We start from the raw sequence: 57671 nt of genomic DNA, 5'->3' as shown, positions 1-57671 counted from the left end.
AGTTCTTAAAACACTCAATGTAAGTGTTCAAACTATCCATTTCAACATTGGACTAGTCTGCTCGCTTACATAGGGTGTTTTTTTTCTTTTGTAAGGAAAATGTAAATGACTCCATCATTGGTGGAAGGGCGGAAGAATCTGATGCTGTTTAAAGTAAATGTTCAGAGGGTATTCAACAAAATGTAACAGGATTTAAATAGTGCAAGCACGCAAAGTGTTTGTTACTAATTAATCAAGATAGGAGATGATAGTTGATGGGAAACCCACATCTAACCGATCCACGCAAGAAATTTCATACCGAAAAATTTCCAAATCAAGAACAAAACACGCCAGCGCTACAGAGTGAAATGATCCCCAAGCCTGACTGTGGAGAAGAATCATATAAAGGTTACAATCGTCTGAAAGGGCGCAATGCATTGATTACTGGAGGCGATTCTGGGATTGGTCGTGCTGCCGCCATTGCCTATGCACGTGAAGGCGCTAATGTAGCCATCCAATTCTTCCCTGGTGAAGAGGAAGATGCCAACGTCGTTAAAGAATTAATTGAAAAAGCAGGCAGAAAAGCATTACTGCTACCATATGACTTACGAGAAGATGGCACAGCGACAGAGATTGTTACAAAAACAGTGGAGGCCTTTGGCGGATTGGACATTCTTGTATTAAATGCTGCGCAACAGATCGCACAGCCATCCCTAAGTGATTTAACAATTAAACAAGTGCAAGACACTTTCAAAGTAAACATCATCAGCATGTTCGAGACCGTAAAAGCTGCTGAGGAACACTTGGAACCAGGAAGTGCAATTATCACCACCACATCGGTTCAATCTTTCGATCCATCCTCATCTTTAATGGATTATGCCGCGACAAAAGGTGCAATAAGCAACTTTATGGTATCCCTATCCTCGTACTTTGCTTCTAAAGGTGTTCGTGTCAATGGTGTTGCACCTGGCCCGATTTGGACGCCGCTTCAGCTAGATAACGGGAAATTAGAAGGAGAGATTCCTGAGTTTGGCCAAAATACGCCCCTCGGCCGTTCTGGACAGCCCGTAGAGCTTGCGCCCGTGTATGTTCTTCTAGCCTCGGATGAAGCAAGTTATATCACAGGTCAGATTTATGGAGTGACAGGTGGTAAGCCAATAGACTTGTAATCTTAAGTTTGTGACAAATATAAAACCTCTATGTAGGTGAAGAGCGATAAAGAAAAGGTAAAAAATAATGCCCCCTAAAGTTAGTAGTTTGTCTCTAACTTGAGGGGGCATCTTCTTTTCATTCACAAATTTGAAGCATCGTTTATAGGTAGGAGCGCTTAGCTGGCCATGATCCTTGTAGTTTACGAAGTTGAACAATTTGTCCTGTATGGTAAGCGTCGTGCAAAAGGATATTTAAATATTGTTGCCAAACTGGAAGAGCGGGACTAGGTTGATCTAATGCCTCTTCTTGCAGGGAGGCTAATGAAGATTGTAAGGCATCATGTACGTGAAGTGTTCGCTTCACTGTTTCTTGCCAAGCCTCTTCATCATGAGCGTCGCCTTGGACAAACGTTTCATCATTAGTTTGTGGTGCAACAAATGTCTCATCTTTATGTAAGCGAGAAAGTAAGCGCTCTTTAAAGATTAGTAAATGGTTTACATTTTCCCAGATCGTATTAGCGGCATTTCCTTCTGGTTGCCAACTAGCTTGCGCAGCAGTGAGATTCTTTAATGCCTCTGATAACGGTGGGTACCATTCCTCTTCGTAAAAAACCTGATTGACTCCATTTTGCAAGAGCTCTTTTTTACTCATTTGGATTGCCTCCTTTTTGTAACGCTCAAAACATTCCTTACGATTAATTTATCAAATTTTCCGAAAATAGTACATAGTAATAGAATTTTGTTGTTCTTTACTCGCCATTGCCATTTCACCTAACTAAAAATCAAATTGTAAAGTTTGCTTGACATATGTAGTGATGTAAAGTAAACTTTACTTAAAATTAAATGTATAGTTTGCTTTACATTTATAAAGGAGGCATTATGAAAAACAGAATTCGAGAATTACGAAAATTGAAGAAGATTACGCAGGAAGAATTGTCGAAACAAGTTGGCGTTTCACGGCAATCGATCATTGCTATTGAATCAGGAAAATTCAATCCATCCTTAGAACTTGCCTACAACATTTCCAAAGCGTTCAATAGCACAATTGAAGAAGTGTTTATATTTGAAGAGGGGGAGAATGAATAATGGAGCTTAATATCTGGGGTATGATTGGATTGTATGGGGGAGTGCTTGGTGGACTCCTTGGATGGTGGTTCGGGCGACAGAAAGCTAGAAAAAACAGAGGCTTAGACGAGCTGTACTATCATATTTGGCAAAAGGCGAGATCCTATTCATGGTATGTGACATTAGGAGCGCTGTATGTTTTCTTTACGTTACTCAGTTTTGGGATTGAATTAAGCACTGCTATGGTTTTAGGTATCCTTTTATTAACACACGTAGCGAGTTGGGGAATCATCGGAATTATGATGACCATCAATATGTTCAGTGCAGCCCCGTTACAGCCCTCGCGTGTGAAGGTGGGCCTATTCATCTTCATTACGTCCATTATTGTATTCACGATAATCTCGATCCTGACGACAAACTGGCTGTTTTTATTATTTAGCATTCCACCTAATTTAATTGCACTTTTTACTGCACTTATTCCGAAGCGAAAAGATGCCGAGGTAACCTACTAAACTTCATACTAATATCGTACCGTTTTTTCCCCTATAGATATGGTGGTCTATGGGGGTGTTTTTTTATGACAATTAAAGCATCTAAATGGAAAAATGGTTTTGACTATCATTGTTAAAATAAGTAAAATGATAGTTGTTACAAAATTTAGGAGGTGTTTACTTTGCATACAAACTACGTTCTATATAATATTGTTCCTTTAGGATTTTTAGTTTTGTTGTTCTATATTTTTATAGATGTATTTCTTGATTACTTTAGAAAAGAAATTAAGCATAATCAAAGACGCGTTATCCTAGACAGCTTTCTCTTCTATTTACTATGTTTACTTCAAATTAAAGTAGGGGGAATAACGCTTTTACCTCTAAATCCAGCAGACGATAGTAGGAGTTTTATTACAGCTAATGATTGGTTTGGAATTTTTGATAGTATCCACTTCAATATGTATTTGTGGAGCTATTCAGCTTTAGCTTATAATTTTTTATTATTACTCCCTTTAGGGATATTTTTATTCGTTCTTTTCCATTTTAATTATAAAGCCATTTTAATAGTGATATTGTGTTGTTTAGGTATAGAGCTTTTACGTCTCCTATTAGGGTCGTTTAATTTAGTTCCTAGGAACATTGGTTCTGTAGATGCTATTTACTTGTTATGTAATATACTTGGTGGAATAGTTGGTATAGTAATAGTGAAAATATTTATGCATATACAAGTGAAGCGAAAAGATAAAGTTTATAAGGGTAGTTTTAATTGAATAATGTCTTCGGCAATCGGGCGCGTTTATTTATGTAGTTATTTGAAACCTTTCCCACAATTTACCGTTAAGTATTGTTAAACAGCAATACAAATAGAAAGAGGGATTCGTTATGATGGGTTGGCTTAATATTGGCAGTCTCTTACTAGGACTAATCGCTTGGATACTTCCAGTTATTTATCTAATGGGAAATAATAAGCATGAACATGCTAATTGGGGCATCCTTTCCGTTCTCAGCATCAGTGCCTGCGCAATTTCAATTAGCTTCCAGATGTTTTATCAATATCATTTAGTAAAAATTGAGGATTGGACGGCACTCATGGACACGACACGTGCAGTCGTGATCGCCACAGCCGTCCTTCTCATTTTTACATTGCTATTAAATGGCCTTACTTTTATTGTATATCAAAAGAACAAAAAGTAAGAAATTCGTTGCCTGTTCGTATGATTGAAATATATTTTTGGTTTTCAGAGAGTGTAATTTTGGGTCTTTTACAATCGGGCGCTTTATTTAGTGAAAATCTACTCTTTCTCGTGAGATGCTAAAAGAACCGACCACGCTATAGTAAAATATCATAGGAAATATTTGTATAGAACAAAGGCTATGAAAAAAATAGCATCAATTATTTTTTACGAACAGAAAGTTAGCGGTTGATGAGAGGTGCATGTAAAACGAGTGAGAATTCATCTTGGAGCTGTGTACCGAAAAGATCATTCTAAGTAGGCTACACCCGTAAGCATCCGAATCATGTGCGAGAGTATCGTCAAATGACCGTACTTCTTAAGGTAAGTAATGTGAATTGCTTATAAATTAAAGGTGATAACACGAGTTGAATCGTCCTTTTGGTTAATCCAAAAGGGCGTTTTTTTTATTCCTTTTTTGAGCAAGTATTTGAAAATCTAAACGTATGAGGAGTAAGCATTAGGAAAGATAATCATCAAGATTCACAACTAAAGCGTGGAATTAAGTGCGCGTCACATGCAATTAATTGCACTTGGCGGATCCATTGGGGTTCTGAAGTAGCGGATAAAACATGAAAAGTAGCGGATAGAACGTGAAAAGTGAGGGATAGAGCAGGCAAAGTGAGGGATAGGTTCTGAAGTAGCGGTTAAAACGTGAAAAGTAGCGGATACAACGTGAAAAGTGAGGGATAGAGCAGACAAAGTGAGGGATAGGCTCTGAAGTAGCGGTTAAAACATGAAAAGTAGCGGATACAACGTGAAAAGTGATGGATAGAGCAGGCAAAGTGAGGGATAGGTTCTGAAGTAGCGGTTAGAACGTGAAAAGTAGCGGATACAACGTGAAAAGTGATGGATAGAGCAGGCAAAGTGAGGGATAGGTTCTGAAGTAGCGGTTAGAACGTAAAAAGTAGCGGATACAACGTGAAAAGTGATGGATAGAGCAGGCAAAGTGAGGGATAGGTTCTGAAGTAGCGGTTAAAACGTGAAAAGTAGCGGATACAACGTGAAAAGTGAGGGATAGAGCAGACAAAGTGAGGGATAGGCTCTGAAGTAGCGGTTAAAACATGAAAAGTAGCGGATACAACGTGAAAAGTGATGGATAGAGCAGGCAAAGTGAGGGATAGGTTCTGAAGTAGCGGTTAGAACGTAAAAAGTAGCGGATACAACGTGAAAAGTGAGGGATAGGGCCATCTATTTTGCTCCTTTTCATCTAAGGGTCATATTGTTGAGTAAAGCAATACATCTTACATTTGCGTGTTTATCATTTAAGTAAAGTTTCCAAACAAAGCTTCTGGCACTTTAAGTTTCAGCATTTTAATACATGATATACTTAAACACACTTGAATTAACACAAGGTATATTGTTATCTTTGTAGAATCTAATGATTATAATAAATTGCGGTGAAATTCAATTCTATAAAGGGAGTGTAAAGGTGGATCTACTACTTTGGGTAACTATTGGTTTCATAATCATTGGATTTGTTGTGCTCGCTTCTATGAAAAAAGATATGGAAAGTAAGGTCGCTTTTATAAAGTTGAATATGGAAGAAGAGGGAAATTCATCAAAAGCTAAAGCTGTAGTTTGGTGGATATGGAGTACCACTGCTTGGGGGATAGCGAGTATGTTTCTTGTTGTTTGGTGTGTCCATCATTACTTTGGGTAACTTTTTGGCTTCAAATGTGCTAAAAGCAGGTACTGCGTATATCTAAATGAAATATAGTAGCAAAATAGATTAAAAGCAAAGGGTGGGTAGTTTGAAGATTATCGAGACGGAACGATTATACCTGAGAGCGTTAAAAATGGACGATCATCATGAATTATCAAAAGTGCTTTCCGATCCAGAGTCTATGCAATATTATCCGCATCCTTTTAATCAAGAAGAGGTTAAAAATTGGATCAGCTGGAATGAGAAAAATTATAAGCAATATAATCACGGACTATGGGCAGTTGTTTTAAAAGAAGGGGATCGATTTATCGGTGATTGTGGGATAACCATGCAGAACATTGACGGTGTATGGTTACCTGAAATCGGGTTTCACATTATTAAAGCCTATTGGAATAAGGGGTACGCTACAGAAGCGGCGTTTGCTTGTAAGAAATATGCGTTTAATGTTTTGGGCTATTCTGAAATATTTTCATATACGACCTTAAAAAATATTCCATCACAAAAAGTTGCAGAAAAAATTGGGATGGAAAATTATAAGTTTTTTGAGAAGAATGGTGAACAACAAATCGTTCAAGTTGCCTACAAAAGTTTATGAATAGTGAGTAACTCATTTTTTATTCCAAAAAAGGGTGCGTTTATTTAGGAACGTGTCTTTTTCTTTTAAAGAGTTAAATAGCATTCATTTTTCAAAGGGGGATTGAATGAAGAAATATATAAAAGGTTTAGTACCTTGCATTTATTTGATAGTGTCGTTCTTTGTACTATCTGGCTGCAATGCTCAAAAAGGTGGTAATACTTATTATTTATTATTGATGGGTGAAAGTAAAAGCTGGAATCTAACTGGTTATGAAATTGCTATAACACCAGAAGACTTTAAAGCAGGATTTGGGACCTTAAAAATGAAAAACGTCAATGCGTATATGACAGATTTCTTCCATTTTGAAACGCATGTGGTGATAGAGAGTGATGATTCAGTAGTTCATACTGATTCAGTTACTGGTGAGACGAATATAGCAAAATATACAACTGGTGCTATTGCAGGGCCATACATCAATAAAAACGGTGACTTTATTACACTGAAAGATATACATGAGATTTATGTGGTCGTTGAATGGTGGGATATTAGCAGGAACGAAAGTATAAAAGAAAGAATAGATTTATTTAACAAATCGAACAAAGATCAGTCCTTCTTGAACGAACTATAGTTATAGTTGAATAACGATTTTCTCGGACGCTTTTCTGAAATAATAGGAAAGCGTCTTTCTTCATGAAAAGAGCCCTTATGAGTAAGCCCATCTACTACATAGGCATTGTTGCATCATCTAGAAGTGCATTGCATACTACTGCAATCTTGATAAAAAGGCTACTCTAAAATATTTCCAGGAGATTGAACAATTTTTTAGAAAACGAGCGTCTAAGTAGTAGGATTGAAACGAGGTGAGTTGTTGTTGGAACAAATCGTAGAACAATATGGTGAATATTTGTATCATCTTAGCTATTTATATATGAAGGATTTTCAGCTTGCAGAGGAGATTACACAGGACGTGCTCATGAAGTACTTATTACATAAAGACGATTTTAGAAAAGATGCTTCATTGAAAACGTATTTAACCCGTATCGCTATTAATTGCTGTCACGATGAACTACGAAAACAAAAGAGAAAATCATTTATTTCAAAGCTTTTACCACTAGGCAGAACTGAACCATCTGTGGAGCAAACGTATATAGCAACTGAAGATTTTGCAACTTTAAAGCAAATTGTCTTTGCATTACCACTTCATTATAGGGAAGTCATTGTACTGTTTTATTATGAAGAATTTGATGTTTCTGAAATTGCTAGTTTATTAAATGTCTCACAAAACACCGTTCGTACAAGGATTCGTCGAGCGAGAGAATTGTTGAAAACAAATCAGGAGCTGGAGGCACTATTTTATGAAGGAATTTAAAGACAAGCTAAAAGAAGAATTGCGACAAGATGCCCCATTTACAAACGACATCAAGCAACGCATATTGCAAAAGAAACCCATAAAAAGAAAGTTTAACTGGCAGGTCATCTCGGTCTCTATTGCAGCTTGTTTCATTATTGGGTTAATGCTTTTCGTTGAATTTTCTCAAAAGAATAACCTACAAACCGCAAGTCAGCAAAATGAGCTATTACCGATTGTCGATGATGTTTCCTCTTTAGACATCATTAGACCGAAATATGCCCATCTACTTGGGGAACAATGGATGCTGCATTTTTTGCCAATGATTATCGATAAGGAAGCCCCCATTACGTATGGCGATTATATTGCCTTTTATGGAACGGATGGGCTTGTCGTTTCAACTGTAGTAGGATTAGGGAATGATCATGTAGCAATGAAGCAAGGGCAAATTTTAGTAGAGGATACCCCATTAAAAGTTCATGGATTAAATGAGCAAATAAAAAAAGAGGATATTAATGACCCATTTAAGAATCCTTACTTTTTTCATAATTTTGGAACAAGACCAGCACCATTCAATGACAAATCGATTTCTGCGAAAGAAAAAGAAATTGTTGTCTATGACAGTGACGAAGGCCATACGATTATGAAAATTAGTGAGGGGCAATTAGTCGGTAAGGTCGTAGGCTTTCAAAATTTTGAGCTAACATTTGAATTGACTGAACAGGAGCAGCAAGTTTTTGATGCCTTTAAAGCGGATTATAATATTGAAAAGTTAAAAAATATGACACCCCAAGCGATTACTAAAATGTTTTTATTGAGTGATATTGAAAAAGATTATGAAACATATGAAGCATTGTTTACAACAAATAGGAACGAAGAAACAGAAAGTGTTCGAAGATATTATGAGAAAACGAAAATCGTACGTCAGGAGTTGTTTACAAAGGAAATAAATCGCCTTATTATTGCAAACCTCTTTGCTGGGCTAGAACATGCGGAGTTTGAGCAACAAACAGATACAACAGGGGTTGTAAAATTTATTTCACTTGAAGGACCAACAGAGCTAGATATGGAGAAAAATGCCCAAGGAATTTGGCAGCCAGCCTTTAGCAGGGGAATTTATTAGCTTTTTAGAAAGGACATCAATTCTAGTTGATAATTTTCATCAGTATCTTTATCTAACAATCGGACGCGTTTATTTCGAAACGCGTCTTCTTTTAATGAGTCATGTAGATTGAATAAAGAGCAGAATAGTTTAACGATATAGGTGGATTTTTATGGTAAAATATTTAGTGGAATGTATTTTTGGGGAGAATAGTGAGAAAAGGAGTGTTCAAAGTTGAAAAAAGTGTTCTCAGGAATTTTTCTTGGGTTGATTCTAATCATGACTTCGTCACCGGCATATGCAGCCGATTTTCAAATAAAAGTTGACGGTGTTACAATTGCATCTGATGTAAATCCAGAAGTTAAAAGTAATCGGACAATGGTTCCTTTACGTGTAATTAGTGAAAATTTAGGGGTAAATGTTACATGGACGGATGCTCAAATCACACTTACTAAAAACGATATACAGGTAACACTAAAACTTAATAGTAATCAAGTGGTGAAAAACGGTAAAACAGAACTGCTTGATGTAGAGCCATACATGAAGAATAATCGTACTTTTGTTCCGATGCGTTTTCTTGCCGAAACATTTGGCAGCAATATCACTTACAAAAACGGTACAGTAACGGTTGAGACACAGCCTCTCTTTATTGATGGTATAAAAGTAAAAGCATTGCAATACGAATATCATATGACATTAGGCGGAGTCGTACAGCAAATCAATGGGAATGGTTATAACGAAGCTATTTATAATACTTTTATAAAAAATAATGGAAGTAAAATCGAAGCACCTACATATAATCCTTGGGATTCTCATCCCATTCCGGTAGGGAGCTATGATAAAAATGCGCAATTTGATTTTTTAGACCAAAACTCGAATAGTATCAAACGGTTCGATATTTATTTTTCAACAGGGGACTCGGGCGGGGTTTTGGTGCATGATACTACTGCAAATCATTGGTATGTCTACAGTGATACCGCAAGACTGGGAATACTTCAATTAATTGATACAGCCTCGTTGAACGGCTTTGTGACGGTTATGAGTAATACAGTCCCATAAGGTGGATAATAGTATGAATGGGGTTCTATATGGTTACTAATTCACCAATCCCAATTTTTATCGACACAAAGTAGGATAAAAATCAAAAACTGCATCCATTTAGATGCAGTTTTATTTTTTTCTAATCAGTGTTTCACCAAGTGGGATTCCAACTACAACAACCAAAACCGTTAAAATTAACAGCGCTCTAAAAATAAAATATGCAGCTTCATCAAACATCGTATCTCTCCTTCTTTTTTACAATACCTACCTTCTATTCCGTAAGAATTATTGTTGTGTTTTTATAGTTTACGTCATTACAAGGTACGTATGCAGTTTTTTTAAAATTTGTGGTCTTCAGGCATTTCTTTAGTAAGGAATGCGTCATGCTTCCTCTAATCCATTAGAAAATCATTGTATTGATGCTATACAAAATCTTCAATCGTTCATTACTAAAGAATGAGCTAAAGATTAATAATCCTTTACCCGAGATAATAAATAGTAAACGTGTGTCTGTTGAGAAGGGAAATAACGGTCCTTATCGAGCTTAGCTGAATATATCTTACACATTACCATCACAGAAATTATAAGTAAGTTAAGTGAGGACCCAGTTTTTTATATAGATTTCGATAGTCAACGATACATAAGTCAATTTAATGGAGGTTATGATAATGAGGATAGCGAAGAAAATAGCCAAGATAGTAGGAATCCTTCTAGCTATACTGACTTTGTTTATGGGGATTGGATACGCTATTCTTGTGATTAATCCGTTCGGGAATCAACCAGGCAAGCCAGTTGCGGATATTGAAAACAAGGTGGAGATTTGGGGAGAAGAAGTGGCAGGTAATCATTCGGGAAGTAAGCTAGACGATATGAATATTAAGTGCAATCCTAACAGACTTTTGGCGACATTCAAATTTTCCACTGGCATTGTGGGGGAAGACTATAAAGACAATGAAGCGGCCATTGATACCTTTACCTACATCCATGAGATTGAAGGGGGCTATGAAAAATCAACCTATGAAGAAGCGCCCTATCTGATTCCTTATACGGTAGCGAACAGTGACAGTGCCGTCATTATTATGCCAGGTGGTGGTTATGGCTTTAAGGAAATGGATGGAGGAACAGCGGAAGGAAAGGAAGTAGCTGCATCATTAAATAAAGCAGGTATAAATGCATTCGTTCTCCACTATCGTTCCAATCCCTATGAGTGGCCTATTCCACAGCTAGATGTTCAGCGTGCTGTCCGTTATCTACGTTATCATGCCAATGAATATGGTCTCCATCCAGATCGAATTGGTTTGATAGGTTTTAGTGCTGGAGGTTATCAGACGGGTAGCTTTATTAACCTTATTCAGGGTGAAAATCTGTTTCCTGCTCGTTATCAGCCTGATGCCATTGATGCAGTTGATGATCGAGTAGCATCCGCTGCTATGATTTACCCTGCATTGACGTATCGCTATAATGTGCCCATGCTCTTTGCTTCTTTTAATGATGAAGATGTTAGAAATCCAGAAAAGCGTGAAGAGCTCTTACAGCAGACAGATTTATCTACGCATTTCAGAACAGCTCATATACCTCAGTTTATAGCTTATGGGACAAAGGATTTAGCAATCGGGGTAAAAGGTCCACAGGAATATATTCAATCCGCACGAAACGCAGACGCGGATGTGACTGTGATTGTAGCAGAGGGCCAGAATCACGGCTTTAAGCAGGCATACTATATGCGAGCGTATCTTGAATGGGTAAAGAAAATTTTTGATTCTTTATAATTTGCTTTAAAAGAGCTCAAAGATTTTAGTAAGTGCTATTTTATATGGTTTAAAGTAAAATAGTAGTAAGGTATTTCACCATCAACTCAACTAATCTAATTAGTTGAGTTTTATGTTTTTATAGAAAAAGCTACTAAAATATTGTAAAGAAGATGTGATGATTAATGGGGAAAATTGCGATATTAGCAGAGAAACCATCTCAAGCAAGAGCATATGCAGACGCCTTTAAAGTGAAGCACAAAGAGAAAACCTTTATTGAACTGGAACCCTGTGCTACTTTTCCTCATGGGGCAGTTATTACCTGGGCGGTTGGTCATCTTGTTGAATTAAAGGAGCCGAAAGAATATCAAAAGGAATGGGAGAAATGGTCGCTTGCTTCATTACCGATCATTCCGCAAAAATTTGAAGATAAAGTGGTCTCTAAAATGTATCCACAATTCAATGCAGTCAAAAAAATCTTTAGTGATCCCCAAGTAACGATGATTTATAACTGCTGTGATAGTGAACGTGAGGGTTCAAATATCTTCTACTCCCTTTTGAAAATGACAAAAGTAAATAAGCCAGTGAAACGATTATGGATTAATTCATTAGAAGTGGAGGAAATCCGTAAAGGGTTTAATCATATGCAAGATAATGACCGGGACTTGCTTATGTATCAAGAAGCAAAAACGCGTCAAATTAGCGATTGGTTAGTAGGTATGAACTGTAGTCGCCTCTATACGCTACTGTTGCAGAAAAAAGGCTTCAAGGGCAGCATCTCCATCGGACGAGTGCAATCGCCAACCGTCTATTTAATTTATAAAAGACAGCAGGAAATTGAACAGTTTAAGCCTGAAAAATTTTATGAAATCGAAGGGGTTTTTAAAGCTCAACATGGTGTGTATAAAGGGAAGGCAAAGCTAAAGACAAAAGAGCGTGCAGAGGCAGTGCAGTTATTGCAACAGCATGGGATTGAACCGCATGATACAGGCCTCATTACAAGTGTTATGAACAAAACGAAGCGGATTGCACCACCTAAACTCCATGCGCTTTCCACATTACAAGCGGCTGCCAATAAACGTTGGAAATACAGTCCGTCCTATGTGTTGAAACTTACGCAATCACTTTATGAGAAAAAGCTCGTTTCTTATCCACGTACCGATTCACAGCTCATTACACATAATGAGTTTGCTTATTTAAATGAATCATTAGGAAACTATCAGCAGCTCGTGGGAAAAGCATTTCAGCCAATCAATCGAGGGAAGAACAAGCGCTATGTCGACAGTGCCAATGTTGGGGAGCACTATGCAATTATTCCAACGAAAAAAATACCGACGGCAAAAGCGTTGCAATCCATGAATACGGATGAACGAAATATTTATTTTGAAATCCTCAATACGACACTCGCTATGTTTCACCAGGATTATGAATACGATGAAAAAACGATTCTAACGAATGTCAAAAATGTAGAATTTAAAACAGTAGGGAAAACAGAGCTTGTCAAAGGCTGGAGGGAATTATTTTCAAATGAGACGGAGGTGCAGGCGCGTGAGGAGTCGTTACCTGTTGTCTTCCAGGATGAGGTGGTACAAAGTAAGATTGCTATACTAGAAGGCACGACAACACCTCCGAAGCCCTATACAGAAGGCCAACTCATTACGATGATGAAAACATGTGGTAAATCGGTTGAGGATGAAGAGGAAATCGAGGTGCTGAAATCGATTGAAGGGATTGGAACGGAGGCAACTCGGAGTGGCATTATCGAGACGATTAAGAAGCATGGATTTATTGACGTACGAAAAAATATCGTGAGCATTACATCGAAAGGCCGGCTTTTATGTCAGGCAATTGAAGGGACATTACTGTCAAGTCCATCCATGACGGCTAAATGGGAAATATACTTACATAAAATTGGTCAGGGAGAAGGCTCTGCTAAGCATTTTATTGAAAGCATAGGCAAGTTTATTCATCAATTAATAGCAGAGGTACCTAAACAGTTAGAGGCACTGACAATTGAAGCGGAGCAGTTTAAACCAGCCGTGGTAAAAGATATTGCCATGTGCCCAGCATGTAAGGAAGGGAAAATAGGCTTTCGTAAAAGCTTTTACGGATGTTCGAATTATAAAAATGGTTGTAAGCAAACGTTCCCACAAAGGCTATTAGGAAAAAAACTAACGGAAAAAAACATCCATGATTTATGTAAGAGTGGGAAAACAGCTATGATGAAAGGCTTTAAATCAAAGAATGGCAAACAATTTAATGCAGCCCTTCGTTTGGTAGAAGGAAAAATTGAATTTGAATTTAAAGAAAAGTAAATGATAGTTTCAAAGGACTTCCAACATGAAAGTAGGATAGTGTGTTTGTATAGGACATGCTATCCTATTTTTAAGCAAATCAGTCACCTAAAAGGAGCGATGTAATGACCACGATAAAAGCAATTGGAAGCTTATGTGTGACGGATAGTGATGGATACATAATTAATCATGCAGATTGGAATAAAATCAACCCTATTTTTCTTCCTGTCATCAACGATGTGATTCATACGTATCGCACCCTTCTCCAAGATGACTTACATAGCATATATAAGGGGATCGATTCCAAAGGGTATAGGGATTGAAGGAGTAGCTGACTTAGACACAATAGCGGTTACGAAGCAAAATCCTAAAAAACAGCAGGTAAAGCGGATAAAGGAAGTAGAACAAGCATTAACTCAAAACCATCATTGTGTAGATGGGATTGAGCTAAGTGTATACGGCAAAGAAGATATTTTAAATACGACATCTTTTTCAATCATTAGTTTCATCCTCCAAACCTAGTATATGTGTTTTTGGAGAGGATTTAATACCTCGATTACCAAGATATAAAGCGGACGAGGCTTTAGCGAATGACCACCTTATTCATTTGCAGGGGCAAATAAAAAATGCCTGTGATGACCTTCAAGATAATTCGGATAGAGAGGATATTAAAGATTGTTGTAAGTGGATTATGAAAATTATAGTAAGAGCAGGGCTTGCACTTGTCATAACAAAGGAAAACACCTATACAAGAGATTTATACCCCGCCTATAAACGGTTCTCAGAATATTTCCCTGACAAGGAAAGCGACATGAGAAGGGCACTTGAATATGCAATCACACCCATAATCGATACGAACGTTTTGTTATTGTTTTTAAATGAATTTGGAACGTGGATGGTCAGTGAAGCGGATAAATGGTTACAATTCTATAACCCTACTAGAGAATTAAACATGAAAATCGTATAACTTTCGAGACAAATAGAGAAAGGTAATCACATATGCGTTGTGATTACCTTTTGTTGTTAATTGAAATTTGGTGCTCTGCTTTTATCTTTCAAAAGGGTTGTCAATATAAGGGCCTTTAATGGTAATACGCATTAACTGGGTCGCCATAAATTTTGGGGTATAAGGCATATCATTTTCTAACCACCAGACAATTACTTCAAGAAAGGCAGCCGCATAAAAACGGACGGCCATTTCGCGGGGCACGGTCAGTTTTTGGTCGTCAGGTTCCATTACTTGAATGCCGCTTGAGACAAAATTGATAATAATGTCTTTAAGGCCATCGGAGAAATAAGGGATATTTTTTTCCGTGAGATAGACCTTGTATAGCTTACTATTCAGCGCTATTTGTTCAAATAAATGCATAAATGTCTCATGAGGCTGTTCATAATTTGGTAATAAATCAAAATCCTTCTTCTCTTCAGAGGGTGGATGGATACTACTTACAAGCTCATGCAAGGCTTCTTCAGAGCTTTGATAGAGAAGGTCTAATTTATCACGGTAATGTAAATAAAAAGTGGCACGATTTAATGTAGCCCTTTGTGTAATATCCTGTACCGTAATCTTTTCATAGCCTTGTTCATCAATTAAGGCCACTAATGCATCTCTTAATAATTGGCGCGTTCTGATGACGCGAGGGTCCATTTTTTTCGACATTTTGAAGCTCCTTGTATTAAATTTTCTATTTAAACAACAGTCCGATTGCAAGTGTTGTGAAAGCGTCATTACGGGCTTCGGTGTTGTTTGCCCTTTTTCAATTGCGCGTTATAATTATATTAACGACACGGTGTCGATAATACAACTAGTTGTTAACGTGTTCACGAATTGTTCATTTATATAGAAGAAAGGGAGTTTTATGATGGGTCGTTTAAATGGGAAAGTAGCAATTATTACAGGAGCAGCAATGGGAATGGGCGCTTCTGAGGCAAAACTATTTGCACAAGAAGGCGCAAAGGTCATTGCAACAGATGTACAAATCGAGCCCTTGAATAATTTAGTAAAAGAAATTAAAGAAAATGGTGGAGACATTATTGGTCTTCAACATAATGTTACTTCGGAGGATGAGTGGAAAGCGGTGATTGCCGAGGCTGTAAAGGCATATGGCAAAGTGGATATCCTCGTCAACAATGCAGGCGTTTCATCACCAAAAACAATTGCCAACATGGAAATGGCTGAATGGAATAAAATAATGGATATTAACCTGAATGGCTGTATCATTGGCATGAAATATGTGATTCCTGAAATGCAAAAAGCTGGCGGTGGGTCCATTATCAATATTTCTTCGATCGGTGGGATCGTGGGAATGGCGGGTACAAGCCCATATACAGCAGCAAAAGGCGCGCTTCGTGTGCTTTCTAAATCGGCTGCGATTGAATATGGTAAAGATAAAATTCGTGTGAATTCTGTTCACCCAGGCATTATCGTGACACCAATGACAGCACCTACGATGGAAGAGGGCGGTGCATTGCCATACTATCAAGCGTACACACAATTACCATACTTCGGTGAGCCTGAAGATGTAGCTTTTGGCGTAGTGTTCCTAGCATCAGACGAATCCCGCTTCATGACAGGAGCAGAGCTCGTAATCGATGGCGGCTGGACAGCCATTTAATCATATAGTAACAACAAAACTAGGCTTCACTTGACGTGAGCCTAGTTTTTTTATGGATGAGGGTGAATACCCGCGAATCGAGTGAAGATACACGCGGTAGAGAAGTGAATACCCGCGAATCGAGTGAAGATACACGCGGTAGAGAAGTGAATACCCGCGAATTGAAGGGAAATACCCGCGAATTGAAGGGAAATACCCGCGATTGACCAATAAATCCTCGATAACGAGCGATAAACCACATAAATAAAAGAAAAATCCTTGCTGAAGGAATTAGCGGTACATACAAAATAGCACAGACATAGTGGATATTTGTGCATATCATAAATGGAGTAAGCGTTTTCTTTATTATATAGAAGAAAGTCAAAACGGAAAATTTCACGATTATGTGAATGTCACGAAAAAAAATTCACAAAAACCTTAACTATTTCATGTGAAATCCGTATAATAAATCAAACAGTACGAAAATTGTCCATATTTCTCGAAAAATTGCGTGAATTTTTTAAATTGTATTGACGTAGGAAACGATAATTTGTACACTGTGTACAGTCAATTGTTTTGTGGAGGAATACAATTAATTTGATAAAGTTAGGATTTGATAGATATGATCGTGTGTAAATTTGGTGGAACATCTGTAGCAAGTGCAGAACAAATACAAAAAGTAGCAAACATTGTAAAATCTAATCCGGCGCGTAAGATTGTTGCCGTTTCAGCACCAGGGAAACGCTCTGGTGACGATATAAAAGTAACAGACCTATTAATACAATTAGCAAATGCAGCGGTACAACAAGAGAATACAGAGGAAAGATTGCAGACTGTTGTGGATCGTTTTAGAGCGATTGCGGACGGTTTGGGGCTAGATAATGCCATTTGTGACGTAATCGCAGAAGATTTACGTGAACGTGTACAAGGTGACAAAACAAATGTGGAATTATTCATCGATAGTATTAAAGCAGCAGGTGAAGATAATAACGCTAAGCTTATTGCAGCTTACTTTAATGCCATTGGTATGCCCGCACGCTATGTCAGTCCTAAAGAAGGTTTAGTGGTCAATGATTTACCAGAAAGAACCTTTGCATTACCTGAAGCGTATGCTAATTTAGCCCCTTTAAAAGACACAAAAGAAATTATTGTGTTCCCAGGGTTCTTCGGTTACACTAAAGCGGGCGTATTGCGGACATTTGACCGCGGTGGCTCTGATATTACAGGCTCCATTTTAGCAGCAGCCGTTGAAGCGGAGCTTTATGAAAACTTTACGGATGTGGATTGTGTGTTCTCCGCGAATCCGAAGGTTGTCAATGATCCAGTGGAAATTAAAGAAATTACGTATCGCGAAATGCGCGAATTATCATATGCAGGCTTTTCAGTGTTCCATGATGAAGCGTTAATGCCTGTCTACAAGATTGGGGTGCCCGTTAACATAAAAAATACTAATAATCCATCAGCCCCAGGTACACGTATTGTACCAAGCCGTCCTGCAACAGGTCGTCCAGTTACAGGTATTTCGGCAGACAGTGGCTTTTCAACTTTATATGTCTCTAAATATTTGATGAATCGTGAGGTAGGCTTTGGACGTAAGCTACTCCAAATTTTAGAAGATGAAAATATTTCTTATGAACACACACCATCTGGTTTAGACGATATTTCTGTCATCATGCGTTCGAATCAACTAACACCAGAAAATGAAGCACGCATTATTAGCCGTGTGAAAGAAGAGTTACATGCAGAGTATGTAGAAATGCGTCACGGTTTTTCCATGATCGTGATTGTGGGCGAGGGGATGCGTCATAATACAGGTTTAGCTGCCCGTGCTGCCACAGCGATTTCAAAAACTGGCGCAAATATTGAAATGATCAATCAAGGTTCTTCTGAAGTGAGCCTCGTGTTTGGGGTCCTTCAGGAATATGAAAACCGCATTTTACAAGCGTTATATGAAGAGTTTTTTGCCCATGCAAAAGCATAATGACACAATCTACACTAATCCAAGTGTTTCTTGCTTGGATTAGTGTTTTCTTTTTGCTGAGAATACGGTAAAATCGAGGGCGTACATAGTTGGGAGGGTTATTCGTGAAGAATTTAACAATTGGTATGCTTTTTTCAATCATCGGAATACTTTTTGTCTGTTTAACGATTATGGATATTTTACCGTCATCGACAAAAACAATGAAAATTGTTTACATAGGCATCGGGTGGGTCTTTATTATCATCGGCTCTGTCATCCGCTTTAAGAATCTCAAACAAAAGCAGCAATAACACTTTGAAAATGGAATTGTGACAATAGCCAAAGTTATGATACAATTTCAAAGAAAATAAATAATTTGAGTATTATGAAGTTGTTATTCTGTACAAATGTTCAGAAGGTTCAAATTTTAATAAAGAATCGACCGTACAAATTCTTCTTTGTAAGAATTTGTTTTTTTATGTTCCGCAACAACTTTAACGCGAGGAGGCGATTGATTGCCTATACTTACTAAGGATTGCATTCATATTTTTGACGATTATGTTGCCCTTCAAACGGCTTCACCCATGAAGGTTGTATCCTCAGCCATGCATAATCCAGGCTTTGGTCTTTATACGCATTTGATGAATCGAACGGTGCCTATTACCTATGATGAACGACAGCCACATCAGGAATTACAGCGATTTTTGCAGGCACAGCACTTTCCACATGATAAAACAGTGGCCATGATGACGGCTGTTCAAGCAAAGTTTGCGACCATTCGTGACTTTACATATGAAGGAACCCAGCTTGTCATTATGATTACCGCAGGACTTGGCAATGCAGTGGATATTACCCGTGCTTTTCATCGCGAGGAGCAGTATCATGCAGGCACGATAAATACTTGGGTGCTGATTAATGGCAAGCTGTCTGATGAAGCACTTTTTCAGGCAATGATTTCAACTACGGAAGCCAAGGTCAAGGCTTTAGTAGATGAAGGTATTACAGATCCAACGACAGGCACACAAGCTACAGGTACATCTACTGATAGCTTACTTATTGCCTCGACAGAAGAAGGGGACTTTCATCAATATGCAGGTCCCATCACCATGCTGGGCAAGGTCATTGGCTATGGTGTTTATGAAACGATGTGTGAGGCGGTTAGGAAATACAAAAAAGATAAAGAGGCGAGGTCTAAATGATTGCTATCGTGATTGCCTGTATCATAGGGCTTATTTTTGATTTAGTAGTAGGGGACCCTCCGAAGCTTCCGCATCCTGTACGCTGGATTGGACACTTGATTCAATCGCAAACAGCCTTATGGAATAAGGGGAAATGGCGCAAGCTACGTGGCACGGTGATGGCACTTGCTGTTGTTGGCACGACTATGTTTGTGGTGACGCTGATTCTATTACTAAGCTATCAGGTGAGTATCATTTTTGGCATCCTTGTAGAGGGTCTGCTGATTGGTATCGGGCTGGCACAGCGTAGCTTGAAGGAGGCGGCGATGGCTGTCTATGAGCCCCTTGTTAAAGGAGATTTTGCCGAAGCGCGTGTTAAGCTGTCATGGATTGTTGGACGTGATACCGACAAACTAGGTGAGGATGAAATCGTGCGTGGTGTGGTAGAAACGGTTTCAGAGAATACAAGTGATGGTGTGACAGCTCCGCTTTTTTATGCCTTTTTATTTGGGGCAATTGGATTATGGGGCTATAAGGCTGTCAATACATTGGATTCAATGGTTGGCTATAAAAATGAAAAATATAAAGACTTTGGTATGTTTTCTGCCAAGCTTGATGATGTATTGAATTTTATTCCAAGTCGCATTACTGGCCTTCTGATCGTGCTTGGTACGAAAAATGAAACAGATCGTTCGCTTGGCAAGCGCTTAAAGCGTTGGATACAGGACGCTAAGAAGCATCCTAGTCCAAACAGTGGCTATTTAGAGGCAGCAACTGCAGTGCAGCTTGGTGTACAGCTAGGGGGAAAAAATACGTATCAGGGCGTTGTCTCTCATCGAGCAATTATGGGGGAAAAAATAGTGCCATTAACGAAAGAGCATATTGCAACGTCCATTATTCATATGCGTATTGCCACAGTGCTGTTTGCGCTTGTTATGCTAGCAGTGGAGGTGTTAATTTATGCGGTTACCTAATCACGGAGCAAATCCGCAAAATGTTTATCAGCAATTGGGCTTAACGATGCCTGAGGTGGTGTATGATTTCAGCGAAAATGTCAATGCGGCAGGACCACCAGCCTTTGTGGAGGCACGTTGGCGTACTTTTTATCCACTAATTCAGCGCTATCCAGATCCAGATGGGGAGCCTTTTTTAACGAAGGTCGCTGCTTTTCATCAAGTAGCGAAGAATTCGATTTTACTAGGCAATGGGGCTTCAGAGCTTTTTAGTGTACTAGCAAGACGCTATGCCGATAAGCGTGTCATCATTGTGCATCCGACTTTTTCAGAGTATGAGCGAACATTGCGTGCAGCAGGTGCTACGATTGTTCCTATTGTCGTAACGGATTTTATCGATTACACATTGCCATTAGAGCAGCTACAGCAGGAAATGACGACGGCAGATGCTGTTTATCTTTGTACACCTAATAATCCGACTGGCGTACTGCCAAATAAGGAAGATTTACTCGCCTTAATGGCACACGGAGCAGCCGTTAACTGTGAGCTTGTTATCGATGAGGCATTTATGGATTGGGTAGATGAGGCGCATTCGCTGATTCAGTTTAGTGCACAAAACCCACATGTTATTGTCGTTCGTTCGATGACTAAAATGTATGCGATCCCAGGTTTACGACTTGGTTATTTGGTTGCACATGCTACTATTGTGAGCGCCTTAAAGGATATGCTGCCGCATTGGAATTTAAATGCCTTTGCACTTGTAATTGGGGCAAGCTGTTTAGACGAGCAGCACTATTGTCAGCAGGCAATTTCCTATGCCACAGTGCAAAGGGAATGGCTGCATCGTTACTTACAGGATAATGGCTGCCAAGTAACGAATAGTGTGACGAATTATGTGTGCTTCTCTTTGCCTAAAACACAGCAAGCGGACGCCTTTTTCACCTATTGTCTTGCACAGGGGGTTGTGCTGCGTCACACAAAAAACTTTCAAGGTTTGCAGGGTGAGTGGTTCCGTATTGGCATAAAAGACATTGCGGCCATGACATCTTTACATAATTGTCTACAAGCGTGGTTTAACGTAAATAAGGGGAGAGAAAAGTGACAACTTTTTATCTAGTAAGACATGGGGAAACTCAATGGAATCAGGAGCATCGACTACAGGGGTGGCTGGACTCTCCATTAACGGAAAACGGTAGAGCAGCGGCTGAAAAACTTCACAAGCAACTGCAAGACATTCCTTTTACCGCTGCTTATTGTAGTTCAAGTGGTCGTGCAAGAGAGACGATGGCTATTTTGATGGCCAATCGCAAGCTGCCTATTGCCTATACTGATGATTTACGGGAGATCTATTTAGGGAAATGGCAGGGGCAGACAATCGACGAGATACTGGTGACACATAAGCTTGATTATGAGCTATATACGAACTACCCTGCGCAGTTTGTGGCGAGTCATACAGAAAGCTTTGGAGCCGTGACAGAAAGAGCGATGTTTACATTAAAAAAAATAGCAGCTCAACATCAGAATGAAACGATCCTCATCGTCTCCCACGCTGTAACGATTAAATGCATTATCAATGCTATTTTACAGCGCAGCATTAGTGAGCTGTGGGCAGCCCCATACATTCATGGGACAAGTGTGACAGTGATTGAACGGCAAGGTCAACAATGGCTTGTGAAGGATATTGGTAATCTACATCATTTACAATAGGAGGTGTCCGACATGCCGCTTATTTTTATTACAGGTGGTGTACGTAGTGGTAAATCCCATTTTGCAGAGCAAGCAGCGCTTCAGCATTATGAGGCGCAGTCAAGTACAGCGAAACGCTTGCTCTATTTGGCATCTGGTATTGCCTTAGATCATGAAATGGAAAAAAGAATCTTACGGCATCAGGCAGATCGCCAGGCACAGCCTATTCAATGGCTGACGGTGGAGGCTCCCTATGCAATTTCTGAGGTATTTGAGACACTTCGGGATGGAGATGTGGTGCTGTGGGATTGCGTGACAACTTGGCTGACGAATGCTTTTTACGAAGGCTATGACAAGGGGACACCCTGTTTACAACAGCCTGGTTGTTTAGCTAACAAGCTACAGGTCGTCAAGCAGGCTATCCAGTTACTGTTGAAGAAGAATGTGACTTTTTTTGTTGTATCCAATGAACTGTTTGATGAACCTCCTTATGCTAGTGATGAAGTAGAATTATACCGACGAACGCTCGGACAATTCCATCAATGGTTCGTTTCTATGGCACAGGAGGCCTATGAAATGAGCTATGGCATTGTAAAGAGATGGAAATAATCAAGAAGGAAGGCAAGAGGATGAAAAATTTTTGGCATAGCCTTCAACTGGCATTTCAATTTTTTACGGTATTGCCAGTACATAAAGAGCTTCCATTAACGAGGTCCACCATCACAGGCATGTTTGCTTGCTTACCGTGGATAGGTGCTTTAATGGGCACAACGGTGGCAGCCGTGCTTTATAGTCTTATGCAGTGGACAGCAAGCAGTGAAGTGATGCTAGCTTTTACTGTGATAGGGCTATTTGCTTTATGGACAGGAGGTTTGCACTTAGACGGCTTTATTGATATGGGCGATGCCTACTTTTCCTATCGAGATCGAGAAAAACGATTGGAGATTTTAGATGACCCACGTGTAGGAGCGTTCGGAGTATTGGCTGTGGTGTTTTTATTAATGGGGAAGTTTGTTATTCTACATGAGCTTTTTGTGCAGCAAAGGTTCGCCTTGTGGATGGTACTATTCGTCCCATTTTTAACAAGGGTTGGCATGAGCTTTTATTTTATGTCACTCCATTGCTCAAAGGAAAAAGGTCTTGCTTATTTTTTTAAGTCTCATATGAATGCTAATCGATTGAAAGCGATCATGCTGTTGTCGCTCGTATTGGCGATGACGGTCGTTTTTATCAGCACGCAGCTCTTTCTTCTTCCAGTTGTCTTAGTCGTCGTTTTAGCCATTGCACTTTTTATTTTTCGACAATTTACGTTGCGTAATTTTGGTGGGGTATCTGGCGATTTACTGGGTGCCTCCATTGAAGGGATGGAGGTTGTGCTATGGGTGACATTGTTACTGTGTGCTTAATGCGGCATGCGCCTACAAAAGAGAATCTTGAAAAGCGTTATCTTGGGTGGACGGACGCACCATTAGCAGATACAGCCAAGCTTGCTGTTGTGGATGCATTGGTTAAAAAGGTATATGGCAGTGATCTACAGCGCTGTCGACAAACGGCTGCTCATTATTTTCCCAATGCTAGCTACCAGGCAGAGGCATCCCTTCGAGAGACGAACTTTGGTGCATTCGAAGGAAAAACCTATGAGGAGTTAAAAATGGATGCGCACTATCGGGCATGGATAGATGATCCAATTCGTACACCCCCTCCACAGGGTGAGGCATTCGATGTTTTTATGAAACGTGTTGTAGATGGATTTCATTATTTACCGAAAAATGAGGATAGCTATTATTTAGTGGTTCATGGCGGGGTCATTCGTGCCTTACTTGTTGCGTTTGCGCCAACAGAACAGCCATTTTGGTCCTATCAGGTGCCACATGATAAACAATTTGTTTTAACATTTACAAGAAAGGCTTGGGAGGAGGGAGCACGATGCATGTCTTTATCGGAGGTGCCTATAACGGCAAAACCGACTATGTGATGCGCTTATATAAACAGCAACAGGTGGTCATGATTGCGGACGAACTACCTGAGGTAGCGCCAGCCTGTGATGTCCTTGTCCTGAAGAACTTAGAAAACTGGCTTGTGACACAAGATTTGGAGGAAGATGAACAAATCGTACAAACGGTGCTAGCAACATTACAAGAGCTTGAGCAGCATTGTACACTTGCACTTATTGTAACGGATATGGGGCGTGGTGTTGTACCAATGGATAAGCAAGCCCGACAGCTACGCGATACCTGTGGCCGTTTATACCAAGCTTTGTTCAAGGAAGCGGAGCAGGTTGTACGGATTTGGTATGGAATAGCTGAGCAATTGAAGTAAAGAAGACATTCAACAGAAAAGAGGGAATGATATGGAACGACAAAAATTAAGGAAATGGATTTTGACGGCAATGGTAGCGGCCATCTGTGCAGTAGGAGCAATGATTAAGGTACCAACGTTTATTTCAACGGCTGCACTGGATTCGGCTCCTGCCTTTTTAGGTGTTGTCTTTCTATCCCCCATCTTAGCGGGGGCTGCTGGATTGATCGGTCATTTTATAACGGCATTAACGTCTGGCTTCCCATTAGGGCCATTACATATCATAATCGCGGTGGAAATGTTAATTGTTGTATGGGTCTTCGGGATGATGCATAAAAAAGGCATGCACTTTTGGAAATGGCCGGTTGCCTTAGTATTAAACGGTATTATAGCGCCACTACCATTTTACTTTATTATTAGTCCAGCATTCTTCTGGGGTGCTTTAGGCAGTATTCTGATGGCAACGGTGATCAATTTAATCATTGTCGCGGTAGTTATGCCCATTCTGTCAAAGGTTTTTGTGCGTAAGGAAGGTCGTGTACAGTGAGAAATGCGATGAAAGTGGGCACGTTCATTGCAACAATGGATAATGCTGCAGCCATTGGACAAAAACCGCAAGATGTTGTGTCAGCACCCGATCAACTGACAGCCTATATGACAGCACGTGTGACCTTTTTAGAACAACTTGCTGCACAGGCACTACCTGTCCAAGTTCTACTTGCGAATTTTTCTGGAGATGCTGCATGGTCTCGCTATGAAAAAGGTATTCAGCAAGTGTTTACAGAGGCAGGTCTTACATGCCCAGCCATTTCAGGGAGTACGGAATCCAATATGCCCACATTACAGTCAGGCTTAGCCATTACCATGCTTGGTGAAATCCAGCAGCGTCGAGCATTTGACCACGATCAGCTTAGCTGGTACACCTATGGCCTGCCGCTTGTGGGTGAAGAGGTGTTGGCACAGCCTGAAGATGTGGCGCAGTTGCTGCCAATTTTTCAGGCGTGGCAGGCAGAAATTATTCAGCAAGTATGGCCAGTCGGATCAAAAGGGCTACAAGGAGAATTTGCCCGTTTGTTTGGAGAGCGACATGTGGAATGCGCCCTTGATGGTGCAAAATCAGCAGGCCCTTGTACGGTCATTTTGCTCGGCATTGCTCCAGACAATGAGTCACAGGCACAAAAAATTTTCCTGCGAAATTTTGAGAAGCTGCGAATTTCTGTAAAGTGATGGGGCTTGTTTTGAGCAAATGATCGCATCTTGGGACAGGGCTAGATAATCCAGAGCGAGTGTTATTTTCCTTCGATATGATTCTTGCTCTGGGTAGTTTCTTACTTATTAACAGGATGACGCTGAATCTAAATTAGCTTGCTGTTGCTTGTAAAGGAAAAGGCCCGCTCTGTAGTGTGAAGAAGTCGCTCCAAAGAAGGGCAAACCCGCTCCAAAGTGGAAGGAAGTCGCTCTTAAGGAGGGCAAACCCGCTCCAAAGTGGAAGAAAGTCGCTCTTAAGGAGGGCAAACCCGCTCCAAAGTGGAAAGAATTCGCTCTTAAGGAGGGCAACCTCGCTCCAAAGTGGAAGAAAGCCGCTCCAAAGAAGGGCAAACCCGCTCCAAAGTGGAAGGAAGCCGCTCCAAAGAAGGGCAAACCCGCTCCAAAGTGGAAGGAATTCGCTCTTAAGGAGGGCAACCTCGCTCCAAAGCGAATGAAAGCCGCTCATAAGAAGTGGAACTTCGCTCTAAAAAGTCACCACCCTCCAAAATCTGCTTAGAAATTAAATTTTTTCTCCTTATGAAGACACTACACCACAATCAATCCACTCCAATAATATTACGAGACCCGAAAAATTAGTTGCCAAATGGGAATGATTTTCAGTTATAATGAGGAACGAATGGGACTTAAATAGAACGGAGACGAATGTATGCAGGCAGTTAGACAATTAGGGCAGTATTTGGGGCCTTATAAATTTTTCACCTTGATTGCACCGCTATTGATGGTGCTGGAGGTGACGATGGATTTAATTCAGCCGACCATCATGCAGCATATGATTGATACGGGGATTGCCAATGGGGATAATCGCTACGTATTAACGATGTTTGTGTGGATGCTTGGCAGTGCAGTGCTCGGACTTATCGGTGGAATTGGTTGCTCGTATTATAGCTCGAAGGCGGCGATTCATTTTGCGTCGGATGTTCGACAGGCTCTTTATGAGAAGATGATGACTTACTCGGCCAAGGAGCGAGATGCTTTTACAACGGGGAAGCTGATTACGATTTTAACGAGTGATGTGGAAAGTATTCAGCGTGCCTTTATGATGACGCTGCGTATTTTTGTGCGTGGGCCATTGCTCTTTATCGGCGCAGTGATTATTGTGTTTGTGACAGCACGTGAGCTTTTTTCCATATTGCTCATTATCGTGCCATTGTTGATTATCGCAATGTACTTTTTCACAAAGTATTCGGGTGTGCTGTATCGTCGTGTTCAGGAGGCGATTGATGCGGTCAATACGAAGCTACAGGAAAATTTGGCGGGTATTCGTGTGGTTAAAGCCTTTCGCCGTGAGACACAGCAGGTGGCACAGTTTGGAGAATTAAATGAGGCGCTGACGAAACGCTTTATCACAGCTGAGCAAATTGTTGGCGTGCTTGTACCCTTTACGATGTTTGTTGTCAATCTTGGGATTGTAGCCGCGCTTTGGCTTGGAGCCATTAAGGTAGACGCGGGTACGCTGCAAGTTGGCGTTATTCTTGCATTTATCAACTATTTAACAATTATTTTAAATGGACTGATGTCCTCTAGTATGGTGCTGATGCAAATAGCGCGAGCTTTGCCTTCAGGAGAGCGCATTGTGGATGTGTTAAACAAAGACATTGCTGTTAAGGAAGCGGACCATGCGCTGACAGATCCAATAAAAGGGGCCATTGACTTTGATCAGGTGAGCTATCGCTACTATGAAACAGCTGAGGATGTCCTTAAAAAGATTTCATTTTCGGTGAAGCCAGGGCAAACGGTCGGCATTATTGGGAAAACAGGTAGTGGTAAATCGACGCTTGTGAAGCTATTACCTCGCTTATTTGATCCAACTGGTGGCGAAATCCGCATAGATGGAAAACCGCTAACATCCTACTCACTCGCAACCCTACGTGAGCATATCGGATTTACTTCACAAAAAGCATTATTGTTCTCTGGACCGATTGAAAAAAATATCCGCCTCGGCAAGGATGATGCGACAGCTGAGGACATACAGCAGGCATTAGAGGCCGCCTGTGCCAGTGAATTTATAGAACGACTTGAAAAGGGCTTAGCGCATGAATTGTCACAGGGCGCTACGAATCTTTCGGGTGGACAGAAGCAGCGCCTTGCATTAAGTCGTGCGTTTATTCGAAAGCCTGCCATTTTGGTGCTGGACGATACAACGTCAGCGCTCGATAGTGCATCGGAACAACATGTGCAGCGAGCTATTGCCACCTATTATCAAGACACAACGACCTTCATCGTAGCGTCGAAAATTGCCTCCATACAGCAGGCAGATGTTATTTTGGTACTAGAGGATGGCGACATTGTTGGGCAAGGAACCCATCAGCAGCTTCTACAATCAAATGCGCATTATCAAGCAATTTATGCGTCACAGCAAAAGGCTGGTGAACAAGGATGAGTCAAGGTCAACCTAAGCAAATGAATTTTGGACGTGGACCGCGTATGGGGGGACCAGCTGAGAAGGCGAAAAATCAAAGGGAGACATTGTCACGTGTATGGCATTATGTCAAGCAACAAAAAGTAGGGCTGTTTTTCTCTATCTTTTTTGTCATTGCCTCGACCTTTTTAAGCCTTGCAGGACCCTATATGATCGGCCATATTATTGATGATTACATTATGAAAAAAGATATTAATGGAACGATTCGTTTAGGTATTGTGTTAGCTGTTATTTTTACAGTGGCATCTATTCTGACATGGCTGCAAACCTATGTCATGATTCATGTCGCAATGAAAACCATTCGGACATTGCGTCTGGAACTATTTCAAAAGCTTCAGACGCTGACATTACGCTTCTTTGATCAGCGTGCACTTGGGGATTTAATGAGTCGTGTGACCAACGATATTGATAATTTAAATACCGCACTTGCGCAAAGTGTTACGCAAATCGTGTCGTCCATTTTAACTGTAATTGGTGTCAGTATCGCTATGTTTACATTAAGCTGGCAATTAGCAATCGTGACATTGATTATTATTCCGCTGATCGTTTACACAACCAAGCAAATCATTAAACGCAGCAGTAGAAATTATGCAGCACGACAACGAGATCTTGGGAAGCTGAACGGCTACATTGAGGAAATGATTACAGGTGCGGAGGTACTAACGCTTTTTGGCAAGGAGCAGCAAACGATTGATACGTTCCATCAGCAAAACGAAAGTCTACGAAACTCTGCCCAACGAGCAGAAATTACCTCCGGCTTACTAGGTCCGATTAATAACTTTATGAATAATTTAGGCCTTGCTGTCGTCATCGGAACAGGTGCTTTTTTAGCAGTGAAGAGTATTGTTACAGTGGGGATTATTGCCGCCTTTGTGACCTATACACGGCAATTTTTCCGTCCGCTTAATCAGCTATCTAATCTATTAAACACCTTCCAGTCTGCTATTGCTGGGGCAGAGCGTGTTTTTGAGATACTAGATGAACCCTCAGAGGTAGCCGACAAGCCTAATGCTATCAAGACGACATCGCTCAAGGGGGATGTTGTTTTCAAGCAAGTATCATTTAGCTATGAGCCAAATAAGCCTGTGTTAAAAAACATTGACTTCCATGCTAAGGCAGGAGAGACCATTGCGCTTGTTGGCCCAACAGGCTCAGGCAAAACAACGATTATCAATTTATTAACACGTTTTTATGACGTCGATCAAGGTGAGATTTTGATTGATGGGCATAATATTGAACACTATCAGATGGCAACGCTTCGTCAAAGAGTCGGTGTGGTTTTACAGGACACCTATTTGTTCTCGGGAACGATTCGTGAAAATATTCGCTTTGGAAAGCTAGATGCGACCGATGAAGAGGTTGTGGAAGCGGCAAAAATTGCGAATGCCCATCATTTTATTAAATATTTACCAGCGCAATACGAAACGCTCGTGCAGGCAGGTGGAGCCAATTTAAGTCAGGGGCAGCGTCAGCTTATCGCGATTGCCCGTGCAATTCTAGAGAATGCAGATATTTTAATTTTGGATGAAGCGACATCCAGCGTGGATACCCAAACAGAGGTCGATATTCAAAAAGGCTTACAGCATTTAATGCAGGGACGCACAAGCTTTGTCATTGCCCATCGTCTGAAAACAATCGAAAATGCCGATCAAATCCTCGTGATTCAGCAGGGAGAAATTGTCGAGCAGGGTAATCATCGAGAGCTGATGCAGCAGCAGGGGATCTATCGTCATCTTCAACAAAAGCTATTGTTAGAGCAGGTAGAATAGGGAATAATAAAGGTACATCTTCCAGAAGGCGAGGGATTGACATGTATGAATTAAAGACCAAGGAAACGGATGTAAGTGTCATTGAATTTATTGAAAGTGTAGAACATCCAAAAAAGCGAGAAGACGCCTATCGATTATTGGATATTTTTACAGAGGTCACAGGCTATGAAGCCAAAATGTGGGGACCGAGCATTATAGGCTTTGGTAAATATCATTACAAATATGAAACAGGCCATGAAGGAGATGCCCCACTAGCTGCCTATTCCCCTCGCAAAGCGAAAATTAGCTTATATTTTGCTCCAGGGGATGACCGAGAGCAACTATTACAACAGTTTGGTAAACATACAACAGGAAAAGCCTGCGTTTATATTAATAAGCTAGCTGATGTGAATGAGGACATTTTAAAAGCCCTTATCCAACAAACCATCGATTTTTTACAAAAAACCTATCCAGATGCTTAATCAAGAGAGCTGCCTATTAGTAGGTAGCTTTTTTGTATGAAATTTATCTATTTTCTCCAAAAGTTTAGTAGAAATTTATTTTTACCGTGTATCCTTGCAAGTATCAACGAAAAGAGGAGATACGTATGAAAAAGAAAGCAAAGAAAATGATTGTCTGTATGGGGGCATTGATCGTGCTTGGAATGGTGATCGTTTGTATTTATCACTATAGCTTAATACAGAAGGAGTCAGCTATTTTACAACCTAACGGCACATTAAACAATGTAGAGGGTCAAAATCTCCATGTCTATCAGGAGGGGGCTGGCGAGGATACATATGTTTTTATGGCTGGCTCAGGTATCGCAGCACCCGTATATGAGCTAAAAGGGCTGTATCGTCAGTTTTCACAGCATCATCAAATTGCAGTAGTGGATCGAGCTGGCTATGGCTATAGCGACGTAGCCCATGATGATAGAGGAATCGATACGATTTTAGCGCAAACTCGAGAGGCACTTCTGCAAAGTGGGCTTGAACCGCCCTATGTCCTTGTGCCACATTCCATTTCTGGGCTAGAGGCCATTTACTGGGCGCAAAAATACCCAGAGGAAGTAAAGGGCATCATCGCTCTGGACATCGGCTTACCTAGCCAATATGTAAAGCATCCAATGGGCACAGTCGATCGGTGGATGGTGAGAGGCATGCACCTCGCTACTAAACTCGGCTTACATCGACTTTTGCCAACTCAGGTCTATAATCCGCAAGTACTTCAAATGACGTTTTTAACAGCACAGGAAAAGGAAATCTATCAGGCGTTGTCCTTTAAGCAATTTTTTAATGAAGATATGCAAAATGAGCTGTTGCAGGTCTACGAAAATAGTTTACAATCAGAACAGCTCAAAAAGCCGCAAGACACGCCTATCTTACTGATTGATGCGATTGCGGAAGAAAATAAACATTCGAAATATACGAAGCAAAATCGGCAGGATTATGCTGACTTTGCAAAGCAATTCACTAATGCACAGGTGAAAGAGGTTAGTGGGACACATAGTATATATCTCTATCAGCCAGATGCAATCTATCAACTGGCGATGGAATTTATGAAAACAACGGGCGATGAGAAAGGTCGATAAGTATGAAAGGATTTAGAATCTTAATTATAGAAGACGATCACATGATTGGTGATCTACTGCAAAAAATAGTACAGCGTGAGGGCTATGAGGCAATCTGGAAAACAGATGGCAAGGATATGATGGCGCTGATTCAGCAGGTGGATTTAGTCATTATGGATATAATGCTGCCAGGAGAGGATGGCTATCAATTAAGTAAAAACATCAAACGATTAGGCTTAAATATTCCAATCATTTTTCTATCAGCACGTAATGATATTGAAAGTAAGCTAGAGGGGTTGATGGTCGGAGAGGATTACCTGACAAAGCCATTTGATCCGCGAGAGCTGTTGCTAAGAATGCAAAAAATGCTCGCACAACAGTATGGTACATTTACGCAAATTCAGCATTTATTGATCGATGGGGAGCGCCGTCAAGTATTTCATCATAGTATCCATGATGAAATTGCCCTAACAGCGATTGAGCGAAAAATTTTCTTTTATTTATTTGACCATCGAGACCGCGTATTAACAAAGGAACATTTCTTTGATTATCTTTGGCCGCTTGATGAACGCAATCATAATATTTTGAATGTCCATATTAAAAAAATTCGAACAAAGCTACAAGACCCGAAAGGCAATATTATGCAAAATATTTATGGAGAAGGGTATCGTTTAAATACCTATAATAGAAAATGACCTTAAAAACAAAATACCGTACCTTGTTATTTGTAGCCATTGGGAGTGTGCCGATTGTACTATTAGGCATTAGTGTGGCCATGTCAATTTTGTATGACAAGGCCTTTAAAATGAAAAATAACGGCATTCCGTTTCATGAGTCCTATGCCTATCCTGTGATGCTGATTGCGTTTGTGCTAGCTTTAGGAATGCTCGCATGGCTTTTTTCCGCATCGATTCATTCTTTACTATCCAAAATTACACTACTTAATAAAACAATACGAGAACTAGCGAGTAATGAGCGAATACCTGACACCTTAACAATAAAAAGTGAGGATGAAATCGGGCAGCTTAGCCAATCCGTCAATCTCTTAATTGAGCGTACAACTTACCGAGAATTAGAGCTTGCTCAGCAGCAGGAGCTTCAAAAAGAGCTGCTACAAAAGTTGCGACATGACATTCATACGCCGTTAACGGCTATCCGTTTGCAGCTGTTTTATCTAGAGGATCAACTACAGGGGCAGCCTAAATTGGTGGAATCCTTACATGCACAAATTCAATATATCACAAATTTAACAAATGCATTTCAGTTACAGTCCTTTGATACGAGTGAACAGTCCTATGTCATGCAGGAGGAGGTTCAACTTGTCCCAATGCTACAAATGATGATAAAGAAGTGGCAGTATCTATATCGCATGCAGAATATTTCGCTGCATTTTCAGCATGATGATTTACAAGCAACTTGGCTTAGCAATGAATTGTGGCTACAGCGTTTATTCGATAATGTCTTTCAAAACACATTAAAGCATGCCCAAGCAACCAAGCTAGAGGTGACGATCAAGGACGGGCAAGTTGTTATGTGTGATGATGGTATTGGTTTTACGCCTGAAGATGAGCATGGCGGACTTGGGCTTAAAATCATTCAGGATATTGCTAAAACACTGAATATCGAAGCTTTTTTACAATCAAATAAGAATGGCACGACCTTCTACTTTTCACACCAATAAAAAACAACGGCAGCCTTTGCCGTTGTTTTTTTCTTTTACACTGATTTTCGTTGCTGTAGTAAGAACAGGGCTAGTCCTAGTAAAATGACCAAAATACCGATCCCCTGTTGAACGGAAATCATCTCATCTAAAATAAAATAAGCTAATATACAGGTGCCGATTGTTTCGCCTAAAATACTCATGGAAATCACCGTTGTACTTAACCATTTCAATAGCCAATTAAAGATGGTTTGCCCGAAAATCGTTGCAATGACGGCCAGCCCTACAAGAGACCACCAGGTGGAGGCTGAATAATCGAAAAACGATTCTTTCATAAAGAGGGCATAAACGGCTAAAAAGATCGAGCTACTGCCATAGCCGATAATAGAATAGGGAATGAGCGATAAATCCTTGCGCACGGATTGCCCAATAAAAAAGTAGGCTGTAATAATACCTGCCGCAATAAAGGCAAGAATATCGCCATAAAGGGCTTGTCCACTAATCTGGAAATCTTGCCAGCCAATAATGAAGCAGCCGATGATCGCTACGAAGCAGCCCACAATCGCTCCTTTTGAAAATCGCTCTTTAAATAAAAAATAGCTGCCTACTAAAGAGAATAGTGGCTGTAGTGTCACAATGACGGTTGAACTAGCCACAGATGTGTAGTTTAATGATTCAAACCATAACACATAATGACAGGACAAAAATAAGCCTGATAAAATGCCAAGTCCCCATTGTTTTTTCGAAAGACTTGCAAGCTCCTGCCGCAAGCTCTTCTGTGCCAATAAAAAGGGAAGAAGCACTAGCATCGCAAAAAATAGTCGATAAAAGGCCGTAATCGCTGGTGGTGCATCAGCTAGCTTAACAAAGATTGCTGAGGTAGATAATGCAAATACTGCAAAAAATAACGAGATGTAATAAAACATGATGTACTCCTAAGCATTTACAAGATTAATAATGACAAACCTATTATAGTGTAGTCCGCATGAATAATATAGGGTTTTTAGAATATTAGCACAAAATAGGTTGATCCGAGTTAATTCATCTCAAGCAAGGATTCAATGACCTGCTTTAATTGCAGGATGAAGGGCTGCTTACTGTCATCTTTTTTATAGATATAAACTGTTTCGATAACATTGTGAAGCTCGTCTAAGTCATAAAAATGCAGGTCAGGACAAGGATAAAGTGCTAGTAATTTGGTATTTAAAACAGCTAGCGTTTGCTCGATTTCAAGAAAATCTAAAATACTACTAACCGATTTAATCTCCTTCATCGTAAAAGGTACCTGCTTTTCAGTGAGCCATTGTGCTAATGCATGGGTATACATGCAGCCCTTACTTAACACAAGCAATGTGACAGGTGTTCGTTGTTCAAAGTCGATGATATGAGCGGAGCTTGAGATAACTTCAAATGTCTCTGTGGCTAGTACATCATAGTGTAGATCGCTATAATGCTTGATTGGATTACTTGTCAATGCACAATCTATTTCCGCCAGGTGGACTTTAGAATTTAAGGCTGTACTTGATTCGACAGTGAAATCAACATCAATCGGACTTTGACTAGTTTGCAGTGCGTTCATAATGGATGGTCCATATATTTTTATGGTTGTATGAGATGTACCAACCAAAATGCTCGTTTGTGTAGGGCCGATGGTATGTAAAAAGTCTTCATACTGCTCGGCAACTTTCTTTAAAAACTGTAAATAATGTTGACCTACCTCTGTCAGCTTTAAGCCTTGGGGTGTTCGTTTAAAGACGTCCTGCCCAATTTCACGCTCCATTTTTTTCACCTTTGCTGTTAAGGCAGATTGTGTATAATTGGTGATTTCAGCCGATTTACTCAAGTTTTGCCTCTCTAAAAGCTCCATTTTTAAGGCAATTTCTTCAATGTTCATGTTGTTCCTCACATACCTATAGAATTTTTTAATAGCCGCTATCATTTTCCTCCATTTTACGTACGCGAGCTGTCCACGTACACTCTAGATAATGAAAAGGTATACTGCAAAAGCAGTAACCTGATGGAGGGTTATGATGCAGACATATTATCGATGGGTTATCTTGCTTGTGGCTACACTTTCGCAGACAGCCGCAACCTTTGTGACCTACGGAATGGGGCCAGTTGCCTCTTTTTATCAAATGGAGTGGCACTTAACATCCTTCCAAACAGGGCTCATTGTTTCAGCCGTCAATATAGGACCAATTTTCTCCATGCTGCTATTCGGCTATCTCATGGATAAAAAGGGAGAAAAGCAGATTATTGGATGGGGATCGCTACTACTGGGCCTGTCAGCCTTATTGCTAATACCCGTGAATCATTATACGACATTGCTCCTCGTATTAATAGTTGTGGGGATCTGGTATGGCAGTGCGCAAACAGGTGGCAGTACAGCTATTGTGAAATGGTTTCCTGACAAGCATCGAGGACTTGCGATTGGGATTCGCCAAACAGGTATTCCGATTGGTGGTGCCTTGGCTTCCACTGTGTTGACCTATTTGTATCAACATCATCATCTTTCCTCTGTTCATTTAGCGCAGGGCTTGATGGCGATTGGAGGGGGACTATTATTTTTATTGCTGTACAAAGAACCAAAACAGCATGACACCGCTACGGCACCTCTCATTCCCTTTAAAGAAAAGATGCGTGCTATTCGGCATAATCGAGCGCTCTATCCCTTATTTTTTGTGGGCATGGTCATGATGTCCCTCCAAATGATTATCATTGCTCATTTTATGAGCTATTTACATCATGAAGGTGGGTATTCATTAACTGAGGCAGGGCGCTATTTAAGTCTGATTTTACTTGGAGGGATGCTTGGGAGAATTGTACTTGCTTGGATGAGTGATCATTATTTCGCTCAAAAACGAGAGCCATTATTAGTGCTCGTTATGGTCGCTACATTTCTGATGGTTGGCTGTTTACCCTTTGTCATACATAGCGAGGACCTCATGATTGTATTTTGCAGTGTATTTGGGTTTTTAGCGCTTGGCTGGTATTCCATTTATATCACTTGTGTCACGGAACAATCCGATTCGCAAGCAGTAGGACTGACTGTAAGTGCAGCGTTAACGATTAATCAGTTCTTTATTGTCTTGGCACCAACGGTTTATGGTTTATTGGTTGCTGTTTTTTCCAGCTATCAGCTCGCTTTGGATGTTATTGCTGTGATGGTTATACTGGGGGCATTTCACTTATACAGAACATCCCAAGGTAGTCTAACTTCTGAAAGTTCGGTAAAATAATGGGAAAGAGGAAATGGAGGTTGCTGCGAATGACCAGTTCGATTTGGATTGAGGCAAAGATTGATAAAGTATGGCAGGCGATTACAGAGGAGCAATCCCTCTCCCGATGGTACGCACCAGGCTCCACGTGGGATATCCCTATATTAGCAGCTGGAGAAAAGATGACATTTACCTTAATGCCAAATGCGCATAATCAGCTTTCTGAAAAACTGCCGATGCAGCTAACAATTCAGCAAGTGAAGAAAAATGAGGAATTTTCCTTCTATCTAGAAGTTCCTGAAACATTAATCGCTATGACGCTAGCCGAACAGGGGAATGGCACGACGGTGAGCTTTAATTCACCAGGCTATGATGCCTCTCTTGCGAATTTAAAGGCATTGCTGGAGGGGCATGACATTCCTTATCAGTAAGCCTCTCTACGTCTTAGGTCTTAGATGAATTTCGAGCGTAGGGTCGTATTTTAATTTCCTTCCTCCTATATAATGAAATTATTGGTAGATTATACGGCGGGAGGAAATAATAGTGAAAAAATTAGTTGGTTTAGGTGTCGTAATGGGCACGTCAGCATTGGTATTATCAGGGTGCTTTTCCTTTATTCCAAATAAAATGCGAGAGGAAGCCATTTTGGTAGAAAAGGATAAAGTGAAAGCATTAGAGGTAGACATTGATTTAGGTGTTGGCGAAATGAATGTATCGAGTGGAGCAAAGGAATGGGTTGAGGGCAACGCAGAATATAATATAAAAAAGCTAGCTCCTCAGGTAGACTATGATGTACATGGCGATACAGGAGAAGTGGAAATTAAGCATAAGGGCTCAACGAAGCTTGGGCTCTCAAATATTAAAAACACGTGGGCGATTCAACTGAACGACAGCATCCCTATGGATCTGACTGTGGAAACAGGTGCCTCTCTTGCCAACCTCGATTTACAGGGTCTTCAGCTGGAAAAGCTCGATATTGAAGCGGGTGTCGGTGATCTAACGGTTAATCTAGGTGGCGATTGGAAAAAGAGCTTTACAACGACTATTGAAACAGGCGTTGGTCAAACAACGGTCATTTTACCCTCAAAGGTTGGCGTGAAATTAACGACAGAAAAAGGCATTGGCTCATCTAATGTGGAGGGCCTGATGTCAAAAGGCAATGGTGTCTATGTCAACGAAGCTTACGACAAGGCGGATGTTGTGCTAGAGGTCAATTCGGAATTGGGCATCGGGGAAATTACCTTTAAGTTAGATCGATAGACAATGGAGTGGGTTCTTTCAGGGAGGAAATACCAGCACCACAATAATCATAATAGGCGCGGCAAATACATCCTTTGTATTTGGCGCTTATTTTATGGTAGCTTTAAGAAAGCAATTGTTTTAAAGGAGCGAATGGATTGAAAATCTATACATACAAGCAACCAGCGGCCATCGAGTCAACAGAGACCGTTACTATTTTAAATGAAGCGGGGGAGGTATCATCCACCGTTCAACGCGTGTATTCCAATGCACTAAAAAAAGCATTCGATAAAACGATGGACTATCGTTATTTCGTTCGTTTTGATGTCAATGATCGCAAGGGTCAGCCGCTTTTCACATGTAAAAAAGTATCCCGTCGCGGGCGCGTGCATTTCCGTGGCAAGGATTTGGTAACAGGCAAAGACTATATGATTGCCTATGATGGCTGGCAAATTATGATTCCTGATTTAGTTATTACCGATGGCGAACAGCAAATCAAGCTTAACAAAGAAATGGAGGACTGGTCTGTTTTTACTGTGAATGAACAGCCTATTGCACGCTGGCAAGCGACTTTCTGCGAGACGCATTTTGACATTACACTGCAAATTGAAGACAGCAGTCCCATTCAGCAGGAAGCCTTTTTTATTGCCATCGGACAGGCAGTGCTGTTTGTTGGGGCTTAAAAGAAAGGCAGATGGAAGAAAGGGCTTGATGAAGTGCTAAATATATTACCAGCAAAAGAGATTTATTTACAGGGAAACGAGCATGCCCTATTGCTTTTACATTCCTTTACAAGTCATACAAGAGATATGAAGAAAGTAGCCACTGCACTACATAACCAAGGCTATACTTGCTATGCGCCGTTATATCGTGGACATGGCACTCATCCAGAACAGTTATTACACTATCAGGTAGACGATTGGTGGCAGGATGTAGTGAATGCCCATCAATTTTTATTGGATGAAGGCTATCAAAAGATTTCGGTCATCGGTCTATCCATCGGGGGAATTTTCGCGTTGAAGTTTGCTCAATTAGAAAGGCTCGAGCAAATCATTGTCTTATCGGTGCCGTTTGATAAGGAGCCAGAGCAATTAAAACAAAGAATCATTGACTATGCCCATAATTATAAAACAATCGAGGGCAAGCCAACGCTTCAAATCGCTCAGGAAATGGAGTCATTTCAGAACATGCCATTAGATGCGATGAACGCATTCCAAACATTTATCCAAGCAACGATGGAGCAGCTTGATAAAATTACCATTCCTATCGCCATCTACTATGGTGAAAAAGACGATGCCTTATACGCGCAAAGTGCTGAAATGATCTACCAGCACGTTCATTCATTTAGAAAGCAGAAGAAAGGCTTTGAAAATTCTAAGCATCTCATGACATTAGGACGAGATCATGAGGCTATCATAAAGGAAATGATAGAATTTCTTCAAATTTAGAGAGAATTTCATTTATAAAAGGAGTGGGGGTGCTCCGCTCCAATGAGGGGTAAAAGCGCTCATTCAAGAGAGAGCCCAGCTTCTAAAAAAACAGCCACCTCTATCCATAGAGGGGCTATTTTACTTATATTTCCACGATCTCATTCGCTAATTTTTGTCTGCTCATCCAGTAGCCTTGGAGGGTAAAAACAATAAGTGTTGACCCTAGGAAGGCGATACTTGTGAGGCCTAATGTTAGGAAGTCATAGGACATCGGCGAGCCATCATCAATGAAGCCTAGCATCCTCGTTAAAACGAACCCCAGAAATGTACCGACTATGAGACCATAAAGGACAAACGATAGGACTTGTGTCAATATAAGCTTCATTAAGCCATTTGGTGACAGACCAATTAATCGTTGGATGGCATAGTCGCTGCGTTTTGTATAAATTGTATGCAGTAATGTTTGGAGGACACCAAGCCCCGTGGCAGCTATTAAAATAACAAAGACGCCAACAAATAGGCTCCACCGTTGGAAGAACATTTCATTGGATTGTGCTAATATGGCCGCTTTATCTGTCAACTTCAGGGCTGGCCAGCGCTCTTCCAAGAATGACAGCTCCGTCAATGCCTGCTCTGGGTAGGATGTTTCGACCATAATGTCTTCGATGAACGGGTGATCCTGTGCTGTGAGGAATGATGACCAATCAACGATTATATCGGCTCGGTGAATAGGTGAATCGGTAATTCCTATAATTTGTAATTCACCAGAAGGCCTATCCTGCTGTGCAGCAAAATCATAGGAACCTATCGTTATACGATCACCCACTGACAAATGATAACGTTCGGCAAAGCCCTTTGTCACGACAAGGCCATCCTGCAAATTTCCACCTTCAATTTGAGGCAACTTCTTTAATTGCATAAATTTCTCAATATCAATGGTTGTATAGTTCTCTGCTAGCCATTCATCGCCGAGTTGTAGGGCAATATACGCATTATTACTTTGTGCATACGCGTACTGTACGCTTGGCAATGCCTCTATTTCATCTATAATTGCAGGCGTGATAGTTGGATCATTTAATTCATTATCAATTCTTATGGCTGTTTCGTATTGTGATTCCGTGTAGGCAAGGTCATTGTGCTGTAAGGTTTTCATTAATGAGCTTCCAAAGGTTAAAATGACCATTAATCCTATCATGCTAAGCACCACGGGCATATTTTTGCGTACCTGTGGCATGAGCTGCTGGCATGCTAAATAAGCTTCCTTGCCAAGTACCCTTCGAATCGGCTTTAAGGCCAGATGAAGGATGGCTGTAAACAGATAGGGGATTAGTAACAGTAAAATCCCACATACAAGTAGTGTTCCGAGTAAAATAAATAAGGCACCTTGATCGCTTCCTGTCCCAGCTAAATAGGCTTGTAAAAAGAAGAAGACAGCTGACACACCTACAATACTGACAATAATTGTTTTCCATTTTGTCCAACGTAGCTGTAAATTTTCATTTTCTGAAGCGATTTGTAATGGCAATAGTCTAGAGCTTTTCGCTACTTGCCATTTTGTCATCACTTGAAGAATGATGAAGCTGGAAAGGGCAATTAAAAGAATAAACACAATAGGAAGCTCAGTTTTAGCTTCGGGTAAATGCAAAAGGCTAATTAATTGTGGTAGCCAGCTTTTTATGACGACAAGGCTCAGCGTTGTTCCAAGCATAACGCCAAAGCTAATGATCAGTGATAGTTGGAGCTTGACTATACGTCCAACCTGTTTAACTGATGCCCCGAGAGCCCGTAAGATCATGAGCTGCTCTTTAATTTTATAAAATAATAGCTGGAATGTGGACAGCAATAGGACACTCGAAATGAGTAAAATAAAAACAGATAGTACAATCATAAAAACCATTAAGCTCTGTAAATTTCTTTTAATCGCATCGTACTCACTCATAACATCAACACGTAATGTTGGATCCTGTTGTTTGATTTCTGCGCCTACTGCCTTGGCACGACCCTCATCCGTTTTAATGAGCGCAAATATGCCTGCCGTTTGTGGCTGACTATTGTTCATCCATGCCTTAACTACGTCATTCGCTAAGAGAATGATATTAGGACTATCAGTGCCTTTTATCGTCGGTAAAATTTCTTGCACGATAAAATCCTTTGATTGAATATGAATGGAGTCCCCAACGCGTTTGTTGAAAAGACGGGCAACATTTTCCGAAAGAATGGCATCGTTCGGTCCAAGATTGACCTCAAAATGGTAGCGACTTTTCACAAGGTCGTCATTTTCAACGCCAACGGTATAAAATGTGGTGTACTTTTCATGTTCAACGAATGTATGAGCTAGCGATAAGCGGGACACTTGTGTGACACCGGCTAGGGTAGAAAGCTCCTCTATTTGATGTGTCGTCAACAATTTTTGCTGATCGGGATTATAACCAACCATTAAATCCATTTCCCCATACAACGCTTGGATGTCTGCCTTCATCTGGCTATTAGCATTCCAAATGTAGACGGTCATCGTCATTACCAGGCAAATCGAGATCGTAATAACACTAATACTCGTTAGGACATTTGCCCAAGCTGCACGAAATAGCTTGAGGGCAATATTGCGCATCGTAAACATTAGCGATCCCCCCTCGTAATTTGCTTGAATTTCATTAGAATACAATCTAAATCCTCTTCATTTTGCTGGTTTTGATAGGAATCCACAATCGCCCCATCATGGAAGAACAATACCCGATTGGCATAGGTAGCCACATAGGGGTCATGTGTGACAAGTAATATCGTTTGCTGGTTCTTTTTTTGCAGAGCAACAAGCAGCTCTAAAATTTCATCTGTTGTATGAACATCCAAAGCCCCCGTTGGCTCATCTGCCAGTAAAATAGGAGGATTGGCAATAATCGCTCGCGCAATGGCGACGCGTTGCTTCTGTCCACCAGAAAGCTCATGTGGTCGATGCTTTGCCCAAGCAGCGATGTTTAAGGTTTCCATCATGTGCTGCACACGCACCTTAATCTCCTTGCTAGGAATATCATTTAAAATAAGGGGAAGTGCAATATTATCCTCGACGGTTAAATCCTTTAGCAAATGAAAGGATTGGAAGATAAAGCCGATATTTTCTTTTCGGAATTGCGATGCTTTTGGCTCTTGATAAATAGCCTGAGCTTCCTTGCCAAATAAAAATAATGCTCCATCTGTTGGCTCATCAATGGCACTGATCATATTCAGAAGAGTACTTTTACCAGAGCCGCTTGTCCCCATAATTGCCACCATTTCCCCTTGATAAATGGTGCAATGGATATTTTTCAAGGCATTCACAGTATGATGCTTTTGCTGATAAATTTTGGACATCCCTTCCACACGTAGCACTTCTGTTAACCGTCCTTCAGGGATGGGTATTGCATTAATGACTTCTTTCAGCGGATTGAACCCACTCATCGAGATATGCCCCCTTTAATTGTTGTCGTAATGCATGCAAGCCACGGCGAATATGTGTTTTCACGGTACCTTCAGGACATTGCAAAATCGCCGCAATATCCTTGACCGAGTAGTCTTGATAAAATCGTAGCAATAGCACCGTTTTGTACTTTTCCTCGAGCTGGCAAAGAGCCTGCCATAAATCTAGCTCTTCTTCGATGTATGTAGGAGATGCGCTTGTTAAATCCTCGAAAGTTTGTGGTTCAACAGGCATAACTGTTTTTTTCTTCGCAATATAGGTTTTACAGCAATTTATCATAATGCGGGTAAGCCAAGTGGCAAAATAGTGAGTCTCCTTTAATTGCGGTAAACCCTCATAGGCCCGAATAATGGTTTGCTGAAAAACTTCTACGGCGTCGTTTTCATTTTGGACGTAGACATAGGCCATTCGGTAAAGCTTATGCTGCTCCTGCTCAATGAGCTGATAAAACGCCTGCTCATCACCTTGTTGGGCTAAGGCTACAAGAGTTTGTTGGGTGCTCGTAATGAAAATCGCCTCCTTTTCGACCATTAGACTCAGCAAGTCATCATTTCGATTCAAGTTTTTTTATTTTTATTTAGAAATGTCATAAGCATGCCCATTTAATAGAAGGTTATCAATTTACTGTTATAATGATAGTGGCTTCATCAAAAAAGGAGTGAGTTTATGAGCAGAAAACCTATTTATGTCGAGATAGACATTCAGGCTCCTATAGAGAAAGCATGGGATTATACACAAAATCCTCAGCTACATGAGCAATGGGATTTACGTTTTACATCGATTACATATATTTCGAAAAAAGCACCTGAGGAGCCACAGCGTTTTACCTATGAAACGAAGCTCATACCAGGCTTACAGGTAAGCGGCTGGGGAGAAAGCAAGGGGGAGCATCATAAAGAAGATGGCACGCGAACATCCTCACTGCATTTTGGTACGCCTCAAAAGCGCTCGCCCATAGCGGAGGGAAAGGGCTAATGGCAATATATCCCGCATCGACAGGGGCTGACATTTCTGACCCAATATGATTATGACACACGCTATGGCAAGCTTGGCATATTCTTTGATTTATTTTTTCGTCCATTAATGGGGTGGGCGACGGCCCTCAGCTTTGATGTTTTAAAAAGATGGCTAGAAAAAGGAGAAAATCCTGCTGCACAGTATAGACGATTCTTTTTAACGATGCTCTTGTGTCTATTCTTTTGCTTTGTCTGGTTCTATCATGGTCTTGTACCGAAGATCATCCATTTGCATCCACAGGAATTAAAGATGACGGCTTCATTACTAAACCATGCAGATCAGCTAGTTATGTGGATAGGGGTTGCGGAAATTCTCTTTGCTTTATGTTGGCTTTACCCGCGAGGAAAACGCTTGCTCTTTGGCATGCAAATCATCGTTTTTCCACTCTTGACTATAGCTGCTATTGTTGCGGACCCGACAAGTATTCAAGCACCCTTTAATCCACTTACCTTTAATAGTGCTTTATGGGTGTTGTCGATTGTCGGATTTAGCTTAAGTAAGGATGTACCGAGTGCTAAAAGTTGTAAAAGAAAGCGAGGATAACAAGGATGACGATCTATCAAACATTATTAGAGGATGATTTTGCAAGACTTCATCCGATGCTACAACAGCGTTATGCGTTACCAGTTGATGAACCATTTTTTGCTCAGGGCGTGATGCATCAAATAAAATCTGGTGCTAAATGGATGCGTCCCTTCTATACACTGGCTGCGAAAATGCGATTTCTGTTCCCAGAGTCAGGGGAGGATGTCCCCTTTACTATTTCAAATACATGCAGAGTCCTGCCAAGTGGTGAGCTAGAGGTGCTATGGGAGCGCACTTTTTATTTCCCGCAGAAGCCAAGGCATTTTGATGCAAGGATGACCATTGATCCAATCCAAAAAATTGTGAAAGATTATTTAGGCACACCCGCTCTTTTTTATTCCGATTTGCACTTTACGGTGACACGAGCGGGGACACTAGTCATTCGGTCAGGTAAGCAGCGCTTTGTCCTCTCGTGTTTCGAATGCCCGATGCCTAGACTGTTAGAGGGTCGAGTCATTGTAGAGGAAGGCTTTGATGAATCGAAAAACGTCTTTACCATTCATGTCTCCATCCATAATCCATTCATAGGGAGGCTCATGATGTATGCTGGTGAATTTACGCAACAATCGAAGTAATTTCATTTTTTTATTAGGGATTTTGTTCACGGTGATTTGCTTTGTGCTTAGTGGACAACCCAATTACTTATGGCTACTAACCGTTGCTCAACTAATTTTCGTTCCCACTATGGTATCAATGGTTGTGGATGTTCAGAAAGTCGGCAAAGCCATCATTATTGGGATGATGCTAGCCGTTACACTGCTGCATTGGTCGACGGATGGCGTTTTGGCTAATGTTTTGGCAGGCATGTATTTACTGTATACATTCTATATAGCCATACAAGGCGTGAAAAGATTTTTACAACGAGGTTTTACGAATATTGCGGAGTTTGCAATTGACATGGGGCTTTTCTACTTAGCCCTCGGTGGTCTGTGGTTTTTCGCCTATGTCACCAACATGGATACCGGTTTCTCACCATTAATAACGTGGTTAACGGCCATTCACTTTCATTATTCGGCTTGTTTATTACCCATTTCAGTCGGACTTTTAGGTCGATTACATGATAGTAGCGGGTATCGTGTTATGGTGATGATGTTGCTGGCAGGACCAATCCTTGTTGCGATAGGTATTGCCTTTTCCATTCTCATCGAAATATTCGCAGTCGCTCTTTATATTTTTGCCATTTACGGCTTGTTTTTCGTAGCGCTCAAAACAAAGCTTCCGTTTGGACAGGGGCTATTGCTGAGGATTTCCTATGGAGCGCTCTGTCTGACGATTCTTGGGTCTTGTCTGTATGTTTACAGTCGGGTCAGTGGAAACTTTTCCATTGGCATTCCAGAAATGCTTCAATTCCATGGTGTGATCAATGGTGTTTTCTTTGGTGGGATAGGGGTCATCGCCTGGCTAATGGCTGTCCCTCCAACAACACAGCGTCCATTTGAGTTCCCTGTAAGCCAAATTCGCGGAAAGCTACATCATGAGAATATACCACACCCAGGCTTGGTCGATTCCTTACAGGATTTTGTCGATACAGCAAAGCTACGGCCTGTCATTCCACATTTTTATGAGCATACAACGACCTATCGGCTGCTTTCAACGGTGCAATGGAAGACTTGGTTTCGACCTTTTGCCTTTCTGTATCAAGGAATGAGCCGTTTTCTCCAACAGCTCAATTTACCCTTTTCCAGTAAGCAAATTGAGATGACGGGTAGCATTGTTCAGGTCGATTCTGCACGAGATAGCCGTCCGTCTCCACGTGCATGGATTCGGACAATTCATCAGCAAACCGTTTTTGTCGCGATTTATTCGAAGCACACAAGCAACGAAACAACCTATATGAATATAGCCTTACCACTGCCGTTCTCAACAATGGTTGGCATTTTGTATGCCTATGAAGAAAATGGTCAGCTACACCTAACAAGTCGCCATGATGGAGATACAGGAATTTATTTGGCGATAGGAAAAAATGTGATGAGGCTACCCCTACAGGAGCATTTTCAAATTTCTGGGGTAGATGACAAGACATTGTCAGCACGCCATCAGATGACGTTATTTGGTATGCCATTCTTACAAATTGATTATCATATTAAAAGAAATGCATAGATTGGCAGGAAATGCCTCATCTGAACGAGAAGGTCCTATATAGAGACAAATAACAAGGAGTGATGGATGGCTTGCGTTTAACAAAAGGGATTTCTGGTTTCGATGCAGCGCATTTAATTGAGCAGGACATGCGCATGTTTCAGTCGATGGTGTACCATTTAGTGACAAGTGAACAACGAGCGAAAGTAAGGCAATTTATTGATCAAGCGCCATTTGTCTATATGCAGGCAGTGATCGAAATCGATAGAGAAACACTGACGATTCTTCATCATCGTTTGATGCCGTACATCGCCTTTGCCAAGCAGGAGGAGAGTAGCTTTACCTTTTTATCCAAGACTCACCTGCATAAATACTTTCCTATGCGTAAATGTTTGGAAGCGGAGACACTTACAACATTACTAACAAAGGATGAGGCGTTACATAGCCTATCTGCTACAGAATGGAAATACGTCTCTTATTTTAATAGCCAAACCATTGGCGATGTAATGTTCAATGGCTGGGATTAAGGATAGTACTAAAGAAATACGATAAAAGATGCTATAAAAAACATTATATTGACCAAGTTATTTCTGGAAATATAGCAAAAATTCCTAAAACCGCTAATCGTCCTAATTAATCAGATGTTAGCCGAACAGGTCGCCTTCTCCGTCGATGATATTGCAGCGATCGTCAGAAAAATTCAGGATGATTCCGATACAGTAACTTTCTCGCTAGAGCAAGGCGATGAGGAAGTAGAAAAGGGCACAACGCAAATGGCCGCAACCAATACGACATTTCAATCAAATTGAGGATGCTATTGAGGCCATTTCGACAGGCATTGAAGGTATGTCAGTGGAGCTAGCGGAGGTTGTTCACAATACTGTCACGATTAATAAAGCAGTCGATGAAATTGCTGCTGTTTCTGAACAATCAGCGGCAGGTATTCAGGAAACATCGGCTACCATTGAGCAAACTGCAAGCTCCATGGCGGAAATTAAACATAGTGCCGAGCATTTAGCAGAAATGGCTGAACAACTAAACGCCCTGATTCGTCAATTTAAGCTATAGAAAGTACCTGTGGATTTCAAACTTCCCTCACATTTCATCTGTATACTAAGGCATTGGAAGGTGGAATCATTTTGAGAAAATATTTACTTTTATTATTGATGAGTACTTTATTCATGGCACCCGTTGCCTACGCCCATACGATGGATAAAAGTACACTATTCACGGATGTCCCTGAAACAGCCGCCAATATTCAGGACATTATGGTACTACACAGTATTGGGCTTCTTGGGTACAATGGCAAAGATATGGCCTTAAACCCAACAGACAATCTCTCACGCAAGGACTTTGCAGGCTGGGTAGGTGGCTTTTTCGGCCTTGACGGAGCAACAGTGGATGAGCTAGCACAAGCAGCTCAAAAAGAGGATTACGTGTCTTCTCTAGAAGGAGATATTACGTACAAGGAAATAAATACAGCACTTTTTCATCATAAACTTGAGCTAGCCAATCCTGACGCAACCATGACGAAAGAAGAGTACATTGCATTCTTAACAGAGCACCTTACATTTGATATGGGCGGACATACGCTTGTTCAAATGGGCGGCTTTGCAGAAGGACCAACAGGTACAATTGAAGATGTAGTCACAGGTGACCAAACAGGAATCATCATCGACGGTAAAACATACATGCTGTCAGGACACCCTCGCATCTTTGCCGATTCAACAGATGCCAAAAGCTGGGTAGGGCAACAACTAGAACGCTCTATTTTCACAACAGCAGCAGATCACCATCATGGTCATGACGGTGGGCAAGAGGAAACTCACGGCGATCATGCAGAAGGTCACGACGCAAGCCACGAGCATGAAGCATCTGCCTCGAATGAAGCAACACTACAATATGTGCAAATTAGCACTGCACAAGTGGTGAAAGAGGATGCCAAAGAAATGGAGTCTTCGAACGCTACACCAAGAGAAGAGCAACAAGCAGCCGCAGCAGATGACACAGCATCCAACTCAAACACAGTATGGATGATCGCCATCCTAGCAGCCCTAGCCGCTATTTTTGTTATTGTATTTGTGAAACGCAAGAAATAATGTAAATGAAAAGAACCAGCAATGACCGAGGGAATTCGGTTGTTGTTGGTTTTTTTAATAGGGAATTATTGCTATAATAAGGGAAAGTGCGGATGGTAAGCGAACATGATTTTATAGCACGATTCGCACCAGATATATTAGTGAAAATGCTTGTTAGATAAAACTATGTTAGTTTGAAATGCTCATGTATATTTACGGAATGATAATATTAAGTACGTTATATTAAAAATTTATTCATTTTTGCAGTCACTCTCTGTATGGAGAGTGTGGATTGAAATCGCCAATTTAAGCTAGATAAATACGAAGGAAAGGTCACTCTCTGTATGGAGAGTGTGGATTGAAATTTCAATATGCGTTATAGTAGCGTCAATTATCGCGTCACTCTCTGTATGGAGAGTGTGGATTGAAATCGCATTTACTCGTACATCACATTCCATATAAATGTCACTCTCTGTATGGAGAGTGTGGATTGAAATGATAACGGAATCGACGAAGAATCCGATGAATCATGTCACTCTCTGTATGGAGAGTGTGGATTGAAATGATTTCCCTCTCGATCCAATCCGCCCATTTTTGCGTCACTCTCTGTATGGAGAGTGTGGATTGAAATGGAAATACGAAATCGTCTGATAGGCCTAACGCCTGTCACTCTCTGTATGGAGAGTGTGGATTGAAATAAATTTTCGTAGTTTATTATCGATGTACTCACGCGTCACTCTCTGTATGGAGAGTGTGGATTGAAATCCATGTAAACTACCGCAGTCTTAGCGCCTTTCGGTCACTCTCTGTATGGAGAGTGTGGATTGAAATGGTTGCTGCAGCAGTTATCGCGACGGTAGCCCATGTCACTCTCTGTATGGAGAGTGTGGATTGAAATTCCTTTTCGGTAAAATAGCGTTGGCATTTAGCGGTCACTCTCTGTATGGAGAGTGTGGATTGAAATTGGCGCTGTGAAATGGGCTAAGAACTTAATTCCGTCACTCTCTGTATGGAGAGTGTGGATTGAAATAAAGAAGGCGGATTTAGAGGCGTACTTGAAACGGTCACTCTCTGTATGGAGAGTGTGGATTGGTCACTCTCTGTATGGAGAGTGTGGATTGAAATTGCGCTTTTGCCATATATCATCGTCCCTTTCCGTGTCACTCTCTGTATGGAGAGTGTGGATTGAAATATATACTGATTTACATACTGAACGTTCTTCATTGCGTCACTCTCTGTATGGAGAGTGTGGATTGAAATTTCTTGACCTACTGGGCAGAAGAAACTGCGAGTAGTCACTCTCTGTATGGAGAGTGTGGATTGAAATAACAACGGTACGACCGTCAATATATTTAACAGTGTCACTCTCTGTATGGAGAGTGTGGATTGAAATGGGTACAATGCCGAATCCTTTACTGAATATGACTAGTCACTCTCTGTATGGAGAGTGTGGATTGAAATTTAGTGGGAGCATTTGCTTTGTTGCTATTGCTAGGTCACTCTCTGTATGGAGAGTGTGGATTGAAATTTTTAGATACTGTATTAGAAGTAATATCATCTGAGTCACTCTCTGTATGGAGAGTGTGGATTGAAATTTTAGGTTTTTCATTAAATAAATCAATCCCAAGATGTCACTCTCTGTATGGAGAGTGTGGATTGAAATAAAAAATCTAAAAGCTTATCAAAAAAACCAAGGGTCACTCTCTGTATGGAGAGTGTGGATTGAAATTATAGAGGAAGATTAGATAATCCCCAAATATCTGTCACTCTCTGTATGGAGAGTGTGGATTGAAATAAGAAACATTTATCAATTATCGAATGAGTACCGAGGTCACTCTCTGTATGGAGAGTGTGGATTGAAATCCTATGTCTTTCTTTGTCGTAATATCGACCATCCTTGTCACTCTCTGTATGGAGAGTGTGGATTGAAATGTAAAGTGTTTGATTAGCAGAAGGACTTGTAAGCGTCACTCTCTGTATGGAGAGTGTGGATTGAAATTACTATATGCAGTTGTACCGTCATAACCACCTGGTCACTCTCTGTATGGAGAGTGTGGATTGAAATAAGTAGCCCCTTGTCAATAGCCTTTTCGGATAGCGTCACTCTCTGTATGGAGAGTGTGGATTGAAATTTCCATTGCTCTATCTTAAAGGAGCTAATCATTTTGTCACTCTCTGTATGGAGAGTGTGGATTGAAATACAACTCTGTTATCGTTGTGGAGTTGTTTATAAGTCACTCTCTGTATGGAGAGTGTGGATTGAAATCCATTAACATTTTTAGCTGAGTCAAATATATACTCGTCACTCTCTGTATGGAGAGTGTGGATTGAAATTAAAAATAGATGTTGCAATACTCCCTATAGTTTCGTCACTCTCTGTATGGAGAGTGTGGATTGAAATTACAACTTCTAACGGAAACTCTAAATTAGATTCCCGTCACTCTCTGTATGGAGAGTGTGGATTGAAATATCAAATAAACTCTTAAACGATACTAGGGACTGGTCACTCTCTGTATGGAGAGTGTGGATTGAAATTTCTTGCATTTGATGTGATGTCTAGCTTGTCAGCGTCACTCTCTGTATGGAGAGTGTGGATTGAAATAAGTCTCAAGTTAAAGAAGAACGCACATTCCGTGTCACTCTCTGTATGGAGAGTGTGGATTGAAATTCTTTTGCTCGTACTGGTGCTGTTAGTATCCCTAGTCACTCTCTGTATGGAGAGTGTGGATTGAAATTCCTGTTCATAACGGTCCTTTTTTGGATTATCTGAGTCACTCTCTGTATGGAGAGTGTGGATTGAAATATGTTTAGTCCAATCTACACTTGGCCATCCGTTAAGTCACTCTCTGTATGGAGAGTGTGGATTGAAATTTTCATGCGGATTAGTTTCGCTTGTAGCTTTTCGTCACTCTCTGTATGGAGAGTGTGGATTGAAATCCACCATTAGTAAATCTGGCTATACCACCTCTAGGTCACTCTCTGTATGGAGAGTGTGGATTGAAATTTATTACAGCAGGCATTACTGTAGCATTAACTATGTCACTCTCTGTATGGAGAGTATGGATTGAAATCCATTTAACCAAACTAGCTTGCTGATTTGCTCTGTCACACTCTGTATGAAGAGTTAAATCATTTGTCAGTTGAGCAAGACTGTTGTTATTGTCACTGAGAGTGTGAATTGAATTTGTTATCAAGAGGCGGAAGATTTAGATAATCCCCGCCTTTTTTTGAGTGAGAGAAAAATGATAAATTCTTTTTGTATAGGTCCTTAGACATCTGTTCGAAGGTTTGGTATAATTGTTTAAATATTACAATTTTTATATAAGAAAGAAGGGAATAGATGTCATCTGTAGAGTTTATTGCGCATATTCGAGCGAGCGATGGAGCAGAGCAACGGTTAGTGGATCATTTAAAAGAGGTTCAAGCTTTGGCAGAGGAAATTGGACAGAAAATCGGCCTTCCCCATGTCACTGGCCTTGCAGGAATGTTACATGATATGGGGAAATTTAGCCACGCATTTCAGGAATATATTCGTGAAGCGGCTGCTAATCCTGAAAATCCACCAAAACGGGGAAGTGTGGACCATTCTACGGCAGGGGGCAAATTTTTACTGGAGCATTTTCATCAAGGGGATCCCATTACATTTATTTTAACAGAGTCTGTGGCCAATGCCATTTTCACACATCATGGGCAATTATTAGATATGGTAGACGTAGAGGGGCAATCGCCTTTTATGAAGAGATGGGCAGCTGATAAAGATATTTCATTTTTGCAAGTGGAGCAACGATTTTTAGAGTACATGTATGACTTGGATTATATGCAGAGGTATGTTCAAAAAGCGATCACTGAGTTACGAATTTATTTTGGAAATAGATTGAAAAATGTGAAAACTGCGAGCGAGGCGACTAGTATTATGCAAAAATTAACTAGTTATCTCACGATGTATGTATTTAGTGCATTGATTGATGCGGATCGGCGGAATTCGTGTGATTTTGAAAAAAGTGGGGGAAAATTACATTATAATTCACAAGAACTTTGGTCAGCATTCGAACAGCGTCTAAATAATGAACTTGTTGAAAAACAACGCAGTGCTTTACCCAATGCGATTACTCGTCTCCGTGAACAAATGTCAAGAACTTGTTTAGAGAAAGCTACCCTTTCAACAGGTATTTATACACTCTCAATGCCAACAGGGGGTGGAAAAACATTAGCAAGTCTTCGCTTTGCATTAAGACACGCACAGCTTCACCAAAAAAAACGTATTATCTTTATTGTGCCATTTACAACAATTATCGAACAAAATGCACAAGAGATACGGGATGTATTACAAGCAGAAGATTTTGTCTTAGAGCATCATAGTAATGTCATTGAAGAATCCGAACCTCGTGAAGATTTGTCTTTTGAAGAATATCAAACTGCAAGAAAATTAAATGCTGCTAAAGATGATTGGGATATTCCTATTATTTTTACAACAATGGTGCAATTTTTAGAAACCTTTTATAGTGGAAGGTCTCGCAGCATTAGAAGATTACATAACTTAGCCAACAGTATATTAATATTTGATGAGATACAAGCTGTGCCAATTCATTGTGTATCCTTATTTAATGAGGCCTTAAATTTTCTGAAAAACACCTGTCAAACTACATCTATACTTTGTACAGCCACCCAGCCAGCGCTCCAATATGTACGCCATAACATAAAGATAGATGGAGAGTTAATGGAGAATCTACCATCAATTGTAGAAGCTTTTCAACGTACGACTCTTAAGCCCTTGTTGAAAGATAAAGGGTGGAGTACAGAAGCATTGTATGGCTTTATTCAGGAAAGGCTCAAAACAGCTAATAATATATTAGTGATTTTAAATACAAAAAGGGCAGTAAAAGATTTATTTGAGGAGTTCCATAATGGTGATATTGAGATCGTACATTTGAGCACAGGTATGTGTCCTGCACATCGAAAGCAAAAATTAAAGGAGATGCGAGAAAAACTACGAAAACAGGAAAAATTCGTATGTATAAGTACCCAATTGATTGAAGCAGGGGTCGATATTAGTTTTGATTGTGTGATACGTTCATTGTCTGGGTTGGATTCCATTGCGCAGGCTGCAGGACGCTGTAATCGTCATGGAGAAGTGGCGTTACGAGATGTCTATGTGATTAATCATGCAGAAGAGTCATTAAGCAAACTACCGACTATTAAAAAGGGTGGGGAGTGTGCCAACTACATCATGAAAGATTTACAACAAGATCCTACATTATTTGGAGGATATCTATTGTCGACTGCGTCCATGACACATTATTTTAAAAACTTCTATCAATTGTTTGAATCTAAGTTAAATTATCCAATCCCAGTTTTGCAAACCACCATTTACGAGCTTTTATTTCGTGTAGATACAGACTGGAATAAAGATTATTTGAAGGGACAAGGTAGACAAAATCCATTAGCAATATTGGCAAGCTTTAGAACCGCTTTTTCACATTTCGAGGTGATTGATGCAAAGACACAAGGGATACTTGTACCGTATGGGGAGGGGGAAGAACTTATAACCCAGCTTACGAGTCGTGAGCCCATTACAGATTATTCATTATTTTTGAAGAAAGCCCAGCAGTACAGTGTGAATGTTTTTAAGCATGAGTTTGAAGCTCTAAAACAAAATAATCAGTTGATTGTTGTACATTTTGGTTCATTAACGATTTATGCAGCAAAGGATGCCGCTTATGATGAACAGTATGGCATTAGTACACAGGGAGAAGCACAGCTAACGGATTTTATTGTGTAGAAAGTGAAAAGCAGCTCATTGTTTTTCAAGTAGTGAGCTGCATTCAAACATAAATCATATAATATATTTTTCAATCCACACTCCACGCTGAAGTGACATTATAATAATAGCATATTCATTGTAAAGTAAATTTGTTCATATAATATATTTATTTTAAGTTATTTAATGTAACTCACGAAAATATTTATTGACAATAATTGGTTCTATTGAGATAATGTGTTTAGATAATTCAGAATTATCTGAGTTTTCAGGATGAGAGATCCACTTTTCCCCCCTAAAGTGGATCTCGCCTAAAAATCTAAAAGGTAATTCTTCCAATACTTTTTAATGATATTAAGGAGGTGATAACATGACAAAAATACGTAATCAAATAGAGTTTGAGGTTTATGGTGCTTACGCATTGTTTACAGATCCACTCATGAAGCTTGGTGGTGAGAAAATGACGACACAAATTCCTAGCTACCAAACGCTAAAGGGAATCGTCGAATCTATTTATTGGAAGCCATCCATTATCTGGTATATTGATGAAATCCGTGTCATGAATGCGATACGTATGGAATCAAAGGGTGTACGTCCTATTGATATGGCAGGAGGTAATACACTGGCGAATTACAGCTATTTGCGTGATGTTCGTTACCAAGTGAGGGCGCATTTTGAGTTCAATACGAATCGTTCAGATTTACAACAGGATTTCAACGAAAATAAACATCACAATATAGCCAAGCGTTGTGTTGAAAAAGGGGGGCGCCGTGATGTTTTTTTAGGGGCAAGGGAATGTCAGGCATATGTCGAGCCATGTGAATACGGAACTGGGGAAGGGTATTATGATGACTATGATGAAGTACATTTTGGTACGATGGTGCATGGTTTAAATTATCCTGATGAAACAGGACGTAATTTGCTAGAAACAAGACTTTGGCAACCTCGAATGATAAAGGGCTATATTACTTTCATTCGCCCAGAAGCATGTTCACTTGTTCGTCCAATCAAAGAAATGCAAGCAAAATCATTTAAATTAGGTGAATCAATGACAGCGGTGGATGATGAATACGCGGAACTGGAGGTGAATAAATGAGTTATTTACGTGCTTTGTATAAAACATATGAGGAACATGAAGCAAAAGCAGGAGAAGTTTTTACAAAAGAAACAAAAGACAAGAAAGAAATTGAATACACGTTACTACCCATTTCCCATACAACGCAAACCGCACATATTGAAATGTTAATTACCTTAGATGGGACATTATACGATGCTCAGGTCATTGAAAAAATTAATACAATCCTACCGTTTACGGAGAGTTCTGGTAGTCGTTCGGGGAAAAACTATGTATCGCATATGTTGCAAGATAAGTTGATGTATGTTGCAGGTGATTATGTCACTTACACTCAAGAAGAGGATAAGCGTGATGCCCATTTATTCTATTTAGAGCAGCTTGGTGAATGGTGTACCTCTCCTTATAGTCATCCGCATGTACAAGCCATTTATGAATATGTAAAAAAGGGGACACTTATTCAAGATCTTGTGGAACGCTCAATACTACATATCACAGAATCTGGGTTATTGCGTTCAAAATGGGATACGAAGCAAGATGGAGATAAACCACCGATATTTCAAATGTTAGCAGGGGCTCAAGAAAGTGCCTTTGTTCGTTTCAATATACATGTGCCTGAGAAAGACATAGTTCCAGTTTGGAGAAATAAGGAAATCCTCGATGCATACAGCCATTTCTATCAAACGAAATTACAAGATAACGACCTATGCTATGTAACAGGTGAATACAAGCCTTTTACTGTTCGCCATCCTAACAAATTGCGAAATTCAGGCGATAAAGCTAAGTTAATTTCCGCAAATGATAGCACAGGTTTTACTTATCGTGGACGATTTAAGGATAGCTTTGAAGCGGCTAATATTAGCTATGAAGTCTCGCAAAAAGCACATAATGCCTTAAAATGGTTGATTGAACGACAAGGTAAGCAAGTAGACGGTCGTATCTTCCTTGTTTGGGGATCAAAAAACCCAGATATGCCAGAGGTCTCGAATGATTTATCGAGTGACGTTTTTCAAGGCCTAAATTTTTTGTTAGAGCAACGTGATACAATGCTTATCCAAAGTGAAGATTCTAAAAAAATACTGGCAGATCAACATAGTCAAATCATTAGTGGTATAAAAAAGAACATGAATATCCACGAATATGAGGATGAAAAAGTATATATTTTAACGCTAGATGCAGCAACGCCTGGACGTTTAGCAGTCCTATATTATCGAGATTTAGATATCAAAGACTATTTTACTAGGCTATTAAAATGGCATGAGAATTGTAGTTGGCAACATACAAGGAAAAAGAATAATGAGTGGGTACGATATTTCGGAGCACCTTCTTTTTATACGATTGCACATGCTGCATATGGACCAAGACCAAGTGATAAGGTTGTTAAAGGAGTTATGGAGCGGATGTTGCCATGTGTGCTCGATGGGCGAAAAATTCCGATGGATATTGTGCGGAGTGCCGTAGTACGAGCTTCAAATCCGCAGTTTTATGATCAATCATGGGAATGGGAGCAAGCACTTGGTGTCGCCTGTTCCGTTGTGAAAAAACATTACTATGACAAAGATAAGGAGGTTTACACAGTGGCACTTGATACGACAAATTCGAATCGTGATTATTTATTTGGTCGCTTACTTGCAGTTGCAGATGTATTAGAGCGTAATGCATTAGGTAAGGAAGAAAATCGACCAACAAATGCCTTACGCTATATGAACGCATTCTCTCGACATCCTGCAAGAACGTGGGCTACAATTCAGCGTAACCTACAACCCTATCAAATGAAACTAAGAGAAAAGGGCATTTATTATACAAAGCTTATTGATGAAATTGGTGCTCAAATGGATATTCAAGACTTCACTGATACACCACTTACTGGTGAATATTTACTTGGTTACTATAGTCAACGACAGGCATTGTATTCGAAGAAAGAGAAGAATGAGGAGGAATAATTCATGACAACATTAGATCATAAAATTGATTTTGCAGTAGTGTTTTCAGTACAAAATGCTAATCCTAACGGAGATCCCCTAAACGGGAATCGACCACGACAAAATTATGATGGCTACGGTGAAGTATCAGATGTCTGTATTAAGCGGAAATTGCGCAATCGGCTCCAAGATATGGGAGAGGCTATATTTGTCCAATCTGACGATCGTAATAACGATGGTTTTAAAAGTTTAAATGATCGTGTAGATGCCATTCCAGAGTTGAAAAAAATTAAGGCAGACAAAAAAGGAAATGCAGAGGTGTATGCTACGATTGCAAGTCAAACATGGTTTGACGTAAGGGCATTTGGACAAGTTTTTGCTTTTAAAGGTGATTCGCTCTCTGTTGGCGTACGTGGACCTGTCTCCATCCATCCAGCAAAAAGTCTTGCACCTATTGATATTACAAGTATACAGATTACAAAAAGTGTTAACTCCGTAACTGGTGATAAAAAAGGCTCTGATACTATGGGGATGAAGCACAGAGTTGATTTTGGAATTTATAAATTCTTTGGTAGCATCAATACACAATTAGCTGAGAAAACTGGTTTTACAAATGAAGACGCCGAAAAACTAAAAGAAGCATTGATTTCTTTATTTGAAAATGATGCATCTTCTGCAAGACCAGAGGGTTCATTGGAAGTACATAAGGTGATTTGGTGGGAGCATAACTCTAAGCTTGGCCAATATTCTTCTGCTAAAGTACATCGCTCATTGCATGTAGAAGGGCACTCAT

The 57671-nt window shown here is 40.3% G+C and carries 54 protein-coding genes, 2 pseudogenes and 1 CRISPR repeat array (1 of these 57 only partly in view); of the genes and pseudogenes, 49 read left to right on the top strand and 7 right to left on the bottom strand.

What is annotated here, in order from left to right; translation table 11 throughout:
* Positions 1-254: 254 nt before the first annotated feature.
* Positions 255-1148, top strand: a complete 894-nt coding sequence (locus tag CD31_RS21690; protein WP_036081184.1) for an SDR family oxidoreductase — start codon at positions 255-257, stop codon at positions 1146-1148.
* A gap of 142 nt (positions 1149-1290) precedes the next feature.
* On the opposite strand, the gene CD31_RS21685 is transcribed toward CD31_RS21690, so the two are convergent.
* Positions 1291-1782 (bottom strand): DinB family protein, encoded by a 492-nt coding sequence (locus CD31_RS21685; RefSeq protein WP_036081181.1) that lies wholly within the window; start codon positions 1780-1782, stop codon positions 1291-1293.
* Between the two features lie 227 nt (positions 1783-2009).
* Between CD31_RS21685 and CD31_RS21680 the strand changes: the two genes are divergently transcribed.
* The 13 genes and pseudogenes from CD31_RS21680 (at position 2010) to CD31_RS21620 (ending at position 14661) form a co-directional block, all read left to right on the top strand.
* Positions 2010-2216: a helix-turn-helix transcriptional regulator gene (locus CD31_RS21680; protein ID WP_036081178.1), complete on the top strand. Its 207-nt coding sequence runs from the start codon at positions 2010-2012 to the stop codon at positions 2214-2216.
* Complete coding sequence (locus tag CD31_RS21675) at positions 2216-2707, top strand: hypothetical protein (RefSeq protein WP_036081175.1); 492 nt, start codon at positions 2216-2218, stop codon at positions 2705-2707. Before CD31_RS21680 ends, CD31_RS21675 begins: the two co-directional genes overlap by 1 nt.
* 161 nt (positions 2708-2868) lie before the next feature.
* Positions 2869-3456 carry a VanZ family protein gene (locus CD31_RS21670; protein ID WP_036081172.1) on the top strand — a complete coding sequence of 196 codons (588 nt, stop codon included), beginning with the start codon at positions 2869-2871 and terminating at the stop codon, positions 3454-3456.
* 112 nt (positions 3457-3568) lie between these two features.
* Positions 3569-3880, top strand: a complete 312-nt coding sequence (locus CD31_RS21665; protein WP_036081169.1) for a hypothetical protein — start codon at positions 3569-3571, stop codon at positions 3878-3880.
* Positions 3881-5350: 1470 nt separating this feature from the next.
* Positions 5351-5581, top strand: a complete 231-nt coding sequence (locus tag CD31_RS21660; RefSeq protein ID WP_036081166.1) for a hypothetical protein — start codon at positions 5351-5353, stop codon at positions 5579-5581.
* Positions 5582-5672: 91 nt separating this feature from the next.
* The gene (locus CD31_RS21655; protein ID WP_036081163.1) at positions 5673-6179 is read left to right on the top strand and encodes a GNAT family N-acetyltransferase; all 507 of its coding nucleotides are present in this window, start codon (positions 5673-5675) and stop codon (positions 6177-6179) included.
* A 106-nt stretch (positions 6180-6285) separates the two neighbouring features.
* Entirely contained in the window at positions 6286-6789 is a 504-nt protein-coding gene (locus tag CD31_RS21650; protein WP_036081160.1) for a hypothetical protein, read from the top strand.
* 243 nt (positions 6790-7032) lie between these two features.
* Positions 7033-7530, top strand: coding sequence for an RNA polymerase sigma factor (locus CD31_RS21645; RefSeq protein WP_052125422.1), 498 nt, complete (start codon positions 7033-7035; stop codon positions 7528-7530).
* On the top strand, positions 7517-8632 hold the full coding sequence (locus CD31_RS21640) for a hypothetical protein (protein ID WP_036081155.1): 1116 nt from the start codon (positions 7517-7519) through the stop codon (positions 8630-8632). The genes CD31_RS21645 and CD31_RS21640 overlap by 14 nt, the downstream gene beginning before the upstream one ends.
* Before the next feature lie 213 nt (positions 8633-8845).
* Positions 8846-9670 (top strand): copper amine oxidase N-terminal domain-containing protein, encoded by an 825-nt coding sequence (locus CD31_RS21635; RefSeq protein ID WP_036081152.1) that lies wholly within the window; start codon positions 8846-8848, stop codon positions 9668-9670.
* A gap of 650 nt (positions 9671-10320) precedes the next feature.
* Positions 10321-11421, top strand: coding sequence for an alpha/beta hydrolase (locus CD31_RS21630; protein ID WP_052125421.1), 1101 nt, complete (start codon positions 10321-10323; stop codon positions 11419-11421).
* A 164-nt stretch (positions 11422-11585) separates the two neighbouring features.
* A complete protein-coding gene (locus CD31_RS21625; RefSeq protein ID WP_036081149.1) occupies positions 11586-13715 on the top strand; it encodes a type IA DNA topoisomerase in 2130 nt (709 codons plus the stop codon).
* A gap of 104 nt (positions 13716-13819) precedes the next feature.
* Positions 13820-14661 (top strand): annotated as a pseudogene (locus tag CD31_RS21620) (nucleotidyltransferase).
* 81 nt (positions 14662-14742) lie between these two features.
* Here CD31_RS21620 and CD31_RS21615 read toward each other — a convergent pair.
* Positions 14743-15354, bottom strand: a complete 612-nt coding sequence (locus tag CD31_RS21615) for a TetR/AcrR family transcriptional regulator (protein WP_036081146.1) — start codon at positions 15352-15354, stop codon at positions 14743-14745.
* A 202-nt stretch (positions 15355-15556) separates the two neighbouring features.
* Between CD31_RS21615 and CD31_RS21610 the strand changes: the two genes are divergently transcribed.
* The 19 genes from CD31_RS21610 to CD31_RS21515 all read left to right on the top strand — a co-directional run bounded on the left by CD31_RS21610 (position 15557) and on the right by CD31_RS21515 (position 33050).
* Positions 15557-16309: a glucose 1-dehydrogenase gene (locus CD31_RS21610; RefSeq protein WP_036081142.1), complete on the top strand. Its 753-nt coding sequence runs from the start codon at positions 15557-15559 to the stop codon at positions 16307-16309.
* Positions 16310-16910: 601 nt separating this feature from the next.
* Positions 16911-18269: an aspartate kinase gene (locus CD31_RS21605; protein WP_036081139.1), complete on the top strand. Its 1359-nt coding sequence runs from the start codon at positions 16911-16913 to the stop codon at positions 18267-18269.
* 104 nt (positions 18270-18373) lie between these two features.
* Positions 18374-18559 carry a hypothetical protein gene (locus tag CD31_RS21600; protein WP_016994978.1) on the top strand — a complete coding sequence of 62 codons (186 nt, stop codon included), beginning with the start codon at positions 18374-18376 and terminating at the stop codon, positions 18557-18559.
* Positions 18560-18763: 204 nt separating this feature from the next.
* Positions 18764-19447, top strand: a complete 684-nt coding sequence (locus tag CD31_RS21595) for an adenosylcobinamide amidohydrolase (RefSeq protein ID WP_036081136.1) — start codon at positions 18764-18766, stop codon at positions 19445-19447.
* A complete protein-coding gene (cbiB, locus tag CD31_RS21590; protein ID WP_036081133.1) occupies positions 19444-20400 on the top strand; it encodes an adenosylcobinamide-phosphate synthase CbiB in 957 nt (318 codons plus the stop codon). Before CD31_RS21595 ends, cbiB begins: the two co-directional genes overlap by 4 nt.
* Positions 20387-21481, top strand: coding sequence for a threonine-phosphate decarboxylase CobD (gene cobD, locus CD31_RS21585; protein ID WP_036081130.1), 1095 nt, complete (start codon positions 20387-20389; stop codon positions 21479-21481). The genes cbiB and cobD overlap by 14 nt, the downstream gene beginning before the upstream one ends.
* The gene (locus CD31_RS21580; protein WP_036081126.1) at positions 21478-22086 is read left to right on the top strand and encodes a histidine phosphatase family protein; all 609 of its coding nucleotides are present in this window, start codon (positions 21478-21480) and stop codon (positions 22084-22086) included. The genes cobD and CD31_RS21580 overlap by 4 nt, the downstream gene beginning before the upstream one ends.
* Before the next feature lie 12 nt (positions 22087-22098).
* A complete protein-coding gene (locus CD31_RS21575) occupies positions 22099-22674 on the top strand; it encodes a bifunctional adenosylcobinamide kinase/adenosylcobinamide-phosphate guanylyltransferase (RefSeq protein ID WP_036081122.1) in 576 nt (191 codons plus the stop codon).
* A gap of 20 nt (positions 22675-22694) precedes the next feature.
* Positions 22695-23471: an adenosylcobinamide-GDP ribazoletransferase gene (cobS, locus tag CD31_RS21570; RefSeq protein ID WP_036081598.1), complete on the top strand. Its 777-nt coding sequence runs from the start codon at positions 22695-22697 to the stop codon at positions 23469-23471.
* Positions 23444-24040 (top strand): histidine phosphatase family protein, encoded by a 597-nt coding sequence (locus CD31_RS21565; RefSeq protein WP_036081119.1) that lies wholly within the window; start codon positions 23444-23446, stop codon positions 24038-24040. Before cobS ends, CD31_RS21565 begins: the two co-directional genes overlap by 28 nt.
* Entirely contained in the window at positions 23992-24384 is a 393-nt protein-coding gene (locus tag CD31_RS21560) for a bifunctional adenosylcobinamide kinase/adenosylcobinamide-phosphate guanylyltransferase (protein ID WP_036081116.1), read from the top strand. Before CD31_RS21565 ends, CD31_RS21560 begins: the two co-directional genes overlap by 49 nt.
* Positions 24385-24415: 31 nt before the next feature.
* On the top strand, positions 24416-24910 hold the full coding sequence (locus CD31_RS21555) for an ECF transporter S component (protein ID WP_036081113.1): 495 nt from the start codon (positions 24416-24418) through the stop codon (positions 24908-24910).
* Positions 24907-25590, top strand: a complete 684-nt coding sequence (locus CD31_RS21550) for a hypothetical protein (protein ID WP_016994986.1) — start codon at positions 24907-24909, stop codon at positions 25588-25590. The genes CD31_RS21555 and CD31_RS21550 overlap by 4 nt, the downstream gene beginning before the upstream one ends.
* A gap of 688 nt (positions 25591-26278) precedes the next feature.
* Positions 26279-28012 (top strand): ABC transporter ATP-binding protein, encoded by a 1734-nt coding sequence (locus CD31_RS21540; protein WP_036081107.1) that lies wholly within the window; start codon positions 26279-26281, stop codon positions 28010-28012.
* Positions 28009-29820 carry an ABC transporter ATP-binding protein gene (locus CD31_RS21535; RefSeq protein WP_052125420.1) on the top strand — a complete coding sequence of 604 codons (1812 nt, stop codon included), beginning with the start codon at positions 28009-28011 and terminating at the stop codon, positions 29818-29820. The genes CD31_RS21540 and CD31_RS21535 overlap by 4 nt, the downstream gene beginning before the upstream one ends.
* Before the next feature lie 41 nt (positions 29821-29861).
* The gene (locus CD31_RS21530) at positions 29862-30281 is read left to right on the top strand and encodes a DUF1801 domain-containing protein (protein WP_036081104.1); all 420 of its coding nucleotides are present in this window, start codon (positions 29862-29864) and stop codon (positions 30279-30281) included.
* A 125-nt stretch (positions 30282-30406) separates the two neighbouring features.
* The gene (locus CD31_RS21525) at positions 30407-31390 is read left to right on the top strand and encodes an alpha/beta hydrolase (RefSeq protein WP_036081101.1); all 984 of its coding nucleotides are present in this window, start codon (positions 30407-30409) and stop codon (positions 31388-31390) included.
* Positions 31391-31392: 2 nt separating this feature from the next.
* Positions 31393-32064 carry a response regulator transcription factor gene (locus CD31_RS21520; RefSeq protein ID WP_036081098.1) on the top strand — a complete coding sequence of 224 codons (672 nt, stop codon included), beginning with the start codon at positions 31393-31395 and terminating at the stop codon, positions 32062-32064.
* Positions 32061-33050, top strand: a complete 990-nt coding sequence (locus CD31_RS21515; protein WP_036081095.1) for a sensor histidine kinase — start codon at positions 32061-32063, stop codon at positions 33048-33050. Before CD31_RS21520 ends, CD31_RS21515 begins: the two co-directional genes overlap by 4 nt.
* A 35-nt stretch (positions 33051-33085) precedes the next feature.
* Here the strand turns inward: CD31_RS21515 and CD31_RS21510 are convergent, their stop codons facing one another.
* Entirely contained in the window at positions 33086-33955 is an 870-nt protein-coding gene (locus CD31_RS21510; RefSeq protein WP_036081093.1) for a DMT family transporter, read from the bottom strand.
* 110 nt (positions 33956-34065) lie between these two features.
* On the bottom strand, positions 34066-34923 hold the full coding sequence (locus CD31_RS21505; RefSeq protein WP_036081090.1) for a LysR family transcriptional regulator: 858 nt from the start codon (positions 34921-34923) through the stop codon (positions 34066-34068).
* A gap of 136 nt (positions 34924-35059) precedes the next feature.
* Here CD31_RS21505 and CD31_RS21500 point away from each other — a divergent pair, with 136 nt between their 5' ends.
* The 5 genes from CD31_RS21500 (at position 35060) to CD31_RS21480 (ending at position 38934) form a co-directional block, all read left to right on the top strand.
* Positions 35060-36268: an MFS transporter gene (locus CD31_RS21500; protein ID WP_036081087.1), complete on the top strand. Its 1209-nt coding sequence runs from the start codon at positions 35060-35062 to the stop codon at positions 36266-36268.
* A 29-nt stretch (positions 36269-36297) separates the two neighbouring features.
* Positions 36298-36678, top strand: a complete 381-nt coding sequence (locus tag CD31_RS21495; RefSeq protein ID WP_036081085.1) for an SRPBCC domain-containing protein — start codon at positions 36298-36300, stop codon at positions 36676-36678.
* Between the two features lie 112 nt (positions 36679-36790).
* Positions 36791-37507 carry a toast rack family protein gene (locus CD31_RS21490; protein WP_036081082.1) on the top strand — a complete coding sequence of 239 codons (717 nt, stop codon included), beginning with the start codon at positions 36791-36793 and terminating at the stop codon, positions 37505-37507.
* A gap of 137 nt (positions 37508-37644) precedes the next feature.
* Positions 37645-38169, top strand: a complete 525-nt coding sequence (locus CD31_RS21485; protein ID WP_036081079.1) for a tubby C-terminal domain-like protein — start codon at positions 37645-37647, stop codon at positions 38167-38169.
* A 33-nt stretch (positions 38170-38202) separates the two neighbouring features.
* Positions 38203-38934 carry an alpha/beta hydrolase gene (locus CD31_RS21480; protein ID WP_036081077.1) on the top strand — a complete coding sequence of 244 codons (732 nt, stop codon included), beginning with the start codon at positions 38203-38205 and terminating at the stop codon, positions 38932-38934.
* Positions 38935-39058: 124 nt separating this feature from the next.
* On the opposite strand, the gene CD31_RS21475 is transcribed toward CD31_RS21480, so the two are convergent.
* Genes CD31_RS21475 through CD31_RS21465 form a run of 3 tightly spaced genes read right to left on the bottom strand, consistent with a single transcriptional unit; the run spans position 39059 to position 42898 of the window.
* Positions 39059-41533, bottom strand: a complete 2475-nt coding sequence (locus CD31_RS21475; RefSeq protein ID WP_036081074.1) for an ABC transporter permease — start codon at positions 41531-41533, stop codon at positions 39059-39061.
* A complete protein-coding gene (locus tag CD31_RS21470) occupies positions 41533-42261 on the bottom strand; it encodes an ABC transporter ATP-binding protein (RefSeq protein WP_036081592.1) in 729 nt (242 codons plus the stop codon). Before CD31_RS21470 ends, CD31_RS21475 begins: the two co-directional genes overlap by 1 nt.
* A 52-nt stretch (positions 42262-42313) precedes the next feature.
* Positions 42314-42898, bottom strand: coding sequence for a sigma-70 family RNA polymerase sigma factor (locus CD31_RS21465; RefSeq protein ID WP_036081071.1), 585 nt, complete (start codon positions 42896-42898; stop codon positions 42314-42316).
* A 135-nt stretch (positions 42899-43033) separates the two neighbouring features.
* Here CD31_RS21465 and CD31_RS21460 point away from each other — a divergent pair.
* The 11 genes and pseudogenes from CD31_RS21460 to cas7c form a co-directional block, all read left to right on the top strand.
* Positions 43034-43927 (top strand): annotated as a pseudogene (locus CD31_RS21460) (DoxX-like family protein).
* A gap of 5 nt (positions 43928-43932) precedes the next feature.
* A complete protein-coding gene (locus CD31_RS21455; RefSeq protein WP_036081067.1) occupies positions 43933-44544 on the top strand; it encodes a DUF4166 domain-containing protein in 612 nt (203 codons plus the stop codon).
* Positions 44513-46069, top strand: a complete 1557-nt coding sequence (locus tag CD31_RS21450) for a YndJ family protein (protein ID WP_036081064.1) — start codon at positions 44513-44515, stop codon at positions 46067-46069. Before CD31_RS21455 ends, CD31_RS21450 begins: the two co-directional genes overlap by 32 nt.
* 62 nt (positions 46070-46131) lie before the next feature.
* Complete coding sequence (locus CD31_RS21445; RefSeq protein WP_036081061.1) at positions 46132-46575, top strand: hypothetical protein; 444 nt, start codon at positions 46132-46134, stop codon at positions 46573-46575.
* A 114-nt stretch (positions 46576-46689) separates the two neighbouring features.
* A complete protein-coding gene (locus CD31_RS23920) occupies positions 46690-46857 on the top strand; it encodes a hypothetical protein (RefSeq protein WP_244904999.1) in 168 nt (55 codons plus the stop codon).
* A 43-nt stretch (positions 46858-46900) separates the two neighbouring features.
* Positions 46901-47116: a hypothetical protein gene (locus CD31_RS23915; protein WP_036081058.1), complete on the top strand. Its 216-nt coding sequence runs from the start codon at positions 46901-46903 to the stop codon at positions 47114-47116.
* Positions 47117-47187: 71 nt separating this feature from the next.
* On the top strand, positions 47188-48147 hold the full coding sequence (locus CD31_RS21435; RefSeq protein ID WP_036081056.1) for a hypothetical protein: 960 nt from the start codon (positions 47188-47190) through the stop codon (positions 48145-48147).
* 245 nt (positions 48148-48392) lie between these two features.
* Positions 48393-51197: direct repeats of the CRISPR family, unit length 33 nt; unit sequence GTCACTCTCTGTATGGAGAGTGTGGATTGAAAT.
* A 269-nt stretch (positions 51198-51466) separates the two neighbouring features.
* Entirely contained in the window at positions 51467-53905 is a 2439-nt protein-coding gene (locus CD31_RS21430; RefSeq protein ID WP_036081053.1) for a CRISPR-associated helicase/endonuclease Cas3, read from the top strand.
* A 349-nt stretch (positions 53906-54254) separates the two neighbouring features.
* Positions 54255-54980: a type I-C CRISPR-associated protein Cas5c gene (cas5c, locus tag CD31_RS21425; protein ID WP_425319306.1), complete on the top strand. Its 726-nt coding sequence runs from the start codon at positions 54255-54257 to the stop codon at positions 54978-54980.
* Positions 54977-56899, top strand: a complete 1923-nt coding sequence (gene cas8c, locus CD31_RS21420; RefSeq protein WP_036081050.1) for a type I-C CRISPR-associated protein Cas8c/Csd1 — start codon at positions 54977-54979, stop codon at positions 56897-56899. Before cas5c ends, cas8c begins: the two co-directional genes overlap by 4 nt.
* Before the next feature lie 3 nt (positions 56900-56902).
* Positions 56903-57671: the 5' portion of a type I-C CRISPR-associated protein Cas7/Csd2 gene (gene cas7c / locus CD31_RS21415; protein ID WP_036081046.1), read on the top strand. Its footprint extends 68 nt past the window's final position; 769 of the gene's 837 nt are visible here — the first part of the coding sequence; the start codon lies at positions 56903-56905; its stop codon lies beyond the right edge, outside the window.

Origin of the sequence: Lysinibacillus boronitolerans JCM 21713 = 10a = NBRC 103108, from assembly GCF_000772935.1 — a bacterium.
Lineage (GTDB): Bacteria > Bacillota > Bacilli > Bacillales_A > Planococcaceae > Lysinibacillus > Lysinibacillus boronitolerans.
Note: the sequence above shows the minus strand (reverse complement) of the source record. Positions and strands in the feature narration are given on the sequence as shown.

What these genes read in the sequence shown, in the direction of transcription:
- CD31_RS21690 (WP_036081184.1), top strand. Translation starts at nt 255, where the DNA reads ATGGGAAACCCACATCTAACCGATCCACGCAAGAAATTTCATACCGAA.
- CD31_RS21685 (WP_036081181.1), bottom strand. Translation starts at nt 1,782, where the DNA reads ATGAGTAAAAAAGAGCTCTTGCAAAATGGAGTCAATCAGGTTTTTTAC.
- CD31_RS21680 (WP_036081178.1), top strand. Translation starts at nt 2,010, where the DNA reads ATGAAAAACAGAATTCGAGAATTACGAAAATTGAAGAAGATTACGCAG.
- CD31_RS21675 (WP_036081175.1), top strand. Translation starts at nt 2,216, where the DNA reads ATGGAGCTTAATATCTGGGGTATGATTGGATTGTATGGGGGAGTGCTT.
- CD31_RS21665 (WP_036081169.1), top strand. Translation starts at nt 3,569, where the DNA reads ATGATGGGTTGGCTTAATATTGGCAGTCTCTTACTAGGACTAATCGCT.
- CD31_RS21650 (WP_036081160.1), top strand. Translation starts at nt 6,286, where the DNA reads ATGAAGAAATATATAAAAGGTTTAGTACCTTGCATTTATTTGATAGTG.
- CD31_RS21640 (WP_036081155.1), top strand. Translation starts at nt 7,517, where the DNA reads ATGAAGGAATTTAAAGACAAGCTAAAAGAAGAATTGCGACAAGATGCC.
- CD31_RS21630 (WP_052125421.1), top strand. Translation starts at nt 10,321, where the DNA reads ATGAGGATAGCGAAGAAAATAGCCAAGATAGTAGGAATCCTTCTAGCT.
- CD31_RS21625 (WP_036081149.1), top strand. Translation starts at nt 11,586, where the DNA reads ATGGGGAAAATTGCGATATTAGCAGAGAAACCATCTCAAGCAAGAGCA.
- CD31_RS21615 (WP_036081146.1), bottom strand. Translation starts at nt 15,354, where the DNA reads ATGTCGAAAAAAATGGACCCTCGCGTCATCAGAACGCGCCAATTATTA.
- CD31_RS21610 (WP_036081142.1), top strand. Translation starts at nt 15,557, where the DNA reads ATGGGTCGTTTAAATGGGAAAGTAGCAATTATTACAGGAGCAGCAATG.
- CD31_RS21605 (WP_036081139.1), top strand. Translation starts at nt 16,911, where the DNA reads ATGATCGTGTGTAAATTTGGTGGAACATCTGTAGCAAGTGCAGAACAA.
- cbiB (WP_036081133.1), top strand. Translation starts at nt 19,444, where the DNA reads ATGATTGCTATCGTGATTGCCTGTATCATAGGGCTTATTTTTGATTTA.
- cobD (WP_036081130.1), top strand. Translation starts at nt 20,387, where the DNA reads ATGCGGTTACCTAATCACGGAGCAAATCCGCAAAATGTTTATCAGCAA.
- CD31_RS21575 (WP_036081122.1), top strand. Translation starts at nt 22,099, where the DNA reads ATGCCGCTTATTTTTATTACAGGTGGTGTACGTAGTGGTAAATCCCAT.
- cobS (WP_036081598.1), top strand. Translation starts at nt 22,695, where the DNA reads ATGAAAAATTTTTGGCATAGCCTTCAACTGGCATTTCAATTTTTTACG.
- CD31_RS21565 (WP_036081119.1), top strand. Translation starts at nt 23,444, where the DNA reads ATGGGTGACATTGTTACTGTGTGCTTAATGCGGCATGCGCCTACAAAA.
- CD31_RS21560 (WP_036081116.1), top strand. Translation starts at nt 23,992, where the DNA reads ATGCATGTCTTTATCGGAGGTGCCTATAACGGCAAAACCGACTATGTG.
- CD31_RS21555 (WP_036081113.1), top strand. Translation starts at nt 24,416, where the DNA reads ATGGAACGACAAAAATTAAGGAAATGGATTTTGACGGCAATGGTAGCG.
- CD31_RS21540 (WP_036081107.1), top strand. Translation starts at nt 26,279, where the DNA reads ATGCAGGCAGTTAGACAATTAGGGCAGTATTTGGGGCCTTATAAATTT.
- CD31_RS21535 (WP_052125420.1), top strand. Translation starts at nt 28,009, where the DNA reads ATGAGTCAAGGTCAACCTAAGCAAATGAATTTTGGACGTGGACCGCGT.
- CD31_RS21530 (WP_036081104.1), top strand. Translation starts at nt 29,862, where the DNA reads ATGTATGAATTAAAGACCAAGGAAACGGATGTAAGTGTCATTGAATTT.
- CD31_RS21525 (WP_036081101.1), top strand. Translation starts at nt 30,407, where the DNA reads ATGAAAAAGAAAGCAAAGAAAATGATTGTCTGTATGGGGGCATTGATC.
- CD31_RS21520 (WP_036081098.1), top strand. Translation starts at nt 31,393, where the DNA reads ATGAAAGGATTTAGAATCTTAATTATAGAAGACGATCACATGATTGGT.
- CD31_RS21515 (WP_036081095.1), top strand. Translation starts at nt 32,061, where the DNA reads ATGACCTTAAAAACAAAATACCGTACCTTGTTATTTGTAGCCATTGGG.
- CD31_RS21510 (WP_036081093.1), bottom strand. Translation starts at nt 33,955, where the DNA reads ATGTTTTATTACATCTCGTTATTTTTTGCAGTATTTGCATTATCTACC.
- CD31_RS21505 (WP_036081090.1), bottom strand. Translation starts at nt 34,923, where the DNA reads ATGAACATTGAAGAAATTGCCTTAAAAATGGAGCTTTTAGAGAGGCAA.
- CD31_RS21500 (WP_036081087.1), top strand. Translation starts at nt 35,060, where the DNA reads ATGCAGACATATTATCGATGGGTTATCTTGCTTGTGGCTACACTTTCG.
- CD31_RS21495 (WP_036081085.1), top strand. Translation starts at nt 36,298, where the DNA reads ATGACCAGTTCGATTTGGATTGAGGCAAAGATTGATAAAGTATGGCAG.
- CD31_RS21475 (WP_036081074.1), bottom strand. Translation starts at nt 41,533, where the DNA reads ATGTTTACGATGCGCAATATTGCCCTCAAGCTATTTCGTGCAGCTTGG.
- CD31_RS21470 (WP_036081592.1), bottom strand. Translation starts at nt 42,261, where the DNA reads ATGTCCAAAATTTATCAGCAAAAGCATCATACTGTGAATGCCTTGAAA.
- CD31_RS21465 (WP_036081071.1), bottom strand. Translation starts at nt 42,898, where the DNA reads ATGGTCGAAAAGGAGGCGATTTTCATTACGAGCACCCAACAAACTCTT.
- CD31_RS21455 (WP_036081067.1), top strand. Translation starts at nt 43,933, where the DNA reads ATGACGATCTATCAAACATTATTAGAGGATGATTTTGCAAGACTTCAT.
- CD31_RS21450 (WP_036081064.1), top strand. Translation starts at nt 44,513, where the DNA reads ATGCTGGTGAATTTACGCAACAATCGAAGTAATTTCATTTTTTTATTA.
- CD31_RS21445 (WP_036081061.1), top strand. Translation starts at nt 46,132, where the DNA reads ATGGATGGCTTGCGTTTAACAAAAGGGATTTCTGGTTTCGATGCAGCG.
- CD31_RS23920 (WP_244904999.1), top strand. Translation starts at nt 46,690, where the DNA reads ATGTTAGCCGAACAGGTCGCCTTCTCCGTCGATGATATTGCAGCGATC.
- CD31_RS21430 (WP_036081053.1), top strand. Translation starts at nt 51,467, where the DNA reads ATGTCATCTGTAGAGTTTATTGCGCATATTCGAGCGAGCGATGGAGCA.
- cas5c (WP_425319306.1), top strand. Translation starts at nt 54,255, where the DNA reads ATGACAAAAATACGTAATCAAATAGAGTTTGAGGTTTATGGTGCTTAC.
- cas8c (WP_036081050.1), top strand. Translation starts at nt 54,977, where the DNA reads ATGAGTTATTTACGTGCTTTGTATAAAACATATGAGGAACATGAAGCA.